The 57671-nt window shown below is 64.4% G+C and carries 46 protein-coding genes and 2 pseudogenes (2 of these 48 cut by a window edge); 33 read left to right on the top strand and 15 right to left on the bottom strand.

Annotated features, from left to right (window positions below; all coding sequences use genetic code 11):
* Positions 1–793 carry the 5' portion of a class I adenylate-forming enzyme family protein gene (locus tag L1080_RS25700; protein WP_250775253.1) on the bottom strand. Its footprint begins 662 nt before the window's first position, so the window shows 793 of its 1455 coding nt (coding positions 1–793); its start codon is at positions 791–793; the stop codon falls past the left edge of the window.
* A 253-nt stretch (positions 794–1046) separates the two neighbouring features.
* Between L1080_RS25700 and L1080_RS25695 the strand changes: the two genes are divergently transcribed.
* From L1080_RS25695 to L1080_RS25670, 6 genes and pseudogenes are all read left to right on the top strand, one after another.
* The gene (locus L1080_RS25695; RefSeq protein ID WP_250775250.1) at positions 1047–1775 is read left to right on the top strand and encodes a FadR/GntR family transcriptional regulator; all 729 of its coding nucleotides are present in this window, start codon (positions 1047–1049) and stop codon (positions 1773–1775) included.
* A 118-nt stretch (positions 1776–1893) separates the two neighbouring features.
* Positions 1894–3522: an L-glutamate gamma-semialdehyde dehydrogenase gene (gene pruA / locus L1080_RS25690; RefSeq protein WP_250775240.1), complete on the top strand. Its 1629-nt coding sequence runs from the start codon at positions 1894–1896 to the stop codon at positions 3520–3522.
* 25 nt (positions 3523–3547) lie between these two features.
* Positions 3548–4699, top strand: coding sequence for an NAD(P)/FAD-dependent oxidoreductase (locus tag L1080_RS25685; protein WP_250775238.1), 1152 nt, complete (start codon positions 3548–3550; stop codon positions 4697–4699).
* 519 nt (positions 4700–5218) lie between these two features.
* Complete coding sequence (locus L1080_RS25680) at positions 5219–7066, top strand: APC family permease (protein WP_250775236.1); 1848 nt, start codon at positions 5219–5221, stop codon at positions 7064–7066.
* 154 nt (positions 7067–7220) lie between these two features.
* A pseudogene (locus L1080_RS25675) lies at positions 7221–8402 on the top strand (thiolase family protein).
* A gap of 1 nt (position 8403) precedes the next feature.
* Positions 8404–8712, top strand: a complete 309-nt coding sequence (locus tag L1080_RS25670; protein WP_250775234.1) for a hypothetical protein — start codon at positions 8404–8406, stop codon at positions 8710–8712.
* Positions 8713–8813: 101 nt separating this feature from the next.
* On the opposite strand, the gene L1080_RS25665 is transcribed toward L1080_RS25670, so the two are convergent.
* The 6 genes from L1080_RS25665 to L1080_RS25640 all read right to left on the bottom strand — a co-directional run bounded on the left by L1080_RS25665 (position 8814) and on the right by L1080_RS25640 (position 19331).
* Complete coding sequence (locus tag L1080_RS25665) at positions 8814–9707, bottom strand: SDR family NAD(P)-dependent oxidoreductase (protein WP_250775231.1); 894 nt, start codon at positions 9705–9707, stop codon at positions 8814–8816.
* Between the two features lie 246 nt (positions 9708–9953).
* Positions 9954–10259 (bottom strand): hypothetical protein, encoded by a 306-nt coding sequence (locus tag L1080_RS25660; RefSeq protein ID WP_250775222.1) that lies wholly within the window; start codon positions 10257–10259, stop codon positions 9954–9956.
* Between the two features lie 329 nt (positions 10260–10588).
* On the bottom strand, positions 10589–15430 hold the full coding sequence (locus tag L1080_RS25655) for an NAD-glutamate dehydrogenase (protein ID WP_250775220.1): 4842 nt from the start codon (positions 15428–15430) through the stop codon (positions 10589–10591).
* Between the two features lie 444 nt (positions 15431–15874).
* On the bottom strand, positions 15875–17188 hold the full coding sequence (locus L1080_RS25650; RefSeq protein WP_250775218.1) for a PLP-dependent aminotransferase family protein: 1314 nt from the start codon (positions 17186–17188) through the stop codon (positions 15875–15877).
* Positions 17189–17343: 155 nt separating this feature from the next.
* Complete coding sequence (locus tag L1080_RS25645) at positions 17344–18504, bottom strand: AMP-binding protein (protein ID WP_250775215.1); 1161 nt, start codon at positions 18502–18504, stop codon at positions 17344–17346.
* A 74-nt stretch (positions 18505–18578) separates the two neighbouring features.
* Complete coding sequence (locus L1080_RS25640) at positions 18579–19331, bottom strand: enoyl-CoA hydratase-related protein (RefSeq protein WP_250775208.1); 753 nt, start codon at positions 19329–19331, stop codon at positions 18579–18581.
* 166 nt (positions 19332–19497) lie between these two features.
* On the opposite strand from L1080_RS25640, the gene L1080_RS25635 reads away from it, so the two are divergent.
* Entirely contained in the window at positions 19498–20436 is a 939-nt protein-coding gene (locus tag L1080_RS25635; RefSeq protein WP_250775206.1) for a LysR family transcriptional regulator, read from the top strand.
* A 794-nt stretch (positions 20437–21230) separates the two neighbouring features.
* On the opposite strand, the gene L1080_RS25630 is transcribed toward L1080_RS25635, so the two are convergent.
* A complete protein-coding gene (locus tag L1080_RS25630) occupies positions 21231–24497 on the bottom strand; it encodes a protein kinase domain-containing protein (protein ID WP_250775204.1) in 3267 nt (1088 codons plus the stop codon).
* Between the two features lie 404 nt (positions 24498–24901).
* On the bottom strand, positions 24902–25804 hold the full coding sequence (locus L1080_RS25625; RefSeq protein WP_250775202.1) for an IS110 family transposase: 903 nt from the start codon (positions 25802–25804) through the stop codon (positions 24902–24904).
* Between the two features lie 704 nt (positions 25805–26508).
* Between L1080_RS25625 and L1080_RS25620 the strand changes: the two genes are divergently transcribed.
* The 5 genes from L1080_RS25620 (at position 26509) to L1080_RS25600 (ending at position 30132) form a co-directional block, all read left to right on the top strand.
* A complete protein-coding gene (locus tag L1080_RS25620) occupies positions 26509–26769 on the top strand; it encodes a ribbon-helix-helix domain-containing protein (protein WP_250775200.1) in 261 nt (86 codons plus the stop codon).
* Complete coding sequence (locus tag L1080_RS25615; RefSeq protein WP_250775198.1) at positions 26766–27002, top strand: toxin; 237 nt, start codon at positions 26766–26768, stop codon at positions 27000–27002. The genes L1080_RS25620 and L1080_RS25615 overlap by 4 nt, the downstream gene beginning before the upstream one ends.
* A 685-nt stretch (positions 27003–27687) precedes the next feature.
* Positions 27688–28725 (top strand): plasmid pRiA4b ORF-3 family protein, encoded by a 1038-nt coding sequence (locus L1080_RS25610; protein ID WP_250775189.1) that lies wholly within the window; start codon positions 27688–27690, stop codon positions 28723–28725.
* 1 nt (position 28726) lies between these two features.
* Entirely contained in the window at positions 28727–28930 is a 204-nt protein-coding gene (locus L1080_RS25605; RefSeq protein ID WP_250775187.1) for a hypothetical protein, read from the top strand.
* 308 nt (positions 28931–29238) lie between these two features.
* A complete protein-coding gene (locus L1080_RS25600) occupies positions 29239–30132 on the top strand; it encodes an IclR family transcriptional regulator (protein WP_250775185.1) in 894 nt (297 codons plus the stop codon).
* Positions 30133–30165: 33 nt separating this feature from the next.
* On the opposite strand, the gene L1080_RS25595 is transcribed toward L1080_RS25600, so the two are convergent.
* Positions 30166–30702 carry a flavin reductase family protein gene (locus tag L1080_RS25595; protein ID WP_250775183.1) on the bottom strand — a complete coding sequence of 179 codons (537 nt, stop codon included), beginning with the start codon at positions 30700–30702 and terminating at the stop codon, positions 30166–30168.
* 196 nt (positions 30703–30898) lie between these two features.
* Between L1080_RS25595 and L1080_RS25590 the strand changes: the two genes are divergently transcribed.
* From L1080_RS25590 to L1080_RS25555, 8 genes are all read left to right on the top strand, one after another.
* Positions 30899–31774 (top strand): alpha/beta fold hydrolase, encoded by an 876-nt coding sequence (locus tag L1080_RS25590; RefSeq protein WP_159918528.1) that lies wholly within the window; start codon positions 30899–30901, stop codon positions 31772–31774.
* Positions 31771–33474 carry an FAD-binding protein gene (locus L1080_RS25585; protein WP_250775181.1) on the top strand — a complete coding sequence of 568 codons (1704 nt, stop codon included), beginning with the start codon at positions 31771–31773 and terminating at the stop codon, positions 33472–33474. Before L1080_RS25590 ends, L1080_RS25585 begins: the two co-directional genes overlap by 4 nt.
* Positions 33474–34259, top strand: a complete 786-nt coding sequence (locus L1080_RS25580) for a 2-keto-4-pentenoate hydratase (RefSeq protein WP_250775179.1) — start codon at positions 33474–33476, stop codon at positions 34257–34259. The genes L1080_RS25585 and L1080_RS25580 overlap by 1 nt, the downstream gene beginning before the upstream one ends.
* Before the next feature lie 8 nt (positions 34260–34267).
* Complete coding sequence (locus tag L1080_RS25575) at positions 34268–35173, top strand: acetaldehyde dehydrogenase (acetylating) (RefSeq protein ID WP_201453582.1); 906 nt, start codon at positions 34268–34270, stop codon at positions 35171–35173.
* A 37-nt stretch (positions 35174–35210) separates the two neighbouring features.
* Positions 35211–36269 carry a 4-hydroxy-2-oxovalerate aldolase gene (dmpG, locus tag L1080_RS25570; protein ID WP_159918532.1) on the top strand — a complete coding sequence of 353 codons (1059 nt, stop codon included), beginning with the start codon at positions 35211–35213 and terminating at the stop codon, positions 36267–36269.
* A gap of 40 nt (positions 36270–36309) precedes the next feature.
* Positions 36310–37488, top strand: coding sequence for an acyl-CoA dehydrogenase family protein (locus L1080_RS25565; RefSeq protein WP_250775176.1), 1179 nt, complete (start codon positions 36310–36312; stop codon positions 37486–37488).
* A gap of 88 nt (positions 37489–37576) precedes the next feature.
* Positions 37577–38488, top strand: a complete 912-nt coding sequence (gene bphC, locus L1080_RS25560; RefSeq protein ID WP_250775174.1) for a biphenyl-2,3-diol 1,2-dioxygenase — start codon at positions 37577–37579, stop codon at positions 38486–38488.
* Positions 38485–39639 carry an alpha/beta hydrolase family protein gene (locus L1080_RS25555; RefSeq protein WP_250775172.1) on the top strand — a complete coding sequence of 385 codons (1155 nt, stop codon included), beginning with the start codon at positions 38485–38487 and terminating at the stop codon, positions 39637–39639. Before bphC ends, L1080_RS25555 begins: the two co-directional genes overlap by 4 nt.
* A gap of 223 nt (positions 39640–39862) precedes the next feature.
* Here L1080_RS25555 and L1080_RS25550 read toward each other — a convergent pair whose 3' ends face one another.
* Both L1080_RS25550 and L1080_RS25545 read right to left on the bottom strand, forming a co-directional pair.
* A complete protein-coding gene (locus tag L1080_RS25550) occupies positions 39863–40090 on the bottom strand; it encodes a hypothetical protein (protein WP_250775170.1) in 228 nt (75 codons plus the stop codon).
* 825 nt (positions 40091–40915) lie between these two features.
* Positions 40916–41950 carry an NADP-dependent oxidoreductase gene (locus tag L1080_RS25545; protein WP_250775168.1) on the bottom strand — a complete coding sequence of 345 codons (1035 nt, stop codon included), beginning with the start codon at positions 41948–41950 and terminating at the stop codon, positions 40916–40918.
* 286 nt (positions 41951–42236) lie between these two features.
* Here L1080_RS25545 and L1080_RS25540 point away from each other — a divergent pair, with 286 nt between their 5' ends.
* The 5 genes and pseudogenes from L1080_RS25540 to L1080_RS25520 form a co-directional block, all read left to right on the top strand.
* Complete coding sequence (locus L1080_RS25540) at positions 42237–42719, top strand: nuclear transport factor 2 family protein (RefSeq protein WP_250775166.1); 483 nt, start codon at positions 42237–42239, stop codon at positions 42717–42719.
* Positions 42716–43177, top strand: a complete 462-nt coding sequence (locus tag L1080_RS25535) for a DUF3237 domain-containing protein (protein WP_159918545.1) — start codon at positions 42716–42718, stop codon at positions 43175–43177. Before L1080_RS25540 ends, L1080_RS25535 begins: the two co-directional genes overlap by 4 nt.
* Positions 43178–43392: 215 nt before the next feature.
* Positions 43393–43722, top strand: a complete 330-nt coding sequence (locus L1080_RS25530; RefSeq protein WP_250775164.1) for a hypothetical protein — start codon at positions 43393–43395, stop codon at positions 43720–43722.
* 25 nt (positions 43723–43747) lie between these two features.
* The gene (locus L1080_RS25525; protein ID WP_268962528.1) at positions 43748–43876 is read left to right on the top strand and encodes a hypothetical protein; all 129 of its coding nucleotides are present in this window, start codon (positions 43748–43750) and stop codon (positions 43874–43876) included.
* 272 nt (positions 43877–44148) lie between these two features.
* Positions 44149–44321, top strand: a pseudogene (locus L1080_RS25520) (integrase core domain-containing protein); the annotation flags it as partial.
* A 6-nt stretch (positions 44322–44327) separates the two neighbouring features.
* Here L1080_RS25520 and L1080_RS25515 read toward each other — a convergent pair.
* On the bottom strand, positions 44328–45266 hold the full coding sequence (locus tag L1080_RS25515; RefSeq protein WP_250775162.1) for an alpha/beta hydrolase: 939 nt from the start codon (positions 45264–45266) through the stop codon (positions 44328–44330).
* A 435-nt stretch (positions 45267–45701) separates the two neighbouring features.
* Here L1080_RS25515 and L1080_RS25510 point away from each other — a divergent pair, with 435 nt between their 5' ends.
* From L1080_RS25510 to L1080_RS25495, 4 genes are all read left to right on the top strand, one after another.
* Entirely contained in the window at positions 45702–46172 is a 471-nt protein-coding gene (locus tag L1080_RS25510) for a cupin domain-containing protein (protein ID WP_230990037.1), read from the top strand.
* Between the two features lie 76 nt (positions 46173–46248).
* Positions 46249–47727 carry a CoA-acylating methylmalonate-semialdehyde dehydrogenase gene (locus L1080_RS25505; RefSeq protein ID WP_250775160.1) on the top strand — a complete coding sequence of 493 codons (1479 nt, stop codon included), beginning with the start codon at positions 46249–46251 and terminating at the stop codon, positions 47725–47727.
* Entirely contained in the window at positions 47724–48194 is a 471-nt protein-coding gene (locus L1080_RS25500) for a VOC family protein (RefSeq protein WP_250775158.1), read from the top strand. Before L1080_RS25505 ends, L1080_RS25500 begins: the two co-directional genes overlap by 4 nt.
* Before the next feature lie 172 nt (positions 48195–48366).
* A complete protein-coding gene (locus L1080_RS25495; protein ID WP_213575152.1) occupies positions 48367–49236 on the top strand; it encodes a mycofactocin-coupled SDR family oxidoreductase in 870 nt (289 codons plus the stop codon).
* A gap of 144 nt (positions 49237–49380) precedes the next feature.
* Here L1080_RS25495 and L1080_RS25490 read toward each other — a convergent pair whose 3' ends face one another.
* Positions 49381–50055: a TetR/AcrR family transcriptional regulator gene (locus L1080_RS25490; RefSeq protein WP_109325610.1), complete on the bottom strand. Its 675-nt coding sequence runs from the start codon at positions 50053–50055 to the stop codon at positions 49381–49383.
* 577 nt (positions 50056–50632) lie between these two features.
* Between L1080_RS25490 and L1080_RS25485 the strand changes: the two genes are divergently transcribed.
* The 4 genes from L1080_RS25485 (at position 50633) to L1080_RS25470 (ending at position 57016) form a co-directional block, all read left to right on the top strand.
* On the top strand, positions 50633–52150 hold the full coding sequence (locus L1080_RS25485; protein ID WP_250775156.1) for a long-chain-fatty-acid--CoA ligase: 1518 nt from the start codon (positions 50633–50635) through the stop codon (positions 52148–52150).
* 373 nt (positions 52151–52523) lie between these two features.
* The gene (locus L1080_RS25480; protein ID WP_250775154.1) at positions 52524–52805 is read left to right on the top strand and encodes a hypothetical protein; all 282 of its coding nucleotides are present in this window, start codon (positions 52524–52526) and stop codon (positions 52803–52805) included.
* A 4-nt stretch (positions 52806–52809) separates the two neighbouring features.
* Entirely contained in the window at positions 52810–53418 is a 609-nt protein-coding gene (locus L1080_RS25475) for a hypothetical protein (protein WP_250775152.1), read from the top strand.
* A gap of 319 nt (positions 53419–53737) precedes the next feature.
* Positions 53738–57016, top strand: coding sequence for a protein kinase domain-containing protein (locus L1080_RS25470; protein WP_250775150.1), 3279 nt, complete (start codon positions 53738–53740; stop codon positions 57014–57016).
* Positions 57017–57106: 90 nt separating this feature from the next.
* On the opposite strand, the gene L1080_RS25465 is transcribed toward L1080_RS25470, so the two are convergent.
* Positions 57107–57671, bottom strand: partial view of a lipase family protein gene (locus L1080_RS25465; protein ID WP_250775147.1) — the end only. The gene runs 710 nt beyond the window's last position; 565 of the gene's 1275 nt are visible here — the last part of the coding sequence; its start codon lies off the right edge, out of view — the gene reads right to left on this strand; the stop codon is at positions 57107–57109.

Here is a 57671-nt window from a genome sequence, read left to right as displayed (position 1 = left end):
CGTAGAACATGGTGCGGACGCTGTGCTCACCGGATTCGGCGGTGGTGGTGGCCCGCTTGAGGATCTCGACGGGCGGTGCGTGCAGCGCCAGCGCGGTCACCCCGTGTTCGCGGACAGCCGGCCAGAAGCCGCTGGCCGAGAACTTCCGGACCGTCAGTGCATCGGCGCCGGCGCACAGGGCGCCGATGATGCCGTATCCCATTGGATTGATGTGGAACAGTGGCAGGGGGGCGAGCATGCGGTCGCCTGCCTGCAGGTCGAGGGCGTCGGCCATCGCCGAACCCAGCCGCAGGAAATACTCGTGGGTCTGGGCGCAGAACTTCGGCAGCCCTGTGGTTCCGGAGGTGTGCATGAACGAGGCGAGGTCTGACGGTGCGGCGTCGAGACCGGGACTGGACTGCGGATCGACCGGTGACCACGCCCGTGCGCTCGACAGCGGAAAGGTGCGCAACGTCGCGGGGAGAGTGTCGAGGTCGGTGAACACGGCGGTCGGGTCCAGGCGCTCGAGCATCTGTGCGAGCAATTCCGGCGGATACGTGGGGTTCACCAGGGCCACCGGGGTCCCCGAGAGCAGACACGCCATCCACACCAGCATGTACTCGGTCGAATTGTTCGCGACGATGGCCAGGCGCTGATCACGCCGAATGCCCAGTTCCTGCAGCGCCTGCGCACCCGCGGCGGCGACGCGGACCGCGTCGGACAGGAGGATCTGGTCGTCGACGGTGCCCACCCGGAGATCGGGTCGATCCGATGACCGCTGCAGAAGGAGTTGGGCGAGGTTCGTGGTGCTCATGTCGTCTCTTCCGGGCTGGAGGGCAGGGCGTCGTCAACGGCGAACGGCTGCCGCGGCATGCGCGCCGAGCCCGCCGCAGGCGGTTGAAGGTCGCTCCCGTGGAGTTGGTTGCACAGTCGATGGTTGCCGACGGAATCAGATAAGGGAACGGTCTTCAGCTAGCGTCAGTGGTAAGGGAAACTTATGTCTCGTCTCGGCCAGCGTGCCTCGTCGGGGCTGATGACCTCGGGCGTCGCTGTGATACACATACGCCATGTCCACAGCCTCTCCCCTCGGCGCCGACTTCGAGTCGCTGCTCTCACCCGCGGTCCGCACGACGTCAGTGGACGACGTGGTCGCCAAGCTCCGCGAGATCCTGCTGAGCGGAGGGGTCGCTCCGGGGGAGAAGCTTCCGAGTGAACGAGAGCTGGCCAGGTTGCTGCAGGTCAGCCGTACCACGGTCCGCGAGTCCTTGCGCACACTCGAGGCGCACGGGCTGATCACGGTGCGCCTCGGCGGCAGCGGCGGCGCGTTCTTCAACCCGCCTGACCCGGGCCTGATGGGCTCGGCACTGGCGATGCTCCTCGCGTTCGAGTCCGTGTCCGAGGAAGATCTCACCGACTACCGCATCGACTTCGAGCAGGAAAACGCCGAGCTGGCGGCCCGGCGTGCGACCGACGAGGAGCTGGCGGGTCTGCAAAAGATCCTTGACGAGGTGCGCGAACTGGGTGTCTCGGGTTCGACCGACTGGGATCGGGTCCGCGCCCTCGACCTCACCGTCCACGAACTGCTGCCGGCGCTCTCGCACAATGCCGTCCGGGTCGCGATCTCGGCGGGTATCCACGACGCACTTGCCCGCAGCTTCGCCCAGGTCGAGCCGAGCGCATCGAGTCCGGAGCTGTTGCGTGAAGAAGTGATCGAGCTGCTCACCATGGTCATCGCACGCGACGGTGACGGCGCCCGCGCGGCCATGGCCGAGCATTTGAGGCGTTGGCGCTCGTAACGCCGTTAACAAACTTAGTGGCCGCCGTAACAAACCGTTAACTGCTGTGCATTGACTCACTCGTACCGCTGTGGGACCGTTGGTCAGACCATCGACCACCCCGTTTTGGAGACGATTGATGAATATTTCCGCCGGCCGTACCGGCCTCTTCCCCATCGGCCCCACCGATCCCTACGCCTTCGCTGCCGGCTCGACCGAGCGCGCAGAAATCGCCGCCGCGCTCGACGAGATCCGCAACACCGACTTCCAGGTCGCGAGCACCATCGCGGGCAAGGAGGTCCGCACCGGTCGCACGATGGCCATCCAGGCGCCCCACAACCACGCGCAGAAGCTCGGCGAGCTCGACCTGGCCGGACCTTCGGAGACCCAGGCCGCCATCGATGCCTCACTCGAGGCGTCCCGGTGGTGGGGCTTCCTGCCCTGGGAGGAACGGGTCGCCCCCTTCCTCAAGGCCGCCGACATGCTCGAGCACGGCCCGTGGCGGGCCAAGCTCAACGCCGCGACGATGCTCGAACTGTCCAAGACCACCTATCAGGCCGACATCGACGCCGCTTGCGAGACAGTCGATTTCATCCGCGCCAACGTCAAGAACATGCTCGACATGTATGAGACGCAGCCCGGCTCGCAGGCCGGGGCGTGGAACCGGATCGAGTACCGACCGCTGGAAGGCTTCGTCTTCGCGGTCACCCCGTTCAACTTCACCTGCATGAACAACCTCGCGTTCGGGCCCGCAGTGCTGGGCAACACCGTCGTGTGGAAGCCGGCCGAGAGCGCCTCGCTCGTCGCCCACCTGTCCCTGCAGTTGCTGCGTGAAGCCGGCCTGCCGGACGGCGTCATCAACGTCGTCTACGGCACCGGCAGCGACGTGGGCCCCACCGCCCTCAGCAGCGAGCACCTCGCGGCCGTCCACTTCACCGGCTCCACCGGCACCTTCCAGCACATGTGGCAGGAGGTCGGCAAGAACGTCGGAACGTACCGCAACTACCCACGCGTCGTGGGTGAGACCGGCGGCAAGGACTTCATCCTGGCCCACCCGAGCGCCGATCTCGAGGCCCTGGCCGTCGCTTGTATCCGCGGTGCCTACGAATTCCAGGGTCAGAAGTGCTCGGCCGCCTCCCGCGTCTACGTGCCGCGCAGCCTCTGGCCGCGCCTGAAAGATCGGCTCGTTGCGCTGACCGAACAGATCAAGGTCGGCGACCCCACCGACCCCGAGGTCTACGTCGGCGCCGTCATCAACGGCCGCCAGCACGCCAAGCACACCGAGATCCTCGCCCGGGCCCGCGCAGACAAGGCCGTGGTCGTCGGCGGTAACACCGACGACAGCGTCGGCTGGTTCGTCGACCCCACCATCCTCGAGGTCACCGACCCGCACTCGCCGCTCATCACCGAGGAAATTTTCGCCCCGGTTCTGACGACCTACGTGTACGAGGACTCCGACTGGAACGAGGTGCTGCGCCTGGTGGACAGCTCGACCCCGTACGGCCTCACCGGCGCAGTGTTCGCAGAAGATCGCCGCGCGGTCGAAGAGGCCGACGCCGCCCTGCGGTACACGGCGGGCAACTTCTACGTCAACGACAAGCCCACCGGCTCGGTCGTCGGACAGCAGCCGTTCGGCGGCGCGCGCGCGTCGGGCACCAACGACAAGGCCGGCACGGTGTGGAACCTGATTCGCTTCGCGAGCCCGCGCACCACGAAGGAAAACCACCTGAGGGTGACGGACTTCCGCTACCCCCACCTCGAGAAGTAATGTCCGATCCACGACAGGAAACGTCATGACCGAACCAACCGTGTACGACGTCGTGGTCGTCGGAGCCGGCATCGTCGGTGCCAGCTGTGCACACCACCTGGCCCAGCAGGGGCTCGAGGTCGCCGTGCTCGAGGCAAGGGCCGGTGCGGCCGAGGGAAGCACCGGGCTGTCGTTCGCCTCGGTCCGCGCGCAGTGGGCCGACGACCTCAACACCGAGCTGTCCTGGCGCAGCATCAGCTTCTACCGGGACTTCCAGGACCGGTACGGTATCGATATCGGATACCGCCCGACCGGGTACCTCCTGCTGATCCCGGAAGCGAGCTGGGAACGTCAGCTCCAGGCGGTCGAGCTGCAGCGCTCCCACGGTGTCCCGGTCGAGGTGCTCGATATTGCGCGTGCTCAGGAGATCACTCCGTTCGACCCGGCCGGAATCGGCGGGGCGACGTGGGGGACCGCCGACGGGCAAGTCGACCCGCACGGAGTAACGAACGCGTTCCTCACCCTCGCTCGCGGGAATGGTGCCGATGTCTTCTTCCGCGCGCCGGTGGACGGGACCTCTAAGGTCGACGGGCTGTGGACGATCACGGCGGGTGAACGTACGGTGACCGGGCGTCACGTGGTCAATGCCGCGGGCGGTTGGGCAGGCGAGGTTGCCGGTCTCGCCGGGCTGGATGTGCCCGTGGTGCACTCGCGCCGCAATGTCTACGCCACCGCGGAGGGCGCGCTCGACAACTACGTGCCGATGACAATTGACGCGGGGACCGGGGTCTATATGCGCAGCGAGGGGACACGACTGCTCTTCGCCGGCGCCAAGCCCACCGAGATCGACGGATACAACACTGCGGTCGACTGGCCGTGGATGGAGGAGCTGCTGGCGCTGGCCGCCGACCGCTTCCCCTGGATGGTGGACTTGCCTCTCGACCGCAAGGCATGCTGGGCCGGCACCTACGAGAACACCCCGGACCACGCTGGAATCGTTGGCGCAGACCCGCGAGAACCGCAGTGGATCAACGCATGTGGCTTTTCCGGCCACGGAGTAATTCAGGCACCGGAGATCGGCCGGCTCGTCACCGAGCAGGTCACCACTGGGGCGATCACCAGCATCGACCTCTCTGAGCTGTCCCTGGCCCGATTCCAGTCCGGTGCCGTCGAGAATTCGGTGTCGCTCGTCTTCTGACCAGCGCGTCGGGGTACGGCTCCCCGGCGAGGTCACCGGCTAGGACCAGTCCTGCCGACGGCGCATCGACAATCGGGCGCGGCGAATGGTGTGTTCAACGATGCACCCGCCATCGCCGCGCCCAGCCCCCGAAAAGCCAAGGGAGGGCGGCAAGTTCAATGGCGCACTCGCCGCCTTCCTCTGGCCGAGAAGAGTAATCTCCGCCGCTTCCAGAGTGGCCCGTCCGCCCAAGTGGCAGGCGCCCAGATCTCTTTCTGCCCGTGCACTTTCGTCCCGGCACCTCCCTGGTCGAAGACATTTCCGACTCCGGTGATAAGCGAATGCACGCGCTGCCATCACCTGCGGTGAACACACTCTTGTGACTGTGTTCTCCGTCACCAATGCCCTGTAATCTTCGAGCTGTCCTCCTCCGGCGCTTTGGATTTCGAAGACATCCGGATGCAGGGCACCCGCCTCCCCCCTCAGCGCTCATGTGCCGATCGAAATTGCCGGCGCCGCTGATCACGAAACAGGAAACTCATGGCACTTTCATCCGCACCATCGGGTGGCATCGCCGCCCCGGGAGCGTCGTCGGAGAAATTGACGCGCTCGATGTCCCTGACCAACCTGATCTTCCTCGGTGTGAGTGCGCAGATCGGCTCCGGGTGGTTGTTCGCCGTTCTGTCCGCCGCAGGGGCCGCAGGACCGGCCGCAATCGTGTCCTGGGTACTCGCGGCTCTACTTTTCGGTGTCATCGCGATGCCCTGGATGGAACTGGGCGCCATGCTTCCCCGCTCGGGCGGACCGGTCCGGTACCCGAGCTTGTCGCACGGCATGATGACCGGCTGGCTGGTCGGCGGCGCGTACTGGATCGCCACTGTCGCAGTCACCACCCTCGAGGCGCAGGCAGTACTGACCTATGTCAGCAGTAACTGGCCCCAACTTGGACTGATGCACGAGGTCGACGGACTCGAGATCCTGACCTGGCCGAGGGGCATCCTCGCCGGTGTCGCCATCCTCGCAGTCTTCACGGTCCTCAACATCTTCGGCATCAAAATGCTCAGTGAAGCGAACCGTTGGATCACACTATGGAAGATCGCGATTCCGACGCTCACCTTCATCTTGCTGTTCACCGCATTCCGCAGCTCCAACTTCACCGAGACCGGCTTCTTCGCCATGGGCTTCGACGGTGTCCTCCACGCCATCCCCGCCACCGGTATCGCCTTCGCCTACCTGGGCTTCCGTCAGGTCCTCGACTTCGGTGGCGAATGCAAGAACCCGCAGCGCAACATCCCGATCGCGATTGCCGCGTCCATCCTCATTCCGATGGTCGTCTACGTGCTGCTCCAGGTGGCGTTCATCGGAGCGCTCGACTGGGCTGCCGCCGGCCTCGCGCCGGGCGAATGGGGATCGCTGCTGTCGAGTGACTGGGCGTCGGCGCCATTGTTCCAGGCCCTCATCGCCGCCGGATTCGGTGGTTTCGGCACCCTGCTGCTGATCGACGCGATCGTGTCTCCGGCCGCAACCGGGTGGGTGTTCCTCGGCAGTGCTACGCGGTCGACCTACGCACTGTCCGAGCACGATATGGCCCCGTCGCTGTTGCAGCGGCTGAACCGATTTGCAGTGCCGTGGATTTCGCTGATCGTCTCCTTCGCGGTGTCCTGCCTGTTCCTGCTCCCGTTGCCGAGTTGGTACCGCCTCGTCTCCATCGTGTCGGTGGCACTGCTGCTGAGCTACCTCGTCGGCAGCTCGAGCATGATGGTTCTCCGCCGCACCGCCCCGGACCTGCCCCGTCCGTTCCGCCTGCGGAATGCCGGATTCTGGGCGCCCGCCAGCTTCGTAGCAACCCTGATCCTGGTGTATGTCGCCGGCTTCTCGACCGTCCTCAACCTGTCCATCGTGGTGTTCGCGGGCACCCCGGCGTACGTCGCATACATCGCCGTACGACAGAACTGGATCACCCGCATTCGCGCGTACAGCTGGTCCGCTGTGTTCCTTACGGTGTGGGGCTTTGTGAGCTGGCAGGGTGGATGGTTCATGACGGTGAGCGGCGGCCAGCGAGAGGGAGCGTGGGATACCCCCGCTTACCTGATGGCCTGTACAGCGGTGCTCGCCGTCGGCGGGATCGTCCTCTACCTGATGAGTAACACTGTTGGCCGGGTGCATGTCTCCCGATCGACCTGGTTCGTCGCGTTGCTGATGGCCGTGCTCTTCCTGTCCTTCTACGGTAGCTACGGGCCGCTCGACCACCCCGTCTTCGGCGAGGGCTGGGACCTCATCCCGGTGGCGATCGCGGGCCTCGCAGGGTACTACTGGTCGGTCGCCTCCGGCTTCGAGACCGACGAAGTGCGGGAAAATCACCTCGAGGAAGAAGTCGTTCCGGTGTGATCCATTCGAAGGGGGCGGCGCCGACCGGTGCCGCCCCCTTCGACGTTGATACAGGCCCCGTCGACCGTCGGGTCAAACCGAACATCGTAGGGACCAAATCGAGAGCTTGCGTACCGCTGCTGCCCGCCCGGCAGTGCAACCTGAAAGGCACGTCATGAATTCTCCCGAACCGATCATCGTTGTCGACGGCGCGAGGACCCCGATCGGCAGCTTCGGTGGCACGCTCGCCGGCGTGCCCGCGCACGAGCTGGGTGCCACCGCCGTCAAGGCCGCGCTGGGGCGTGCCGGGGTGCCGGGCGGCGACATCGACGAGGTGGTCATGGGCTGCATCGGTCAGGTCGGACCGGACGCCTACAACGCCCGCCGGGTCGCCCTCGCAGCAGGCCTACCCGAGAGCACCCCCGCCTACACGGTCAACCGCCTCTGCGGCAGCGGCCTCCAAGCGGTGTAGTCGGCGGCGCAGCAGATGCGCTGGGGTGGGGTGAACTTCGCCCTCGCCGGCGGCGACGAGAGTATGTCCCGGATGCCGTTCTACGACTTCTCCGCCCGCTCCGGCTACAAACTCGGCGACCGCACGCTCGTCGACGGCACGGTCGCGATGCTGACCGACCCGTTCGGTGGCGTGCACATGGGCCGCACCGCCGAGGCGGTCGCCCGCAAGTACGACGTCAGCCGGCAGCCGCAGGACGAGTTCGCGGTCGAGAGCCAGCGCCGCGCCGCCTCCGAGGCCGCGAAGGCCGCGTTCGCCGAGGAGATCACCCCCGTCGAGATCGGGGGCCGCCACCCGAAGACGATCGAGGTCGACGAGCACCCCAATCCCGGCACCACCCTCGAGACCCTGGCGAAGCTGCGGCCGGCGTTCGAGGAGGGCGGCTCGGTGACCGCGGGCAACGCGTCCGGTATCAACGACGGAGCCGCGGCCCTGGTGCTGGCCACCCAGTTCGCCGCCAGCGAGAAGGGCCTGACCGGGCTCGTCACCCTCGAGGCCGTCGCGACCGCGGCGATGGACCCGGGCCTGATGGGGTACGCCCCCGTTCTGGCGCTCCAGAAGCTGTTCGAGCAGACCGGCACCACCCCCGGTGACATCGACGTCATCGAGCTGAACGAGGCGTTCGCGTCGCAGGCGGTGGCGGTGATCCGGGACGCCAAGCTCGACCCGGAAAAGACCAACCCGTACGGCGGGGCGATCGCTCTGGGTCACCCGGTCGGCGCGACCGGCGCGATCCTGAGCCTGCGCCTCGCGAAGGACCTCGTGCGCCGCGACCTCGAACTCGGCATCGTCACCATGTGCATCGGCGGCGGCCAGGCCCTCGCCGCACTCTTCCGCAGGATCTGACATGAGAAACGATCAACGGCCGGCACCGACTCGCCGGCCAATCAACCATCCGGGCCGCCATCGAGGCATTGCTACCGTCTGCCGCGAGGAGCACGCCCTCGTTGAGTTCGCCTTGACGTGGCTACCTTTCGGTACCATCGCGAACGAACACCTCTGGGTCGAGTTCGGGATGACCCCCGCCCGGTATGTGGACCGTCTAGCCGAGGCGCTCGAGGGGCCGATCCGGCGCGAGCTCCCTCCGGAAACGCTCCAGGAGCTCAAGCGCTTCGTCTCGTATCAGATGATCGAGCGCCGGAGGCGGAACCAGTAGTACTGACAGACTCGACGACCGTTGGCGGCGGATATCGTCGTCGGCAGCTGAGATCGGGAGCAAGTGCGGGCAGCGACGTGGTCGCTGCCCGCACTTGTCGGTCAGCTGAGCGCGCGGGCGATGATCGCTGTAGCCATGTCCAATGACGTGGGTTCGTGATACGTGCTCTGATCCTCGATCTCCGAGAGCTGGTCGCGGACTGCTTCCGCCGTCAGCTCCTCCAGGACTGCCCCTGAGGTTTCGCCGACGAAGACCTTTGCAACCCGACCGCCTGCGACGGAGTACACGGCACCGGAGACGGGGCAATCCTCGTGCGCGAGAAATGCGACGACCGGGCTGACGCCTTCCGGTGTCACGCGTGCCGCCAGATCACCCAGCAGGCCTGCCGTCATGCGGGTGGCGGCGATCGGCGCAATCGCGTTTGCGGTGATCCCGTAGGCCGCCCCTTCGAGCGCGAGAACACGGGTGAGGCCGGCGATCCCCGCCTTCGCGGCGCCGTAGTTCGCCTGCCCGAAATTGCCGAACAGGCCGGAGGCCGAGCTGGTGTTGACGATGCGCCCGTATCCCGCTTCCCGCATGGCACGGAAGGCGGGTTGAGTGACGAACAGGGTTCCCTTGAGGTGGACGTCGATGACGGCGTCGATCATCGGACCGTCCATCTTGTGAAAGGCCCTGTCTCGCAGAATTCCAGCATTGTTGACCAGAACGTCCAACCGTCCGAATTCCTCGAGCGCCGTCCGGACGATCGCACGGCCACCCTCTTCCGTGGCGACGCTGTCACGGTTGGCGACCGCCGTACCACCGAGCGCGGTGATCTCGTCGACGACGGCCTGTGCCGCGCCCGTTGATTGTCCGTCACCATGCAGCGAGCCACCCAGGTCGTTGACCACCACTCGCGCACCGCGGCGGGCGAGTTCGAGGGCGTGCGATCGGCCCAGCCCGTTGCCGGCTCCGGTTACGATGGCAACGCGTTCGTCGAAATGTAGCGAGGACAACTGAACTCCTTGAGGTTGTTTCGTGCAATCTTTCGGGCTCGCAAACAGGGGCTGAGGCCGGTGTCGTCTTCCGCCGCCATGTTCTTCGGGACGGGCCCATCGAGAAATCGCAACACGCGTCTGGCGACCGAGTCCGCGACATCCGGGCGTTGCAGATCGTGACCCGCCGGAACGTCGAGGAGCAGGTACTGCTGTGCCACCTAAAAGTAGGCGGAATTCTCCTGATAAGCGTTGTCGGAGAACCGCTTACCGCCCGCCCTCGGTGCTGTCGACCCCCGGTTCTTTCGGCCGATCGCGCGGCCCGCGGCAGTGCGGAGCGCACAACGTGACGGCGACATGACGACGCATCCTCACGCCCGATCTCGGTGAGCTGCCGGAGCCGAGCAGGAGCCGACCATGTGCGGCGGTGGTTCCGCTCGGGTGCTTCAAGGCGCCGATCCCTGCCGAGCCGAGTGGGCGCAGGAAGGCGGCGGGGTCGGCATCGGTGGCGTTCTTCAGCGCCCCGAGATCAAGTGACGGCGTCCACGACGGGGCGGCTTTCAGGATCGACAACGGACGGATTCCCCTCTACTGGAGATCTACTCGTATGTGCGGTAGATCAGTTCGATGACAGCTGCGGGCTTGGTGCCGCGTGAATCCACTGTTCGCCACCGGTCAGCGTGGCGAAATCATCGATGTCCGGATTGGGACACTTCGTGCCATGGGCCGACGCCGAGATCCGTACCGGCGAGCTCGGGCAGGTCGTGAACGGACACAGTTGTAGCTGGCATTGAGGATCTGGCTCCGATACGAGTGTTACGTGTGTGTTGGACTCGGAGAGTGGACTCGACCGACCGCGGCACCTCCGGGTGGCCCTGGCGGTGCCGCGGTCACCGATGCCGCTAGGCGAGGTTCTCCGCAAACGAACGCAGGGCGTTCGTGGCCACGAGCAACACCGCCAGTTCGGGTTCGCGTGCCGGGTCGAGTGCCGCGTCGAGCAGGTTGTCGAGCCAGTCGGAGGAAAGGTCGCCGACCTGAGCGGCCTCCGACTGCGGTAGGTCCGAGTCACCGATCAGACGCCGTGTGGCATCGCTGACCGCGAAGTAGAGATCATCTCGGAGTGCCGCCCGCGACATGGCGTCCCAGTTGTCCACTCGGCGAAGTGCGGCCACCCGGCGCAGTAGCTTGTCGAGCCGGAACCGCTCGGCGACCTGGAAGTAGGTACGCGCCGTCCGTTCCGGATCCCTGCCGGCACGCAATGCGGTTTCGCTGATCGGGAACAGCGAGAACTCCTGGAACAGGCTCGCCGATCTGCGTGCCAGGAAGTCGGGGACATTCCGGTCGTCGAGGTACCGCTGCTGCTTGGCGTCGACGGCGGCCCGGTCGGCGCCGACGAGGAAGTCCGGAAGGGAGGAGCGCAGCGACTCGACAACGGGAGTGAAGTGGGCAGTTTCACCGGTCACATCGATGGTCTGCCGTCGGCTCGCCAGGAGCCAGCGCACCGAGCGCTCGACGAGCCGTCGATGGCTCAGCTGCAACCGGACGCGAGTGTCCGTCGTGACCGAGGAGTCGAGCGCGGCAATGTTGGACAGGTAATTGCGCTGACCGACGGCGCGACGAACGACTTCCCATGCCCGGATGATCGCCGCGACCGACGCCCCGGTTTCCTCCTGCATCCGGAACACGAAGGTGATGCCGTTGTCGTCGACGAGCCGATTGGTGATTGCGGTCGCGGTGATCTCGTTCGCCAATGGGTGCGCCCCCAGACGATCACCGCACACGGCGACAACGTCGGCGGGAAAGTACCCGGTGCGGAAATGCTCGGCCCACGATTCCGTCGCGATCCCGGCCGCCAGCACAGCCGACTTCATCTCCAGTTTCACGTAGGCAAGCAGGGTGCCGAGTTCGGGAGAGGTCAGAGCCCCACCCTGGGTGATGCGCTGTTCGAGCTCGGCGTCACTCGGCAGCGACTCCACCTCCCGGGAAAGTAGCCCTTGCCCCTCCAGGGTCGTCAGCATCCTGCGATGCACCGGTGCCATCTCGGCGGCCTCGGCACGGGCCACCGACAGCATGGTGTTCTGCGCACGATTGTGGGCTAGCACGCGGTCGGCGATATCGGCCGTCAGCGATTGCAGCAGAATGTTGCGCTTCTCCCGATCCAGGGCGCCGGCGGCGACCGCATCGTCGAGCGCGATCTTGATGTTGACTTCGTGATCGGAGGTATCGACACCGGCGACGTTGTCGATCGCATCTGTGTTCAACCGTGTGCCGTGCAATGCCGCCTCGCGCCGCCCCAGCGGGGTGAGGCCGAGGTTGCCGCCTTCACCGACCACACGGGCACGCACCTCCCGCCCGGTGATACGGACGGCGTCGTTCGCGCTGTCGCCGACCTCGGAATCGGTTTCCGAACTCGCCCGAACATAGGTGCCGATCCCGCCGTTGAACAGCAGATCGACGGGCGTCGACAGGATCGCGCGTACCAGCTCGTTCGGCGTGTAGTCTGCCCGCTTCTCGTCCAGTCCCAGTGCGGCACGGGCCTGCGGAGCGAGGGTGACACGCTTCGCCGAGCGGGGGAAGACGCCGCCGCCCATGCTGATGAGGTCGCGGCGGTAGTCCGTCCATGAGGAGCCGGGCAGATCGTAGAGCCGCTGCCGTTCCTCGAACGCCGTGCCCGCCTCGGGCTGCGGATCGAGGAAGATGTGCCGGTGGTCGAAGGCGGCGACCAGGCGCACGGACCGGGACCGGAGCAGTCCGTTCCCGAAGACATCCCCGCTCATGTCCCCGATCCCGACCGCGGTGACCGGGTCGGTGTCGGAGTCGATGCCGAGCTCGAACAGATGCTGGCGTACCGACTCCCAGGCGCCGCGCGCGGTGATGCCCATCTGCTTGTGGTCGTATCCGTTGGACCCACCCGAAGCGAAGGCGTCCCCGAGCCAGAACTCCCGGTTCGTGGCGATCGCGTTCGCGACATCGGAGAATTGGGCGGTGCCCTTGTCGGCGGCGAGGACCAGATACGTGTCGTCACCGTCGTGCCGCACCGTGTGCGGTGCCGGGTCGACGCGGTAGGTGCCGGACTCGTCCTTGGTGAAGTTGTCGATCAGATCGAGCAGTCCTTCGACGAACGTGCTGTAGGCGGCGCGCCCGATCTCGAGTTGCTGGGCGCGGTCAACGCCGGTGTGCAGCAGCCGCGGAAGGAAAGCGCCCTTGGCTCCTGTGGGGACGATGACCGCGTTCTTCACCATCTGCGCGCGCACCAGCCCGAGCACCTCGGTGCGGAAATCCTCGACCCGGTCGGTCCACCGGATGCCGCCGCGCGCGATGTGCCCGAATCGCAGATGGGTGCCCATGACGTTGCGAGCGAACACCCACGTCTCCAGCTGCGGCAAGGGAGCGGGAAGGCCACGAATCCTGCGGGGATCGAGCTTGAAACTCAGGACCGTGTCGACCGGTCCGTCGGTGTGCACGAACAGTCGCCGGAACGCGTTCGTTCGCAAGGTGGCGAGCACGGTATCGAGCAAGGTCCGAAGGATCAGGTCGGGTTCGATTCCCTGAACCTCGTCGATTGCGCCTTCGATCTCCGCGACCAGTTCGCTGTGGTCGCGTTCGCCGTCAGCAAGCGCCGGATCGAACCGCGTGCGAAACAGTGTCCACAGGCCAGCGGCGATCTTCGGGTGGCCGGCGATGACGGAATTGACGAACTCCGAGGAGAAGGTCCAACCGCTCTGCCGCAGATAGGCGGCATAGGCGCGCAGGACCACGACCTGCCGCCACTCCATGGCCGCGGTAGTGACCAGCGCCTGCAGCGCGTCTGCATCGGTGTGCCCGCTGTAGCTCGCCTCGAACGCCTCGGCGGTCCGCGCTGCCGTGGGCGCGTCCAGTCGGTGCTGGCGATAGCGCGAGCGGAGGATGAATTCGTACACGTAGGCGAGTTGCCCGTCGGCACTGGTCAGGGTCTGTGGATGTTCTGCTGCGAGTTCATATCCCAGGTGCCCGAAGATCGGCAGCGCGGAAGCAAGGACCATCGGCTCGGTGGTGACGGCGATGGCCGAGATCAGGTCCGTGGCCGCGCTCCGCGCGGGTGGCGGAGTGACGATCAGCTGCAGCCGTCGGTGCGGATCCTTCGTCAGTGTGGAGAAGGCCGACAAGTGGGCGGCTGCTTCGGCGGGGGAGAACCGCTCCTGATAACTCAGGGGCACTGCCACGGGGATGAAGTCGTCGTGCCCCGACGTCGACGCCGTGGAGAGCAGATCGTCGAGCTTCTCGGTCCACGACCGGGCCGCTTCCACCACGACTCGCGACAACTCCGCGACATCGATGCGCTCGTCCGCGGTGTGCGGCCATGCGGTGACGTGAACACGCACCAGCGCGGTTTCCCCGATTCGGGTGTTGTGATCGACCGCGGCGCCGTCGAGGAACTGGGAGACCGCCGCCACCACCGCCCGTCGAATGGCGGGTGAGAACCTGTCCTGGGGGACATAGAGCAGAATCGAGATGGCCCGGCCGTAGGTGTCCTGGCGGATGAATGCCCGCACACGTGGGTGCCGTTGCAGATGCAGCACCGCGAGGACCGTTGGTGCAAGCTCCTCGGCGGTGCTCTGCAGAATCTCCCGCCGCGGGTAGTCCTGGAGAATGTCGAGCAGTTCTAGGCCTTCTCGGGAGCGCGGATCGCGCTCGAGCATCGCCAGAGTGCGTCCGGCAGTTCGGTTGACGACCGGAATCGTCCGCATATCCGACGTGTCGAGGGTGTTCTCGAACAGACCGAGGAAGCGGTGCTCGCCGACCGTGACCCCGTCGGAATTGACGATCTTGATTCCCACGTAGTCCAACGGGGCGTCGCGGCGCACCGTGCTGCGGGTGCCGGCCGCCGACACCATCAACACATCCGGGCCGAACGCGCGAGTCGCGGTCAGCGGGTCGAGGGTGTGGTCGCGGTGCTCATGGTGATGGGGCCGAAGAATACCCAGTCCGGTCGCCGGAAGTGGTTCGAGGGTCGCCGTTCCCGACGCCGTTTCCTTCATCAGGCGGTAGGAGCAGTAGCCGAGGAAGGTGAAGTTCTCGGCGCACATCCAGTGGAGGAGCTCGCTGGCTTCGTAGGCGCTGTCGAGCTGGTTCTCGGTCGCATCGGATTTCAGGGACAGTGCAGCCTGACGGGCGACGGCTTCCATGTCGGTTTGGTCGGTCACTGCGACCGTGACGTCGGCGAGGGTGCTGCGAATCGCGTTCTCGATCATCGCGGCGAACTCGGCGGAAGTGGTTTCGCTTCCTCCGGACGGCTGGAACGTGATCTCCATCCAGGACTCGACCAGCGGATCGTTTTCGTACTGATCGTCCTGGCGGGGCCGGGTTATACCGTCCGGGGCGAGCACTCCCTCGGTATCGCGGCGCACTGCCAGCGTGACATGCCGAAGAGCGGAAACGCTGCCGTGCCGTCGAACAGCCATCGCGACCGAGTCGACCAGGAAGGGAAGATCGGTGCTGACCACCAAAATGTGTGCGTGGTTGGTTCCCGCCGCAAGATCGCACTGCACCAGTGCGGTCCCCTCGGCCCGAAGCCGAGCGAAGTTCAGGTACTCATAAGCGCGGTCAGCGAGGGCGGTGTCGGTCCATTCGGCGAGATCTTCGCGGGGCTCGTGACGGAAAAGTGCATCGACGTAATCCTGGTAGCCGCCCGGTGCGGACGCCAGGGCCCCGAGTTCAGCGCAGACACTGAGCTGACGGTCGTGTTCGAGTCCTTCGAGATTCACTGACATCTCCTGTGACACTTGATGGTGGGGGCCGCCCGGCGCTAATTCGTCCTGGCTCGTAAGCACCAATGATCCGGTCAACATCCCGTCAACGGAACGACGTTCTCGATTGCATAGCGTTAACTTTGCTTAATGCTTCGCGTGGTTATCCGTCGTCATCGGAAGGGGCCGCCGCGGGTGGTACTTTCCGATGCGAGTGGGTGCGCGTGCAGCAGCGACCGGATGGCCGAGCCGTCGGGCGGGTTCAGACAAGGCCATGGACCGGAAGCGGATCCGGTCATGAAGTATTAGTTTCGTTAACCAGGTGCGCATGAGCTGCATGCCCGCTGCATGAGGTCTCCGGTGACGATCAAGACCACCAACAGCCCCATGGCGAGGACGGTTCGCCGCATCCTGTGGGCGATTCGATGCATCTGGGATCCTCTCCGCACGAGCCGGTATCGGCTACACCGATACCGAAGAGCGGTGGACACCGGCGGCGCGGTCGCGGTGGACGAGTTCGATGGCCGCTAACCGGATACAGGTACACAGCCCGCTGATCGCCAGCCGCAACTCGTCCTCGGACGGCAAACTCGGTGCCAACCGGATGTGGCTGTCCCGGGGATCTTTGCCGGCCGGGAACGCCGAACCGGCCGGTGTCAGCGCGATCCCCGCCTCCTGGGCCAACGCCACCACCCGCTTGGCCGTGCCTGGCAGCACCTCGAGATTGACGAAGTAGCCTCCGGACGGCTCCGTCCACGACGCGATGCCCGAATCGCCGACCTCGCGGCGAAGAATGGTGGTGACGAGCTCGAACTTCGGGGCGAGAATCTCTTGGTGCTTGCGCATGTGCGTACGCACACCGGTCACGTCACCGAAGAACCGGACATGCCGGAGTTGGTTGACCTTGTCCTGTCCGACCCGCTTCTGCGAGAGGTGGCCCAGATACCACGCGATGTTTTTCCCGGATCCGGCGAAGAAACTCACACCGCCGCCGGCGATGGTCATCTTCGACGTCGACGCGAAGACGAACGGCCGCTCCGGATTGCCCGCGAGTGCGGCGAGGGCTAGGACATCGAGCACCTCCGGGGCGTCGCCGATGAGGGCGTGCACCGCATAGGCGTTGTCCCAGAAGATACGGAAGTCCGGTGCGGCGGTCTGCATACTCAGCAAGTCGCGGGTGACCTGCTCGGAATAAGTCACCCCACTGGGGTTGGAAAACATGGGGACACACCACATGCCCTTGATCTGCGGGTCATTGGCAACCAACTCCCGGATCGCATCGACATCAGGGCCGTCCGAGAGCAGGGGGACCGCAATCAGCTCGATACCGAACGACTCGGTGATAGCGAAATGCCGATCGTATCCGGGTACGGGGCACAGAAACTTCACCGGAGCGGAGGACCACGGAGCGTCGTCGTCACCTGTCCCGTGGATCCACGCGAACGAGAGCACGTCATACATCGTTTCCAGACTTGACGTGCCGCCGGCAATCAAATTTTCCGGGGCGATATTGAGGACCTCGCCGAACAGGGCGCGCAGCGACGGGAGGCCGGGGAGTTCACCGTAGTTGCGGCAGTCGATTTCATCGATCACATAGTCGTTGTCACCGGGCAGGGAAAGCATCGCGGCTGAGAGGTCGAGCTGTTCCGGTGCGGGCTTGCCCCGGGTGATGTCGAGGGCCAGCCCGCGCGCCTTCAACATGTCGTACTCCGCGCGGCTCCGGGTGAGCTCGGCGTCGAGTTCGTGGTCGGTGAGACTGTGCAGGGACGTGGACATCTCAGTTCCTTCAGGTTGGGAGATACTCGATGTAGTGCTGACTATGGGCGGGTGGGAAGTGGCCCCACATCACGACTCGTTACCCCGTTACGGCGCGCCCACGCGAGGTCGGGAGTTTCACTTGATTAGTCCGGTAGAGAAACGGAACGACCTCTTCATCCATGTGAATGGTCGAACCCACACTCGACCACGACCAAGCCGCCGGATTCGTCGAGGCGCCCGTGGTCCCCGGTACGGAACCAGCCATTCTGGTCGAGCGTCGAGCTCACGCCGGGAAAGGTGAAGTATCCGGTGAACAACGTGCCACGGGCGGCTTCGCGGATCAGGATCTCACCCGAGTCCGTCAGCTTCCATTCGATGTCCTCTCGCGCGGTCCCGCCGCGGCGATGGGCGTCGGTCGGGATGTCGTCGTCGATGGACCACGAGCGCAAGTGACTCGCTCCGGCGGCCTCCGTCGAACCGTATCCGGACACGGCCCGGACAACCCCGAACCGCCGCATAAACGCACCGTCGGCCGGGAACATGGTTCGTACGCGGTGGCCGGCCGAGTCCTTCGGTGTGGCGGTGCGCTCGAGATCGTTCACCAGCGGTGCATCCAGTGTCAGTGCGGTGATCCTGTGGTCGATGGCCTCGGACCAGAAGGTCTCGACCGTTAAGGTGCGCGCGAGCAAGGCGTCCGCGCCCGCGGTCAGTGCGCCGACGAGCCCGTGCCCGAGGGAGTTGATCTGCGAGAGAGGCAGTGGAGTGAGTGAACGATCGCGGGCGGTGAGTGTCATCGCCTCCGCAACTGCCCGTCCCAGTCGGAGAAAGTACTCATGCGATTGGGCGCAGAACTTCGGAATACCCGGCGTGGGCCTGGCCGGGTGCATCAGTGATGCCGTCGAGTACCGATCGGAGTTGGTGCCGGGGGAATGGCTGGGATCGAGCCGAGGGGCATTGCGGAAGGTGCTGATGGTGATCGCGCGGCGAGTTCCAGCGAACGACGGGGCCGCGGGGCGGTCACTGATCACCACCGTGGGGTCGAGGACGTCGAGCATGCACGCCAGGAGCTCCCGAGGATAGGTCGGATCGACCAGCGCGACAGGCACGCCGGCCAACAGGCAACTCAGCCAGGCCAGAACGTAGTCCGTCGAGTTTTCTGCCACGATTGCGACACGGTCCTGTGCGGAGAGATTCCGGGCCTGCAAGTCGGCGGCCCCACCGGCGGCAAGTTCGAGAGCGAGCTGCAACGAGATCTGATCGTCGAGGACGCCGATCATCAGGTCGGGGCGGACGGCCGCGCGATCGAGGAGAAGATGTGGGAGATTGTCAATCATCACGATCCTTCCTGTGTCTTCGGTTCCATCAGCGAACGGTGCCGGGTCGACCCCAGTCCGTGGTACTGGGGGCCCTAGCGACCAGCGGCATCGACGGGTCGAGGGCGGGACAGCGACCACATTTGCCGGGCGCGTTCGACCTCGATTGCCGCCTGCCATGCGCGCGGTGGTGTGGTCGTCAACCGAAGACTGTTCGCCAACGCCCGAGCGAGTTCAGGATCTCGGGCGACCGGTTCGGCGAGGCGCTGGGCCGCCTCTGCGAGATCGGCCACCGGAACTGCGTCCCACACCAGCCCTATGTCCGCGGCGCTTGCCCCGGTCAGCCGGCGCCCGAACACCCCTAACGCGGCGGCGGCCTGGCGGCCGGCTGCCCGCTCGAGAAGATGGAAGTGCCCACCGCCGGGGTGAATTCCGTTCTCGGCGAATCCCGGCACCAATAGTGCGTCCTCGGCGGCAAGACGCACGTCCGCCGACAACGCCAAATTGAGTCCGGCTCCTACCGCGGCACCATTGATCGCGGCAATCGAGGGAACAGTCACCTCACCGAATCGGCGGAACGCACGATAAAGGGAATCGAGCGCCTCGTACGCCTCATGCGGCTGTGCACTTGCAAGATTCCGGAGCGCAGCCCGGTCGGCTCCCGAGCAGAAGGCACTTCCGGCGCCGGTGATCACCACAGCACCCACCGATGGGTCATCGTCGACGGCATCGCAGGCATCGACCAGGGCCTGCGCGCTGTTCCGATCGAGGGAGTTGCGGGTATCCACACCATCGAGGGTGATCCAGGCGACGTTGCTACGGACGTCGAATCGAACGGAGGTCGTCACCGGAGGACACCCGACTTCCGGGCAAGGGAGTCGACGGCGCGGGTTGCGCGAAGTGAACTGACCATCAGGGCGTACTCCTTCTGCGGGTTTCGATACCGTCCATCGTGTCGCCGAAATTGAATAAGTAGAATGGCGATCTAGCTGTTGCAGCGCTAAGGTTTGCTTAATGAACCTCACCTCGTCGCAGTTGGCCCTCTTGCTGGCCGTCAAGCAGGGGGGCAGCCTCGCGCGCGCAGCAGAAGCACTCGGAATCACTTCCCCCGCGGTGTCACAGCAGCTCGCCAAGCTCGAACGTGACCTCGGTGCATTGCTGGTCGAGCGGGGCGCGCGAGGCGCCAAGTTGACTCCGCTCGGGAGCCTGCTGGCCGAGCACAGCGAACGCGTGGCTGCCGAACTGTCCCGAGCGGAGGAAACCGTCGCGGACTACCTCGGCGCTCACGCCAACAGGCTCCGTCTCGGCGCGTTTCCCTCGGCGGCGGTTGCGTTGCTTCCGGACGGGCTGACGGCGCTGCGTTACCGACATCCCGAAGCTCAATTGTCGGTCGTCGACGTGCCCACCGACGGAGGCATCGAACTGATCGCCAGCGGTGAGCTGGATATGGCGATCACCGCCTCCTACAGCGGCACCCCGAGTGCGGTCGAAGGAGTTCGATTCGAGCACCTTCTCACCGATCCGCTTCGGGTCGTCCTCCCCGACGATCACCCTCAGGCGCAAGGTCCGGCCTCACAGGCGGTGGAGTTGAAGGCATTCGAGAAGGACGCTTGGGCGTGCAGCATCACCGGCAGACCCGCCCGCACACAATTGAACTCGGCCGCCGCCGACTCCGGATTCGTGCCGTGGGTGCCGTTTCAGACCGAGTCCTACGACGTCGCCCAGGCGCTCGCCGCCTCCGGTGTCGCCGTCGCATTCGTTCCCGAGCTCGCCCTGGTGCCGGGCCGGGGAACCCGGGCCCGCCGGTTGAAGCCGGCGCTTGCGCGGGACGTCTTTGTGGCCTTGCCGGCCAGCGCCAGCCACGTCGCTCTCGCTGGCGAGTTGCTGACAATCTTGAAGAAGACGGGAAAGGCGCTCCATCGACGGCAACAATCCGCCGTCACACTGGGCTGACACTCTCCGTCCGCCAGCCGACGTGACGAAAGCGCGGTCCGAAGCAGCTCGGACGTGCTGGTCGAAGACCGGTGTCTCCCCGATGACTGTCCTGACAGGGTGGCCGACGACAAGAAGCCGTCACCGACGTTACCGCTACCTTTCGCAGATCGAACGCAATCTCCGAAGAGCCCAGCGAGAGGGTCCTCGACGCCATCGCGGAGCACCTGCAGACCTCGGCTGATGTCTTGCTCGGGCAGGTCCGACGCGCCCAGAGGAGGCTTCGGACGGCGTTCGAGCGATAGGGCAGGACGGCGACCTGACCAATGCCCAGCGCAAGGCGCTCGTGGAGATGTACGAGACGTTCCGCAAGGTCACTAGGGCCGAGCGTAAGCGCGGGTAAGTGCAGACCTCGGCGTCTTCTATTGGACAGGGGAGGGAGCAACGCATTCCGCAGGGGCAGCGGTCAGGGCCCACGGCGACTGGTTTACCGTGGGCCCGGCCAGCTACTTCAGCACTTCTCGAGCCGCTGCGGTTGTCGCCGCGCTGATTTGGACTGCTCCAGATAATTCCGGTCGAATGGGGTTTCGATTGGAGCGCCTCGTCTCCGATCTGCTCCGCGTCGCTCTCCCTGGGCGATCACCCCAGGCGCTGGGAGCGGCCGACCGCCGCGGTGGCGTTGAAGGCCTTCGAGGAGGGCGTTCGACACGGATATTTACGGCAGACCTGCACGCACACAATCGAACTCGGTGCATGTGCCCGCGATGTACTCGGGCATCAGCGTGGGGCGGTGAACTTCGCTCCGGACTGCAGTGTCACGATCCCTGCGCGTCCCATTCCACGACCCACGCTGCGATCTGCGCCCGCGAGGTGAACCCGAGCTTGGTGAGAATATGCTCGACGTGACCTTGAGCTGTCCGAGGGGAAATCACCAGTCGGTCGGCGATCGCTCTGTTCGTCAGGCCCTGGGCGACGAGTCTGGCGACCTCCTGTTCACGTTTGGTGAGTACCGGGACGTTGTGCACCTGGCTTGTTCCGTCGGAGGGTCGCTCGTCGAGAGCGTAGGCGATGGCATCAGTGAAGGACATCATGTTGCCCTCCTTTCGCGCTGCATCGAATGCATTGGAACGGAGAGCCCCTCGCGCTTTCCGTTCGCAGTCATTGTGGTACTCGCGAAGGTTCGGAAGGTATACCGAAGAGCTACCTACCGCACCACTGAGTGATTCGGCGGCCCCCATCAGCACCACTGCGCGGTGGGCGTCGTCATCACTTCGGGCTATCCACGCGAGTGTCTCCAGACAGGCGCTTGCCCCGACCTGGTCGTTGGCTACTTGCGCCAAACGGAGTCCTTCCTTCAGCTGTACTGCCGCGCTCTGATGATCGCCCTGCCGCCACAATGCGACGCCCTTAGCCCAGAGCGAACACCCCTGAAACACCGATTCACCCCGTGCGCGGGTGATCGTGAGAATCTCGTCGAGGCAAGAAATGGACCGCCCAGTGTCGCCCTGCCACCCATACGCGAGCCCTAGCATCCATAACGCCTCAACACGCAGAGTGAGATCCTTCGGCGCGGTATACACCGCGACCGACCCCTCCAGCAGTGCACACGCACGAGGGAGGTCACCTCTGAACAGCGCACTGAGCCCTTCCGCATACGCCACAAGAGCATCCATTGTCGTGTCGGCCGCCTGCTCGGCCAACGCACGCGCCTCCTCGACCAGCGCATTTGTCACCGTGAGTGCACCTTGCTTTTCCGCAAACACGCTGTCGCCGTACAACGCCTTGACCCGTTCGACCGTCGGTTGCCCGTCGTCGTGCTCGAGGAGACGATCAAACCAATACCGCCCCTCGCTGAACAGGGATCGAGCATGCCAGAACTGATAGAGAGCAGTTGCGATCCGCAGCCCAGCTCGTGGGTTCTCGAGTACACAGAACTCCATAGCTTCACGCAGATTCGACTGCTCCCGCTCGAGCCGCCTGATCCACTCGAGCTGGCGGGAGCTAATCCAATCGGTCTCCGCGCCGACTGCCAACTGTTGATACCAGTCCCGGTGACGCACTGACAGTTCCAGATGCTCACCGGCCCGTTGAGACTTCTCGCGGCCGTAACCGCGAAGAGTCTCGAGCATGCGGAATCGAACCATTTGTCCCGACTCCTCACGCAGGAGGATCGACTTGTCGAGTAGAGCGGTCACAGTGTCCAACACACCCGTGGGATCCAGGTCGTGGCCGCAGATGGCCTCCGCCGAATCCAACTCGAAGCTGCCGGCAAATACCGACAGCCGCGTCCACACCAATTGCTCTCTCGAAGTGCATAACTCGAAGCTCCAGTCGATACAGAGCCGCAGGGCTTGCTGCCGCGTAGGGGCGTTCCTAGCGCCACCGGTCAGCAAAACAAAGCGATCAGTGATCCGCTGCAGAATCTGCTCGGGCGACATCGCTCGCAGCCGCGCCGCGGCCAACTCGATAGCCAGCGGCAGCCCGTCGAGCCGCCGGCAGATTCCTGCGACCGCATCCTGATTGTCCTCGGTCAGCTCGAACCCGGGAACTGCCGACGCAGCCCGCTCGACGAACAACCTCACCGCATCGTATCCAGCCAGGCCCTGCACCAAGGGTTGCCGCTCGGAACCGGGGACAGTGAGCGGTGGAACCCGCAGGACAGCTTCTCCGCTGATCGCGAGAGCCTCGCGGCTCGTTGCGAGGATGCGTAGTTCGCTGCACGCCCGGAGTAAGTCCTCGACCAGCCTGGCTACCGCGTCCACCAGCTGCTCGCAGTTGTCCAGTACCAGCAGTATCCGCTTCGAAGCGAGGAACTCCACGAGCACGTCGTGGATCGGCCGCGCCGACTGGTCCCGCAACCCCAAAGCGCCGGACACCACATCCACCAACAACGACTCGTCTCGCAGCTCACCGAGCCCGACCAACCGCACCCCGCCGGGAAAGGCGCGCTGCGCCTGCGCGGCCACTCGCAAGGCGAGTCGGGTTTTCCCGACGCCCCCGGTACCGGTGAGGGTAACCAGGCGTGACGCCTCCAACAGCTTTTTCGCCTCCGAAACCTCGCGTCGACGACCGACAAAACTCGTCATCTCGACAGGGAGATCGGCCTTGAACTGATGAACGGGATCTACTGCTGATGGCTGGCGCCTGTGCGAACCCAATTGCAGACCACGCCGTGACTCGTCCTCAGACACCAGCGCCATCTCGTCCGGAGGGAATCCGTGGCGAAGTTGAGCCTCTCTGAGGTGTTCGCCGAGTTCGACAGCGGACGGGCGAGCCAGCGGATCAGCAGACATCGTTTGTTCGATGACCGCGCTGATGTCATCGGCGATTCTATAGTTTCGCAGGTCAGGGGCTGACTCGGTGGTGATGCGCACGAATTGAGCCACCAGTTGCTCGCCACTACGACGCTCAAAGGCGGCATGACCGGTCAAGGCACAGAACAGGGTCGCCCCAAGACCGTAGACGTCGGCAGCGCGACTCGGGGGCCGCCCTGCGAGGACCTCAGGGGCGGTGAACGCCGGGGAGCCGGTGACGATACCGGCGGCAGTTTCGAATCCTCCAGACACGTGTGCGATACCGAAGTCGGTTAATGCCGGCTCCCCGTAATCGGTGAGCAGAATATTCGCTGGCTTGACATCACGATGGAGGATGCCGTGCCGATGCGCGCTCTCCAGGGCGGCCGTCATCTTCACCCCAAGTTTCAACATGTCCTCCACCGACAGCGGACCATGCCGGCGGATCTCGGCATCCAGCGAATTCCGCGAGTGGAACGGCATCACGATGTAGGGTCGGCCGCTGCTTGTCGCGCCGACTTGCAGGATGTTGACAATGTTCGGGTGCCCCGTCAGGCGACCCATCGCCCGCTGCTCGCGGAGGAATCGCTCTCGGTTCTCCTCGTCGAGGTCGGAGGTGAGGATCTTGACCGCCACCGTACGGTCAAGATCTGCTTGACGGCACCGAAAGACGACGCCGAAACCACCGCGACCAATCTCGTGGGCATCTTCGAATCCAGCCGCTTCCAGTTCCGACGTGACCGGACCAACGGCGTCGCGCTGAGTTTCGAATGGATCGACATCGGCCATCGGCTACGCCGCTTCGTCCGGACCGCGACAATGTTGACGATGTTGCACCGCGCACCTCGCTTCGAGCGTGTCCTCCGGGCGTCGCTGCCAACGGCAAGCACAGGTTGTTTGGACCTAGAGGGCTCCTCCTATCCTGCCACCGCTCCATGTCAGCAGCAGACGCTTGTCCCGGCGGGCCGGACAGTCTCACGGCACCGGCGGGACCGTTATCGAGGTCGAGCCAGGAACCCCGAGCAGGGGACGAGACCGCGCCGGCGCGGTCCAACGTTAAGCCAGTTCCCGTTCGCAGAGCCACAACCACGAACCACGATGGCTTCGAGAATCTGCGCCAGTTGCTGTCCGAGACGAGCGTCGCAGCGTGCAGTTATGCTCGGTACCCGGTCAGATGGTGATTGCATATGCGATCAGTCGTTCCATGACGATCGGAGTCGAGGTGCGATGGCCGAATTCGATCCGTTGGCGACGCAGCGCGGTGGGGCCCTGACGATCGTGGCCCAGCTGGCCGCGGCCGGATTCGAACATGCCCAGGAAGTGGGGCGAGGCGGCTCGCTGAGCGGACCGAAGAAGAGCCCGCCCAGCGGCCGGGCGAGCAGCTTCCGGGCCAGCTCGGCGTGATGATCGTCGAACCGGCCGGTGAGCGCCTCGATGAGGGCGCTGTGCTTGGCCTTCATCGCGCCGCGGGCCAGGCTGGCGAGCCGCCGCGGGTCACGTTCGCCCGCGATCAGCGCCTTCAGCATGTCGCGCACCGACAGGGTGTTCATCCTGGAAGCCACCGACGAGAGCTTGATCAGCGCGTCCTCGAGCAGTTTCTCGAGCCGCTGCCAGTAACGGGTGCGCTCACGGGTCAGATCGATCCGTAGCCGGGTGTAGTCGCGCAACTGTCGGATCGGTTGCGGCGGGACGACACTCGGCCGCAGCAGACCTTTCTCGGTGAGTTTGGCGAGCCACACGGCGTCGAGCTTGTCCGTTTTCGGGCGCCCCGGTACGTTCTTCACATCGCGGGCGTTGACCAGCTGCACCCTCGAGCCGGCCGATTCGAGTAGAGAGAACCAGATCCGCCAGTAGTCCGACGTCGATTCAACGGTGATCTTCTCGATCCCCGTCGCCACCAGCTGCTCGCCGAGATCGGTGATCGCGGCGGTCGTGGCCGGGACATCCCACACCGTGCTGACCCGCCGGCCTGGTCGTCTCGGATCCGGTGCCCGGGTGCACACCTTGCCCGAGGCCTTGGCCACGTCGCAGGCGCCCACCCACTCGTCCACCAGCTCATGCTCTGCATCGGGAATCTGTTCCGGTAATGAATCCACTTCTGTTGTCCTCCCGCCGTATTCCACACGCATGCTCGAGGGCGGGCCGTCTGGGGGGCTCGATCAAGGGAACCGAGATTCTGACCGGCGTGCTCGAAAAGACAATGCGTGACCCTTCCAGGTCGGCCCCGGCGCCAGGCTAATGAACGAGCTCAGGCCCAAGGGAAAGTCGGCGTCGGCAGGCGACTCGACCCCATTTTCGCGCCTGCGAGGCGCGCTTCAGAAAAGCGGTTCGGACATGAGGTTGCACATTGCCCGTGGTGTCGGGATTCTGCGGTTGATTTTCGATGCGGGACCTGCCCTGACGTCGCTGGCGACTGCGGTTCCGGCTGCCTTCGTCGTCGGGGACGCCTCCGCGATCGCGCGGGGGGCACGTGAGCGTGAGCACGAATGCTCCACGCCCGGTTCGCCGGATGTGGGGACCACGACTACGAAACGGTCGTCGAACTTCGCTGAGCGGGCGTCGACTTTCCCAGCGATTCCCAAGTGCGCTGAGCTCGGGCCAGCTGGTGCGTCCTCCGGGGGATACTCACGCTGAGATGGGGCGGTCAGTCGGGTGGTCGTGACGCCCGGGCGAGTCGGTGTGTTCCGGGGCCCGATGGACCGCAAGAACGTGAGCGGCAGGTATCACTGGGATCGACCGCCCCAGGGGGCCGGGTTGCGGACCGTGGCCCCAAATCTATTTTCGTATTACGATAATGGGTATGGCTGAGGAGACGGTTAACGGAGCGCCCGTCACGGACGCGATGATCCAGGAGTGGGCAGACGAGGCCGAGACCGGTTACGACGTCGAAAAGTTGCGCAAACGTGGCCGACCGACCGTGGGGGACGGCCCCGGCGCAGTGGTGCCGGTACGGATGGACGAGGCATTGTTACAGGCATTGACCGCCCGTGCCGAGCAGGAGCATGTTTCCCGCTCCGAGGCGATTCGAGAAGCGGTGCGTGCCTGGACCCAGGTCGCGTGAAGGCGCATAAATCCGCGCTCAAACACGGGATCAGCGAAAACGATGGCATCTACGCGGCACAGCATCACGTATATACCGCTGGTCTGGACGACGACAACCCCGCGCGCGAGTTCCGGCTGGGTTTCGACCCGAACGGTCGGCTCCTGGAACTGGTTGTCCTGCGCTTCGACAGTGGGAACGAGCTGCTCATTCATGCCATGAAGGCTCGCTCGCAGTACTTCGACCTCTTGTAGCGGTCGCGCGGCCGGTGCGAGAGCCTCATTCCGCGAAGGCGGCCGACCTCCAACGGCTCGGGGTCTCGGCGCAGTTGTCCGTCGCCAGCGTGGCTGTATTTCGGTCCGTCCAGGGCGACGTTCAAGAAACGCCGTTCTCGGATACATCTGCCACCTCATGGGTCGACCAGGAGAGGTGTATGTTCCGAACCCGCGTCAGAAAATGATGCTTCACAAGTTCGGTCGTCGGTGAGTTACGGAACGCCTTGGCTCGTGAACGAACCTTTTGGGCGACGCGAGGGTATCGATGCCGAACAGACCGCGGATTCGCAGAGAGAGACGCTCTCAGCGCCGACCACATCCGCATTGGAACCGCGCTGGCGGTGGTGGCAGGGTTCGAAATCCACACCTGGACGACGATGACCTGCGCTGCTGTATCGCCCGCAAACAAATACCCACAGCCCGCACGTGCAGCAACATGATCCGTCGAGCTCTGTGATCGGAGTGCCTGGTATCTGACGCTCACCGCACGCCGCCTACCATCCCGAAGTGGGTGGTGATGACCTCATATGCCTCAACTCACGGTCGGCGCACCCGGATGTTCGGTGGCCCAGTTAACCGGTCATGGATCTGCTAGCGGTGACGCGCTGTGCGCGTTTTGGGCTGTGGCCAGGCGGCGCCGCGGCCCGCATGCCATCCTCGGGGAATGGCACGAACGTGGTTGTCGGTGACGGTGGAACTGCTCGGCGGGCGCGGCGAGGACCTGTGGCCCTGGCCCGGCCGCATCTTCGCGGTCGGACCGTCGCACACCTTCAGCGACCTCGCGAACGCGATCAACGACGCCTTCGCCCGATGGGACCGCTCGCACCTGTCGATGTTCACCCTTGCCGATGGACGAGTGGTCACCGACACCGAGACCGGGGCCGAGATGGTGGAGTCGCTCGGCGGACCGATCACCGAGGCGGTGGACATCGAGTCGGCCAAAGTCGCCCGGCTGCTGGGGCCCGGGGCGGAGTTCCAGTTCACCTTCGACCTGGGCGATGACTGGACCCACCGCTGTGTGATCGGCGGCGACAAGGTCGACCCCATGGAGGTGCTGGGTATCCGCCCCGACGCCCCAATGCCGTATTGGGGCTGGGGCACCATCCCGGACCAGTACGGGCGCCGGTGGGCCGACGACGACGGGCAGAGCCGAGCACCGCGCAGACCGAGCCAGCCGCATCCAATGCTGCTGCACGCGTGGCCCGCACAGGACCAGGTGCCCGCACTCGATGTCTCCGAGCTGCGCGCCGCTATCGCGGCAGCAGATGCCGCCCGGTTCCTCGCCGCGGTGTGGGGACATGACGTCGACGACGCGCTGCAACAGGTGGGGGCCGGCATGCCGATGGCACTGAAGCAGCGACGGAAGCAGGCCGAGCCGGTGGCGGTGTCGGTCATCAACCGGCTGACTTGGCGCGCCGGCCCGGGTGACGGGGTGCTGGCCGAGGACCTGCTCGCGTGTCTGCGCGGCGAGCCGCTGGCCGGGAGGGTGGTACCGGTCGACCTCGAGATGCTCGGTGCCGAATTGGAGGGGGATCTGGATATGTCGACGGCTGGCTACGTCGACCTGCACACCGGGGACGTATACGACGCAAGCAGTACCGATCCGATGATGGTCGGTGAGGACGCCGCCGTCGACGTGGAGGCCGAGCCCCGACCGTTGGCTCCGGTTCGACCGGACAGGCTCGCGGGACGGCTGGCGTGACATGGCGGCCTTCGCCGAGCGGCAGCACGATGCGGCGCTGCGGGAGCGGCTGGAGCGGGCGACCGAGGGCAAGGGCGCGTTCGGCAGGTTCCGCGACCTCGTCCACCAAGAGAGTCTCGCTGACCAGTGGTACGCCTTCTCCACCGACCGCCAACTGGGTCGTGCCCGCGAGTTCCTCGCCGACAAGGGCATCCGCGTGGGCTGACGGGCGCCCCACGCCGTGCCACCAGTGTCTGTGACCCGTTAGATGGGTCTGTCGCGACGACCTGGCTCGCCAGCTGCGCCGCTGACACCGTGCTGACGGTACCGCGCACCGACCGCGATCCGCGGGAAATCGGTCTCGGGGCGTCCACACAAGCTGCGCCCGAGTCTGATCGCGGACCCTCATGGTGACCACCCCCGGTCAGCGTTGTCGGTCTGCTTCCCCGCACCGCAGACAGCTGTTAGTATTTTAAGAATTCATTTCAGTTTTAGTCTGGTGCACGCTTGTGACCAGGATATTTGGAGGCGTCGATGACTGTCATCGATTCAGGCAATGCACCGTCGGTACCTGCCGCGAAGAAGGAGGTTCCGCCGTCGATGGTGGAACGGATGACGCTGATCCTCGACGCGTTCGACGGCCGCACCTGCCGCCTGACCCTGGAGGAAGTGGCGTGCCGGACCCGGCTGCCGCGATCCACCGTGCACCGCATCCTCGACCAGCTGGTGCGCCTGGACTGGGTGAATCACGCCAGCTTCGGTTACTGCCTCGGCCGTCGAGCGATGGGTGTGGGCGGCGGCGACAACGGGCACGGTCAGATCCGGGCTGCCGCGGCGCCGCTGCTGCACGACCTGCACATGCAGACCGGAATGGTCGTGCACCTGACGGTGCTGGACGGTGGGGACAGCCTGTACCTCGACAAGGTCGGCGGCCGGATGGCGGCCGCGCTGCCGTCCAAGGTGGGCGGGCGGGTTCCCGCCTACACGACGGCCGGCGGCAAGGCGATGCTGGCGTGGGTGGGCCCCGAGGAGGTCGACAGCCTGTACGGGCAGCGTCTCGACAGGAGCACCGACCGCACCATCACCGAACTCACCACCCTCCATCAGGAACTCAACCGGATTCGGCAGCGCCGCGGTCTCGCGTTCGAGCGCGGTGAGGCGGTTCGCGGCGTGGGCTGTGTCGGTGTCGCGGTCCGGAGCGCCGACGGCCCGGTCGCCGGTATCTCGCTGTGCGGAGATGCCCGGACGGTGCAGCTCGAGCGAGTGGCGCCTCTCGTCGTCGACGCCGCCCGGGCCGTCACGCGGGCGCTGCATCCCGAACCCGTGACGCCGCGCCGCGCCCGCCGGACCGCGGAGATACCGGAAACCTCCTGGTCCACCGAGGCGCTCGACCAGCTGCTGTCGGTGCAATCGGGGCAGTGGCTCTAGCGCTCGCGCGCGGTTGACGAGTCTCGGGACTCGTCACGCGCGCACGGGCCGGGGGACGGCGCCCAGCCCGAACCCACCCCGGAAGAACACCAACGGGCGCTCGTCGCTGAGAGATTCGAGGCCGAGGACCCGCCCGATCACGATGTCGTGGTCGCCGGCGGTGTGCACCGACTGCACGTCCGCGTGCACGCGCATCAGAACGCCGGGGAGCGACGGCGTCGCCCACGGCGACCCCTCCCAGTCGAGACCGTCGAACTTTTCGCCGCGGCTGGAGCCGAAGCGCATGCAGAGATCCGTCTGATTCTCGTGCAGAACATTGACGGTGAAGCGCCCAGACTCCTGGATGCGTGGCCAGGCACGCCCGCGATGATCGGCGCAGAACAGGATCAGCGGAGGCGCCAGCGACACCGAAGCGAACGACTGGCAGGTGAATCCGACCGGACCGTCGGCGTCAAGTCCGGTCACCACCGTGACACCACTCGCGAAATGGCCGAGATTGCGCCGCATTTCGTCGGGGGTGGGTGCGGCGATCTGCGTGCCGAGTTCGGGCCACGTCGGTTCGGTTGGCATCGGACCACCTCCACATCGTCTGCGACACCGACTGATTCGGTGATCACCACCGAGGTTAGGGACGTGGTCGGCAGGTCACGAACTGCCATCTCGATCAGTGGAAGCCCCGGATCGAGGCGTCACCGGGACGGTCGACGTCTCGCTGACCGGGATCGCTTCTGTCCGAGCAGTGCACCCGCTGGCAACGTGATCGACCATGACGACTGACTCGAGTTACGAGGGCACCCTGAAGGAGCTGAACACCGACCTCGGCGTGCTTCGCTACCACGAGGCCGGCGACGGCCCGCCGCTCCTGCTGCTGCACGGCTCCGGCCCCGGCGTGACGGGGTGGCGCAACTTCCGCGGCAACCTCGACGTCTTCGCCGAGCACTTCCGGACCTTCATTCTGGAGTTCCCCGGCTTCGGGGTCAGCGACGACTTCGGTGGGCATCCGATGCTCACGGCCACCGACGCGGTCCTCCGATTCCTCGACGGGCTCGGAATCGACGAGGTCGCACTCCTCGGGAACTCGATGGGCGGCATCGTCGCCACCCAGTTCGCCATCGCGCACCCCGACCGGGTCACCAAACTGATCACCATCGGCGGCATCGGCAAGAATCTCTTCAGCCCAGGCCCCGGTGAGGGCATCAAACTCCTCATGGAGTTCACGGACGACCCCACACGGGAGCGGCTGATCGACTGGCTGCATTCGATGGTGTTCGACCCCGCAATGGTCACCGAGGAACTCATCGAGGAACGCTGGACACAGGCCACCGAACCCGACACCCTCGCCAGCGCCCGCAAGATGTACAGCCGGGCAGCGTTCGAGGCGAACACCCGGGCGGCCCTCGAGTCCGACGCCACGCCCTACTGGGCGCAGCTGCACAAGGTGAAAGCCCCCACCCTCCTCACGTGGGGCCGCGACGACCGGGTGAGCCCCGTGGACATGTCGATCATCCCGATGCGGCTGATCCCGAAGGCGGAACTCCACGTCTTCCCGAACTGCGGGCACTGGGCGATGATCGAGCAGAAGACGGCGTTCGAGAGTGCCGTCCTCGCCTTCCTGCTCCGCAAGGAAGGTGGCGACCGATGAGCGCCGGCTCGCAGACCTTCGACACCACCGTCGATTTCCTCGTGGTCGGCAGCGGGGGCGGCGGAATGGCCGCCGCGATCACCGCCGCGCACCGCGGGCTCGACACCCTCGTGATCGACAAGGGCGCGACGTTCGGTGGGTCGACCGCGATCTCCGGTGGCGGAATCTGGATCCCGAACGCCCCGACCCTGCGCGAGAAAGGCGTCGTCGACTCCCGCGAGTCGATTCGCCGCTACCTCGACATCATCACCGAGGGCCGGGTGGCGGCAGACCGTCTCGACGCGTTCGTCGACAAGGGCCCCGAGCTGATGGAACTGCTCGACCGCAGCCCGCACATGAAGCTCTACTGGGTGAAGGGCTACTCCGATTACCACCCCGAGTACGACGGCGGCCGACCCCTCGGGCGGACCATCGAATGCAAGCCCTTCGACACGAGGGCGCTGCAGGACGACGAGCGGTACCAGCGGCCGAACAGCATGAAGGGCCCGCTCGGACTGTGGGTGACGTCCAAGGACTACCACGACCTCGCCATGGTGAAGCGCACCTGGAAGGGACGCAAGGCGTCGCTGGTGGCGGCCTGGCGGGTGGCGTCCAACGTGATTCGTCGTCGTCACATGGCGACCGGTGGACGCGCACTGGTGGCCAGGATGCGCATGGTCCTCAAGGATGCCGGCGTCCCGCTGTGGCTGCAGACGTCGATGACGGAACTGATCGTCGACGACAGCGGCGTTGTCGTGGGAGTGGTTGCGAAGCGCGACGGCAATACCGTCCGGATCGGTGCGAAACGCGGGGTACTCCTCGCAACCGGCGGCTTCGAACACAACGAAGACATGCGCGCCGAATACCTCCCCAAGCACGGTGTCGCGAACGTCAGTGCCGGAGCCAAGGAGAACACCGGCGATGGGATTCTCGCGGGTCAGAACCTCGGCGCGGCAGTCGATCTCATGGACGATGCGTGGTGGATGCCGTCGGTGATGCATCCGATGGGCGCCGTGATCCCGCTGGTGTCCGAGCGGTGCATTCCGCCGTCCGTGATCGTGAACGGCCGCGGCGAACGCTTCACCAACGAGTCGTCGCCGTACGTGAACTTCGTACACGATCAGCTCGACGGTGGCCATGTACCCGCCTGGTTCGTGATGGACTCCAAGGCGAAGTCGCGCTACCCGTTCGCGCAAGTTCTGCCGGGTGTGCCGTTCCCCCAGGGGTTTTACGACTCCGGTGTGGTGCACAAAGCCGACACCCTGCGCGACCTCGCGGATCAGATCGGCGTGAAGGCCGACACTCTGGTGGCGACGGTCGACCGCTTCAACGGCTTCGCCCGCACCGGTCGGGACGAGGATTTCGGCCGCGGCGACAGCGCGTACGACCGGTACTACGGCGACCCGACGATGAAGAACCCGTGCCTCGACGAGATCACCCAGGGCCCGTTCTACGCCATCCGCTGCGAGGCCGGCGACCTGGGCACCAAGGGTGGACTCGTCACCGACGCCGACGCGCGGGTTCTCCGCGAGGACGGTTCGGTCATCGACGGCTTGTACGCCACCGGCAACACCTCGGCCTCGGTGATGGGCAACGAATACGCCGGTGCGGGCGCGACCATCGGTCCCGCCATGGTGTTCGGCTACATCGCCGCGCAGCACGCCGCCCAGGCCGGTGACCTGCGGCGGGAGACTCGCTCACATGCGGGCGAGGTGGCCTGATGCTGAGCGAGCGGCAGAGGCTGGATGCGGCCCGGTCGCTGACGGACGCCGAACGGGACCGGGCACCCATCGAACCGCTCACCGCGACCTACCCGGACATCGACGTGGTCGACGCCTACGAGATCGCGCTGATCAACATCCGCGCGCGGCTCGATGCGGGGGAGACGGTGTACGGCCACAAGGTCGGGCTGTCCTCCGAGGTCATGCAGAAGATGATGGGCGTCGACGAGCCCGACTACGGACACCTGCTGTCGAGCATGGTGTACGCCGAGGGAACCCCGATCGACACCGCCCGGTTCTGTTATCCGCGCATCGAGGTGGAGATCGGTTACGTGCTGGGCGAGACGCTGCCGGGGGAGTGGTGCACCGAGGCGGACGTTCTCGCGGCCACCGAATACATCGTTCCCAGTATCGAACTCATCGACTCACGCATCACGGACTGGAAGATCGGGCTGGCCGACACCATCGCCGACAACGCATCGTCGGCCGGAGTGATCCTCGGCGCCGGACGGGTGGAACCGTCGAGGGTGGACATCGGCGCCATCTCGGCCGTGCTCTTCCAGGGTGACGAGGAAATTGCCCGCGGCGAGGCGTCGGCGGTGCTCGGCAACCCGACGAAGGCCGTGGCCTGGCTGGCACGGAAGGTCGCGAGTTTCGGAGTGCGACTCGAGGCCGGTCACGTGATCCTGCCCGGCTCGTGCACCCGGGCGATCGATGCCCGTCCCGGCGACGTGTTTCGCGCCGACTTCAGTGACATCGGCTCCGTATCAGTAGAATTCAAGTAAGGGCGAAAATTGTGACCAAGGCTCTCGCCGCGATCGTCGGATCCGGCAACATCGGCACCGACCTCCTGTACAAGCTCCTGCGTTCGGACATCATCGAACCGCGTTGGATGATCGGTGTCGATCCGGACAGTGAGGGACTCAAGCGTGCGGCCGATCGGGGCGTGGTCGCCAGCGCCGACGGTGTCGACTGGCTGCTCGCCCAGGACGAACGCCCCGACATCGTCTTCGAGGCCACGTCCGCCTACGTGCACCGGGTGAACGCCCCGCGCTATCGGGAGCTGGGCATCCAGGCGGTCGATCTCACTCCCGCCGCGCTCGGTCCCGCGGTCGTGCCGGCCGTCAACATGGGCGAGCACCGGACTGCGCCCAACGTCAACCTCATTACCTGCGGCGGGCAGGCCACCATCCCGATGGTGTACGCCGTCTCCCGGATTACCGATGTGGCCTACGCCGAGATCGTCGCCAGCGTGGCGTCCCCGTCCGCCGGACCCGGTACCCGCGCCAACATCGACGAATTCACGATCACCACGAGTCGGGGTATCGAGACGATCGGCGGGGCGAAGAAGGGCAAGGCCATCATCATCCTGAATCCGGCCGAGCCGCCGATGTTCATGAAGGACACCGTGTTCTGCGCCATTTCCGCCGACGCCGACCGGGATGCGATCAGCACGTCGATCCACGACGTCGTGTCGTCCGTGCAGTCCTACGTGCCCGGTTACCGCCTGCGCGCCGAACCGCAGTTCGACGACCCGACACCGATCAGTGGTGGGCTCGCCCGGGTCGGCATCTTCCTCGAGGTGGAGGGCGCCGGCGACTTCCTGCCGCCGTACTCGGGCAACCTCGACATCATGACCGCCGCCGCCACCAAGGTGGGCGAGAGCTTCGCGACGCAGATCCTCGGCGCGAGCGTCTGAACGCGTCCGTTACCACTCACTCTTCGAAGGAATACCGATGCCTTACAGCGCCGATCTCGACATCCGGGTGACGGACTCGTCCCTGCGCGACGGTTCCCATGCCAAGCGGCACCAGTTCACCGTCGACCACGTCCGCTCCATCGTCGGGGCACTCGATGCCGCCGGCGTTCCCGTCATCGAGGTCACCCACGGTGACGGGCTCGGCGGTTCCTCGTTCAACTACGGCTTCAGCCACACCCCGGAGCAGGAGCTGATCAAGGCCGCCGTGGAGACGGCGAAGCAGGCGCAGATCGCCTTCCTCATGCTCCCCGGCTTGGGTGTCCAGTCCGACATCCGGGAGGCTGCCGACAACGGTGCGCGCATCTGCCGGATCGCGACCCACTGCACGGAGGCCGACATCTCCGTCCAGCACTTCGGGCTCGCCCGCGACCTCGGGCTCGAAACCGTCGGCTTCCTGATGATGTCGCACAGCCAGCCGCCCGAAGCGCTCGCGAAGCAGGCCCGGATCATGGCCGACGCCGGCTGCCAATGCGTCTACGTGGTGGACTCGGCGGGTGCGCTCATCATGAACGGTGTCAGCGACCGGGTCGCCGCGCTGGTGTCCGAACTGGGGGACGACGCACAGGTCGGCTTCCACGGACACGAGAACCTCGGCCTCGGCGTCGCCAACTCCGTGCTCGCCGTCGAGGCCGGCGCGCTGCAGATCGACGGGTCCACCCGGCGCTTCGGCGCGGGCGCGGGTAACACTCCGGTCGAGGCCTTCGCTGCCGTCACCGAGAAGCTCGGAATCCGCACCGGCATCGACACTCTGAAGATCATCGACGCCGCCGAGGACGTGGTGCGGCCGATCATGGACGACGATTGCCTTCTCGACCGGCTGTCCCTCACGATGGGATACGCGGGCGTCTACTCGAGCTTCCTCAAGCACGCCGATGCGCACGCCCGCCGGTACGGGGTGTCCGGTGCGGAAATCCTCATCGAGGCCGGCCGCCGCAAACTGGTCGGCGGGCAGGAGGACCAGCTGATCGAAATCGCGCTCGGGCTCGCGGACCGGCAGGCCGCGAGCGCCGCTGTTGCCGAGAAGAAGTCCGCCTAGGCGCCTGACCGGGTGCCCAAACCAGAAAGCCGAGATCATCATGGGTCAGGTTCTTGACAGGATCGAACAGTTCGCGGACGAAATCCGCGCGGAAGGCGCCGAGGGCGACAAGCTGATGCGCCTGTCGGACACCTCCGCCAAGCGGTTGCGCGACTCCGGCGTGATGCGGATGCTGCAACCCAAGGAATACGGCGGCCACGAAGCCCATCCTCGCGAATTCGCGGAGACCACGATGGGGATCGGTGCCATCGACGGCGCAGCCGGGTGGGTCAGCGGCATCGTCGGCGTCCACCCGTGGGAACTGGCGTTCTTCGACCGCAAGGCCCAGGACGAGGTGTGGGGCGCAGACCCCGACATGTGGATGGCCTCCCCGTACGCGCCGATGGGTGTCGCCGTGCCGACCGACGGTGGCTACGTCCTCAACGGACGCTGGTCGTTCTCTTCGGGCACCGACCACTGCGGCTGGATCATGATCGGCGCCGCTGTCGGTGATGCCGACGGCAACCGGGTGATGCCGCCGAAGATCCTGCACGTGCTCCTGCCCCGTTCCGACTACGACATCGACCAGGACAGCTGGAACGTCGTGGGCCTGCGCGGCACTGGGTCGAAGGACCTGATCGTGAAGGACGCGTTCATTCCGCAGCACCGGACGTTGCAGGCGGACAAAGTGTTCGACGGGTCCGCGCCGAAGGAATTCGGACGTACCCAGACGCTCTACAACTTCCCGTTCTCGTGCATCTTCCCGCTCGGTATCACCTCCTCGCTGATCGGCATCGCCGAAGGCGCGCTGGCGTGCCACCTCAACGCGCAACGCGAACGGGTCACCGTATCCGGCACCGCCATCAAGGAAGATCCATACGTATTGTTCGCGATCGGCGAGGCGGCCGCGGAAATCGCAGCGTCGCGCGCCGCGATCCTCGAGACCGTCGACCGGTTCTGGGAAATGACAGAAAAGGGGCAGGACGTCACGTTCGAACTGCGTGCCATCGGCAGACGCACCCAGACAGCGGCCGCCTGGCGTGCGGTCCGAGCAGTCGACGAAATCTTCGCCCGCTCCGGCGGCGGCGCGCTGCAGCTCAGCACACCGATGCAGCGATTCTGGCGTGACGCCCACGCCGGACTCTCCCACGCCATCCACGTGCCGGGGTCCATCTACCACTCTTCCGCACTCACCCAGCTCGGCGGCGAACCGCAGGGTGTGCACCGCTCCATGATCTAGGCGCTCCGCGCCCGTGCGCCTTTTTGGTAGCTGGAACAACCAGAAAGGCGCACGGGTGGCGGAGCCGCCCCCAGGAAAGGGATTCTCCATGACAGACATTCGAGGACTCGGTTACCTCCGGATCCAGACGACGGACGTGCCGCGCTGGCGCGAGTTGGTGGTGGACGGGCTGGGCATGGCGATGGGTTCCGGCCCGGAGCCGGACGGCCTGTACCTGCGGCTCGACGAGCGGCGGGCCCGACTGATCGTGCTGCCCGGCGAGAAGGACAAGGCCTTGGCCGTGGGGTGGGAGGTCCGCGACCAGTTCGCCCTGCAACGGGTGCGTGAGCAGGTCGAGAAGTCGGGTGTCGCCGTTGACGTTCTGTCCGAGGACGAGGCACGGTACCGCGACGCCGAGCAGGTCATCGCATTCGACGACCCGTCCGGGACGCGGGTGGAAGTGTTCTTCGGGCCGGTTCTCGACCACAGTCCGGTGGTCACCCCGCACGGTGGCCGGTTCGTCACCGGCGCACAGGGTCTGGGACATGTAGTGCTCCCGACCCCGGCGTTCGAGGAGGCCTACACGTTCTACACCGAGGTGCTAGGTTTCCTGCCGCGCGGTGCCATCCGCCTCGGGCCGCCCGATGCCCAAGGTCCCGCCCGCCGGGTCCGGTTCATGGGAGTCAATCAGCGTCACCACAGTCTCGCGCTGTGCCCGGCGCCGCACGGCGGCGAACCCGGGATGGTGCATCTGATGACGGAGGTCGACACCCTCGACGCCGTCGGCCAGGCACTCGACCGGCTCGGCAAGCTCGGATTCTCGATCTCCTCGACACTGGGTCGCCACACCAATGATCGGATGGTCTCGTTCTACGTGCGGGCTCCCGGCGGCTGGGACCTCGAGTTCGGTACCGAGGGCATGCTCGTCGACGAAAAGCATTACACAGCTGAGGAAATCACCGCCGACAGTTACTGGGGCCACGACTGGTCCGGGTCCGAGCCACTGGCAGCGTTCTCATGAACTCGGCGCGTACCGGGTTCGGGGCGGTGGCGGCTCTCGTCGTGCTCACCGGCGCTGCGTGCTCGACCGAGCCCTCCGAGACGACGACGGAACCGGATGTGCTCCGGGCGGGCCAATTGCTCACGTCCAGTGCGGTGACCGACGCTCCGGCATTGCCGAGTGCCGCCCGCAACGAGCTGATCACCTACACCTCCCAGGATGTGAACGGTGATCCCGTGGTGGTGTCGGGCACCGTCGCATTGCCGCGCACACCGGCACCCGAGGGCGGGTACCCGGTGATCAGCTGGGCACACGGCACCACCGGTGTGGCCGACGCTTGCGCGCCGTCGGCGGACTTCCCGGGCGGCCCCACCCACGCCTATCTGACTGAGGTCGACGCCTCCCTCGACGACTGGGTCGAGCAGGGTTTCGCCGTGGTCCGCACGGACTACCACGGGCTGGGTACGCCGGGTATTCATCCATATGTCAACGGTGACACCGAGGTCAACGCCGTCGTCGACATCGTGCGGGCCGTGCGTGAGTTGGATCCGGCGGTCGGCTCCCAGTGGTTCGTGGTCGGGCACAGCCAGGGTGGGCAGGCGGCGCTGTTCACTGCCGCCCAGGCCGGGGAGCGGGCACCGGAACTCGAGCTGAAGGGTGCGGTGGCGATTGCGCCGGGCAGCGGCCTCGACCAGACGCCGCAGTACTTCCGGTCCGGTGTGCCCGGAATCGAAGCGGCGGAGGCGTTCTTACCGCTGATTCTTCTCGGGGCGCAGGCTGCGGACCCATCTATCGACCCGTCGGCATTGCTGACCGAGCAGGCCCAGCCCCTGCTCGCCGCCGCACGAACCGGTTGCCTCGACGACATTCGCAAGGTGCCACCGGTACCCGCCGGGCAGGTTTTCCGTCCGGACGCCGATCTGGGGCCGCTCACGGAGTACCTGACGCGTCAGGAACCCTCGCAGGTGGACGTTCAGGTTCCGACGCTGGTCACACAGAGCTCCGGTGACAGGGTGGTGGCCAAGCCGTCCACCGATCTGATGGTGAAGACGCTGCGCGACAGGGGGAACGAACTCGAGTATGTGACGTACGAGGGTGCGGACCACCGGGCCACCATCGGAGCTTCGCAGGCCGACGCGCAGAATTTCGTCAACGGCATCCTGGACCGCTGAGGATGCAGCCGACGACCGCGACGCAGAGGCTCAGACCGTTCCGGTGGTCACCCTCGCGGAGGCGTCGGAGCGTTGCGGTGCGAAGGCCCCGCAGCCTCGGTGCTCTGCTGCGCGGTGCGTCGCAGTGCCTCGACTGCACACGTTCAGGGAATGCAGTGAGGTGTTCGGTGCGGCCGCCAGGTGGCCTGTTCTCCACGATGTCGCTGCGTCGGCTTTTGCTCTGTCATTGCGGTTTTTGAACCGAAGTCAACTTCGCGAGGCAATGTTCCCGAAGCTGCTGCCTCATGGTCAGGTCGAGGCCGGGGGCGAGCCGCTTTTCCACCATCCACAGCACGCGTTGGTAGAAAATTCTGGGGGGTATTCCGAATTCGGTGAAGATGTAATCGTCACCGCCACCATAGCCGCTCCACCGTAGGGCGAAGCCCAACAACGCATGGTCGTAGGTATCCATTTTGTTCTCCGTGGTGTCGATCTCGGTCGGCGCCCTCTGCGGCCGATTCCGACGGGAGAGCCGAGAATGAGGGCGACCGTGGCTTAGCCACCGTCTTCCAGGTCCGCAGCCTCTCGCCGCTGATGCCGAGGTCCGAGGCCACGGCCGCGTAGGTGCGGATGCCGCCGCCTGGCCGTCACAAAGCGACCGTGTCTCGGCTTAACCACTCCGTGTACTGAGACTGACGTCCCATGCGAACACCAACCCTCTGGTTCTCCTACGAACCATTGGTGTCCACTCCCTGGGGTGGTCAGCCTCGGTAGTGCACCCGACTTTTGCCTCGCCGACGGAACCTACTTCGTGGACTACTCGACGCGGGGCACCGGCGTGGCACTCGCCTCGACATTGACTGCAGGCTCGGGGCAGGCAGTGCAGAGATGGGCAGGCCCCGAATCCGGTATGTGGCCAGTCCCGAGCGCAATAATCGTGGCCTCACCGCTCGGCTCATCTGACCCGACGACGTTGCGGCCTGAGCTAGTGCCACCGAATACCACGACGACTTCGATCGTGCCCCCACCAAATGGTTCGCCACCCTCGAACAGGACCGCAGCGCGGTCCATTTGTCGAGTCAAGCCTATGAGGCGCCAGCAAGCGGCAGAACACCATGAAACCGACGTAATCGATTGCCGCACTGAGGATCGTCCAAGAGGACCGGTGCGAAGCGGCCCCGGGGGGCGCTCGAGTGCTCAACCGCCAGCCGAGCAGGGCATCGCCAGGCAAGTCGATGAGGGAGAGGCGCGCCAGGCGCGACTTGACTGGTACGCCCAGCCATCTACCGTCGTTCGGTTAGTCGGTGATCACCTTGACCACGACCTTCCCTCTGTTCTCGCCGGCGAGACTGCGGTTGAGAGTATGTCTCGCATGCTCCAGACCGTCGACCACGGTCTCCGCGGAGCGCAGCGTGCCGGCACTGAGAGCCAGCGACAGCTGTCCAATGATTTCTGCGTACCGATCCACGTGATCGAAAACGATGAACCCTCGCAAAGTTGCCCGCTGCATAAGCAGCTGACTGACATTACGTAGGCCGCGTTGGGCGTTGTCTCCATTATAGTCGTTGTACTCGGAAACCAACCCGCAGAGCGTGATTCGTGCCCCAATGTTCAGTCGGCCGAAAACGTGGTCCATGATCTCGCCGCCAACATTTTCGAAGTCCACGTCGATACCTTCAGGTGTGGCGTCGTCGAGTTGCTTCTGCCAGTCACCAGCATGTCGGTCAATACAAGCGTCGAACCCCAACTCCTCCACCAGGTAACGACATTTCTCGGCGCCACCTGCGATACCGACCACTCGGGCACGCCGACGCTTTGCGAGCTGACCTGCAATAGAGCCCACTGCTCCGGCTGCGGCGGATACGAAAAACGTCTCTCCCGGTCGAGGATCACCGAACTCAACGCCGAGGTACGCCGATATTCCGGTGTGGCCCATGACTCCGACGAACGCGGGGAGGGGGGCCGGTAGCGGATCGGGTAGGACTGTGAATGACATGTCTTCAGTCGCTGCATCAGCTACGCAATAGTCCTGCCAGCCCGTCAATCCCACAACAAACGAGCCGACAGGAAGATCGTCACGTCGGCTGGCGACGACCCGTCCCACACCGGCCCCGCGCATGACGGCGTTCAATTCGACCGGGGGGATATAGGAACGCATCGCACTCATCCACACACGATTTGTGGGGTCGACCGACAAGTAGTGCGTTCGGATCAGCGCTTGCCCATCAAGGATATCGGCAACCGGCTCTTCCAACCATTCTAAATTTTCGGCAGTTACTTCCCCCTCCGGACGACTCCGCAATCGGTAGAGCCGGTTGGTCAAAGTACTCATCACATCTCCTTAAGGGGCGCATAAATGCCAAAGCGGAATGCCTCTCGAGCCCGCCGGAATGCGGCTTCGCGGGCACTCTGTCCAGTCGCTCATTGGGCCGACCACCCTGAGATTAGACTCACAGTTGATCATAGTCAACACACTGTCCACAGTGCGGTGGAGACTCGGCGCGCCTGTCGCCGAAAAGTGTCGACACACTGTTGACTATCACCGACATGACGGGCATTCTTTGAGGCTACGGCGGCTGGCACATCAGTCGTCGCCAGAGCCCACCAAGGAGGCGACTGTGAGTACACAAGCGGAGAATCGCAAGGTAGTAGATGGTTTTTGGGGCGACCTCGATAGCGGGCCGCCTACCGGGAAAGAGCTGGAGTCTTGGAAAGACTGGTTCGCGGAAGATGCTGTTTGGGAGATGCCGTTCGCCCCTGAGCCGCTCGCGAAATCGGTCCCCGGACGCCAACTCATCGGCCACTTCATCGACTGGTTCTTCAAGTCCGTGCCCGACCTGAAGATCGACTCGCTGGTTGTGCACGACACGACAGATCCCGAGCTGTTTGTGCTCGAGCTACACGGAGAGGGGACCGTGACGCAGAACGGAAACGTGTACGCGAACACGTACTGCACACACATGCGAATCAGAGGCGGCAAGGTGGTCTTGATTCGCGAGTACTTCGATCCAAATATCGTCGAACAAGCCTTCGGCGTCGAAGTCATTGCGGAAGGTATGTCCCAGGTGATGGCAGCCGCAGGCCTGGAGGTAAGCAAGTGAAGCTCATCCCGGAATTTTCGTACACCGCAGAACTCGCTGCGCCGCAGGTCGTCGGTCCTGGGCCGTACGGCGTGCGGCAGGTCCTCCCCGTTACCGGCGGCACTGTAACGGGCGATCGACTGAGCGGTACAGCAGCCATCGGCGGCGGTGACTGGCTCCTGGCTGGAGATGACGGATTCGGGCGGCTGGATGTGCGCGCTCAGTTCAATACCGACGACGGTGCCGTCATCTACATGAGCTACCAGGGCCTGGTTGAGGTGACCGAAGCTGCGGCAGCCGCCTTGACCGGCGGGGACTCGAGCACGAACTTCGGCGACCACTACTTTGTCACCACTCCGCGCCTCGAGTGCGGGGACGCTAGGTACGGCTGGGTCAACCAGACTATCTTCGTGGGACAAGGGCGAATTACACCCGGACCCGTCATCGAGTTTCAGGTCTTTCGCGTAGGCCTGCAGTAGGAGGAACCGGGACTGCAGCCGGCGGGCCGCACATCACATGTAAGTGTGAGGTGCGGCCCGCCGCTTTCGCGCGAAGTTGGAAGGCGTGGCATAGACCGCCAAGCAAGCCACGCAGCCCGTCAGCGAATCCGAGCCGCGGACATATTCGCTACCGATCCGCTTGCCGGTTCAGGTCTTTCGTTGTGGCTCCCCCGAGGGGCGTTATCCGCGAGGAGTTGCAGAAGCTGGCCAAGGAACTCGCGTTCGCCGATGGCTGTCTCGGCGTGTTCTCGCCGGTGCTCGGGAAGCAGGCGCTGCACGAGCGTTCCGGCCATCTGAGCAAATTCAGCGCGTCACTGCAGCACTACTCGAACGTTATGCAGGCCGCCTCCCGTTCTGGCTTTCTCCCATCCACATCACAGTCCTGCCCGTCTGCCCCGAGCAGGACGGAGCAGCGCGCACTCTCGCCGACAAGGCTCGCCACCGTGGACTTCGCAGCCGAGTCGACCACGACGGATCATTGGGAGCGCGCGTTCGAAGCGCCCGCAAGGCGAGAGACCACCTGATCGCCGCCATAGGCCAACCTAGATCGTGCAGAACAGCGTTCAGATCACAGACATCGCCAGCGGGATTCGCACCCAGGTCGCTCAGGGACACCTTCTCGAGCTGATGGATGACGCCTACCTCAACCGCCGAACAGCCCTCGACTGGTCGATCTGAAGGGGCGCAAAGTCGCTCGGCGGTACCGGGCGTTCGATCGCGAGACGCCAGCCCAGCCACCTCTGCGTCAGAGCTGACACCGAATCACTCGTAGTGCCGGATCTGAGGCGGGATGCTTATGCGCGTCAGCAACTTATGCACTACAGACACGAGTCCCGTCAGTGACCCACAGCAGCGCCCCGTTGTCGGAAGAAGGCCGACGCCGACTCGTCGAAAGCTGCCGCACGCACCCAATCACCCACGTCGCCAACGAAATGGGCAGCTTCCGCACCCGTCACCAGTTCATCCGGTCCTACACCCACGACACAACGGCAAGGTCGAGCGATACAACCGGATTCTCCCCGAGGGATTCCTCTACGCCCGCGACTGGATCAGCGAAACCCAACGACCAGAGGCCGTCGTCGTATGGAACGTCCGCTATAACTACCGTCGACCCCACGCTTCAGATCACCTAGCGCAGCAACCTAGACAACCCTTCCGCGAAGCCAGTAATAGCACGCTTTCCCTCATCCACCACGCCGGCTAGTAGAAAGAAGCTGTGAGGCATGCCCGCATACTCGCGCTGGACGACTGCAACGCCCGAAGCCTGCAATTTAGATGCATATCGACTGGCATCATCTGAGACTGGGTCAATCTCTGCGTTGACGATGAGCGCAGGCGGGGCGTTGTTCACATTCGTACTGAACAACGGCGAGACTTCCGGCGACTCCCGAAGCCCCACGTCGGGCACGTACTGATCGATACACCATTCGAGTGCGGCACGCGTAAGAAGAGGCGCCGACCCGTATCGGTTCACGGAGTCACTACTCAGAGTCAGATCTAGCACTGGGCACAGAAGTCCCTGCGCCTTGACCGACGCACCGTCTGTACGTGCGCTGAGAGTCGCTGCGGTCGCCGCTGCGAGCATCCCCCCAGAGGAGTCTCCAGCAACCGCCAGCGCCTCGCCGTCAATTCTCAGCTCATCAGAACGATCGGCTACCCAGCAAAAGGACTCGATCGCATCTGCGTGAGCGCTCGGATAAGTGTTTTCGGGCGCAAGGCGATACGCCACCGAGATCACACGGAGAGCGCCCTGGACGCTCAACTCGCGACACAGTCGGTCATGAGACTCCAGGCTGCCCCTGACGAAACCGCCACCGTGGAAGTACACGACACCCGGCACTGCTGTGGTCGCGCCTTTCGGAGAGTAACTCCGGGCCTTCACTACCCTTCCGCGGAGGGGAATCTCTAAGTCCCTCACATCGCAATGTGGATTGAGATCACCCGCCAAGCCGATCAACTTTTCGCCGACCGCCCTGTACGCGGCGATGGATACTTCCCATGGCTGCGCCGGCGGATTCGTTGATAGGGACGCCAGCAACTCGAGTACCTGAGGGTGCAGATTGCTCATGAATGTCCTGCATAGATGTTCGTCGCGGCACCCACGCGCTCTCGTAGCGAACTCACCAGTCGTCTCCTCCACAGCTGCTGTCAGATGCGTACGACCCTCGACTAGTCGGGGCACACGCCGGTGTATCAACTCTGCACTTTGCGTTGGTGTTCGTCAACATTGTGTCGATTAATACGCACCGGCGGCCTTCGCAGCACTGGCTGCCCCGGCTATCGCGCCCCTGAGCTGCCGGTTCTCCATTAACCGACATAGTGTTGACTCTTATCGACTGTGAGTCTAATCTCAAAAATGTCCGAGCCGTGACGTCACTCATCACCACGGCAAGCAACGAAAGGGACCCTCATGGTTACGAAGTCCGATGTCGACCAGATTCAACCGACGACAAGCCGAGACGGCGAGAGCTACGTCTCCCACCGCAGCGATGTGCATTTCAACATGACCGGCGACTTCATGACCGGTGTAGATTTCTGGATTCATGCGACCGGTGAAACCACCAATGGTCAGCTGATCATCATCGAGACCAACTGGGTCCGCGGAACCGAGCCGGTCTGGCACATCCATCACCGCGAAGAGGAAGGCTTCTTCGTGATGGACGGTGAAATCAAGATCCACACCGAAGCCGGGTCCTACAATGCCGGCGCGGGTCAATTCGTCTGGGGGCGCAAGGATCAGCGGCATACCTACGAGGTAGTCGGAGAAGAGGCGAGGATCCTCGTGATCTTCGTTCCGGGTCCCGAGAGCAGCGGATTCGAACCTGGCGGCGGCATCGACAAGTACTTCTACGAAGCGCGTGATCGCGAATTGCGCACTCCGGAGCAGCTAGCCGCAGAGGTTGAGAATCTCAAGACGAACTATGGCTTGGAGATGTTCCCAGAGTTGCCGCACCCCCGGGACGCCAAAGCTTAAGCGGCCACAAACAATCAACTCGCCTCTTCGTGACTATGGAGTTTCTGTGACTACAAACGATGTCCATCTTGCAACGGTGCCGCACTGGATCGCCGGCGCCCCCTCCGGCTCGACGAACGGGCGGAGGTCGGAGGTTGTCGATCCAGCCACGGGTCACGTATTGAGGCTTGTTGAGCTGGGAGGCGCTGCTGTCGTCGACGCGGCTGTGACCAGCGCCCGGAGCGCTGCGGGGGCCTGGGCTTCGACCCCGGCCCCCGTCCGCGCGACCACTCTCCACCGCTTCCGCGCCCTGATGCTCGAACACAGTGAAGAGCTTGCATCGATCATCACCTCGGAGCAGGGGAAAACCCTCGCAGACGCGAGAGGGGAGGTCGCCCGTTCTGTCGAAGCTGTCGAAGTTGCGATATCTGTAGTGCAGCACCTCAAAGGTGAGTACGCAGAACAAGTCTCCAGAGGAGTCGACACGTACTCGTTCCGCCAGCCGCTCGGAGTGTGTGCTGGTATCACCCCATTCAATTTTCCCATCATGGTGCCGGTGTCAATGTTCGCGGCCGCGATCGCCTGCGGTAACTCGTTCGTGCTCAAACCAAGCGAGAGGGTGCCATCCGCCTCGGTGCGGCTGGCGCAACTGCTCGCCGAAGCCGAGCTACCCGACGGTGTCTTCAACGTCGTGCACGGTGGCGTTGACGCGGTGAACGCGTTGATCGAACACCCGGACGTCGCTGCCATTTCCTTCGTGGGCTCCACCCCGGTTGCGCGTGAGATCTACAGCCGATCCGCCGCTGCCGGCAAGAAGGTTCAGGCACTGGGTGGAGCGAACAACCATATGGTCGTCATGCCTGACGCCGACCTGGACGCAGCGGCGGATGCTCTGGCGTCGGCTGCATACGGCGCCGCCGGTCAGCGATGCATGGCCGTGCCCATCGCGGTAGCGGTGGGGGAAGTCGCGGACGAGCTAGTTGCCAAGACCGCTGAGCGGGCCACAGCCTTCCGTACCGGACCGGGGAATGTCGAAGGCACCGACATGGGGCCGCTCATCTCAGAGGTCGCCATCGAACGAGTCAGAGGTGCGTTGGAGGCGGCACCTAGCCAAGGAGCAAACGTCGTTGTAGACGGCCGGGTCAACATAGCGTCCGGAGCCGGCTATTTCATCGGTCCGAGCTTAGTCGACAACGTAAGCGTCGACAGCGACCTCTATCAGAAGGAGGTGTTCGGACCGATTCTGAGTGTGGTCCGCGTCGATGATCTCGACGAAGCACTTCGCATTGTGAACGCCAGCCCGTATGGCAATGGTGCGACCATCTTCACCGCAAGTGGAGTGGCTGGTCGCCGGTTCGCTCACAGCGTCCAGGCCGGAAGCGTCGGGATCAACGTTCCCATTCCAGTTCCGATCTCTTGGTTCGGATTCGGAGGTTGGGGCGACTCGCGATTTGGCGATGATGGGCTCAACTACGATGCATATCGCTTCTATACCAAGTCCAAGGTAGTCACCCAACGTTGGACTGAACCCCGAATGGGCGTGTCTCCTCATTTCGTCGCCGCGAGGCATCAATGACGATGATCGACCGCTCCCCATCCTCGCCTTCCGACGATGCTCGGGAAGAAGGCACTCCGCGGCTGGATCATGTGGGGATACTTGTCCGCGACCTCGAGTTGGCCACCACACGTTGGCAGAGCAGATTCAACGTCATTATCGCGCATACTTTCGAGGCACCATCTCTCGCCATCCGCGCGACGTTTCTCGCCATAGCGTCGGCCAATATCGAGCTATACACCATCGACGATCCAAAGGTTCTCGATCTCGCACTGGGCCGAGCCTCGGCGAAGCTCGACCACATTGCGTTGCGGTTCGACGGAAACGCGAGAGAGCTCGATCTCGCTGGATGCACGATCCGCGGGCCCGGACGACCGGACCCGATCGGAGCTCCTTTCATCATCGCCGACTCAGAGCATGTATGGACAGAGCCACCTGGAATCGACGTACTGCTACAGCTCATAACCCCGACCGATAGCACTCCATAGCACTGCGAACGCCACCTCCCGAATGCCTTCCACCATTTGTGAATGTGGGGTTAGGGACCGGGACCAGAACTACACCGCGAGTTGATAATTCAATTTGCACAAGCGGCCACCGGTACGCCGATCGACCGGGAAGCACAACCAATCCGATTCACACTCACAAGAGGAGAGACCAATGGGACGCATGGACGGAAAGGTCGCCCTGGTAACAGGTGCGGCACGTGGAATGGGACGGGCGCACGCAATCCGGCTCGCCGAGGAGGGCGCCAATATCCTCGCTATCGACTGTCCGCCGGACACCGGGCTCCCGTATCCGACCGGATCAGCTGACGACCTCCAGATCACAGTCAAAGAGGTAGAAGCACTGGGCCGACGAATCATTGCACACGAGGGAGATGTCCGGAAGCAGTCGTCGCTCGACAAACTGGTTGCTGAGGGCGTAAAGGCATTCGGTGGTCTGGACGTTGCGGTCGCCAACGCCGGAATCTGGACCGTACACCCGTTCCACGATATCCCTGAAGACGAGTTCACAGCTGTTCTGGACGTCAATATCACCGGAGTGTGGCGCACCTTGAAGGCGGTGTCACCGGCGATCAAGGAACGGGGCGGCGGTTCAATCATCGTTACCTCTTCCGGCAACGGCGTGGAGGGATCACCCCATTACGCCCACTATGTCGCGTCGAAGCACGGCGTTATAGGGCTGGCGAAAAGCGCTGCGCTGGAGTTTGGTCAGTACGGTATCCGAGTCAATATCCTGCTCCCAGGGCCGACCGACACTCCAGCCCTCGACTGGCAGGGCGGATATGACCTCTGTGCAGGTAAAGGCCCCGGTCAGGGTGTGAAAGAAGACCTTGAAGGCGCGAAGTACTGGTCTACCCTTCGCGATGTCGGGTTGCTCCCACCACGCGCCATGAGCGAAGCGGTGCTGTGGCTCGCGTCCGACGAGTCTCGTTGGACCACCGGACTCGAGATGCACGTTGACGGTGGCCATATGCTTATGCCAGGACTGAATATGGCAAAGATGGCCGCCGATCAACCACAGTAACAACTCGACGTACCTTCGACTGGAAGAGAACACACTTCCTGAAGGCCCGGATTTTTCATGCGAGACAAAGCTGAATAGAACAAATCGATCGCAGCGAACCGGTTTTTTTAACCAGTTCGCTGCGATTGCACTGAACGACCGGAACTAATCGCTCTTCGAACGGCCTCTCCATTCCAAACCGAATACCGTTCTGAGCCACACGGTTGTCACCGTCTCAACCATGTCTTCGGTGCGAATTGCATTCTCGCTTCGCATGCTCATTAGCCCCAAGTTTCGTTCGCCCATCCACATCAGCGCTGCCGCCAGTGAACGAGCCGGTGGTCCATCAATAGCCACACCCGTGGCTCTGTCGCGCTCGATCGCAGCGGCCGCGGCATCGATGAAGCGACCCAGTATTTTGTCCCATTGGGCCTGCAAGGTGGGTTCGGCCGCCGCTGCATCACCGACCTCGCGGAGTACGTGTCCATGCCGCTCCCACACGACCATGACCTCCGACACTGCATGCTCAATGGCAGCCTCCGGAGAAATTCCAGGAGGTCGCTCGAAGATCATCGATGATGCAGTGAACACGTCGGCAGTCACACTCGAGAGAAGCGCCGAGAGAACCTGCCATTTAGATTCGAAATAGAAATAGAAGGATGAACGCGACAACCCCGCCCTCTTGGCAAGGTCGTCGATCGAAACGTTTCGTAACGGCTCGGTGCGCAGAATCTCATAAGCACCCTCGAGGATTGCTTGCTCGCGCATGTCACCCTTGAGATTGCGCCTACCAGTCCGAGGTTCGGATGCGTTGAGACCGTTTGAGAACGAAGTCGCCATGGCTACAGAGTAGGCTAGTTCAACCTGCAAATGTAGCCGGGGGCACGACGTCCGTACACGATATGCACCGCAGCATCGCCCGAGGCGGGCCTCTCGGATTGCACGGCAGTTCGGTAAAACAATAGGGGGCGAATTCCCAGGCCCGTCTTGACCACGTTGGCATGCGGATCCGACTTAATGTTCATGTAGCAAGTCGACGACTGGTGCGAAATTGGTGACGCGGCACCCATTACGCGATTCGACCCACGTCAGCCCCTGAGCCTTGCGTGCAGGGCTCGTGGCCCGCGCGAGCGTCACCCATCGACGGCACAGCGCCAAGTCGACCCTCCTCCCCATGCAAACATCTGGCTAAGTATCTCGACTGCACGTTGATCATACTCGACACATCGTTTATATTGTACGTACGTGAACCGCGACGGGCGACGTTCATCGGCACGCCGGCGAAACCCGCTCGCGGGGTATCTCGTAACTCGTAATTCAGGTCGGTTCGCTCACTTGCGCGACGGTCCCTCACGTCCCGAAACGCCGGCGCATCCGCAGCCTCCTGACGCCACGCCAATCCAGGAGAAGTCGTTCGATGTCATCAAATCTCGCAAACAATCTCGTCGAGACTGCTCGGCAACTAGGCGATCGACCCGCGATCCGGCTTGATGAAACCACCTTGAATTACTCCGAGTTCCACCGTGCCGCTGCGGCAGTGGCGGGCGACCTGCATTCGCGAGGTATTCGATCCGGCGATCGGGTCGGCATCGTACTGCCGAACGTCCCTGCGTTTCCGATCATCTTCTACGGGATTCTGATGGCGGGCGCCGTCGCAGTTCCGATCAACCCCATGCTCAAGGACCGGGAGATCACATATTACTTGGAAGACTCTGGGATGGCTCTCATCTATGGCTCGCGATCTCGCGGTGATCTGGTTGCGAAAGCCGCACTAGCAAAGAAGATTCCCGCGCTCTTGGTCGACGACCGTGGTCCGAGTGACGCTGATCTGACCGGGAACCCGATCGATGAACCTGTGGAGCGTAGCCGCGACGACACCGCAGTTCTTCTCTATACCTCTGGGACGACGGGAAGTCCTAAGGGAGCGGAACTCACTCACGAGAATATGTCGACCAATGCTTCGACGAGTGCCGAGACTCTGATACAGACCGGGCCCAATGACGTCATCTTGGGGTGCCTGCCACTGTTCCACGTGTTCGGCCTGACCTGTGGACTGAATGCCGCGGTGAAGTCAGGAGCCCTCCTGACTCTGATCCCCAAGTTCGATGCGGAATCAGCCCTGCGTGTTCTGGTTCGAGATGAGGTTACAGTCCTCGAAGGGGTCCCCACCATGTACTCCGCGATGCTCAACTCTCCCGACGCCGACTCCGCCGAGCTATCCCATCTCCGCTGCTGCATCGTAGGGGGAGCGCCGATGCCTGTCGAGGTTCTGAAAGCGTTCGAACGAAAATTCGAATGCGGGATATACGAGGGGTACGGACTTTCTGAAACCGCACCCATTGCTTGCTTCAACCAGCCCGGATACCCGCGCAAAGCTGGCACGATCGGGATTCCCGTGCGCGGATGCACGCTCCGACTAGTCGACGACGACGACAACGAAATTGTCGGCTGTGATGAGGCAGGAGAAATCCAAATCCGCGGTGAGAACGTGATGAAGGGATACTGGGCTCGTCCGGCTGCCACCGCGGAGGCCATAAGCGACGGCTGGTTCCGCACAGGCGACATCGCCACACGAGACAGCGATGGCTACTACAGCATCATCGATCGAAAAAAGGACATCATTATTCGCGGCGGCTACAACGTGTACCCACGCGAAGTGGAAGAGGTTCTGTACGAGCATCCAGCTGTTGCCGAGGCAGCTGTTGTAGGTATCAAAGACACGCACCTCGGGGAGCAAATCGGAGCTGCCGTATCACTCAAACGCGGAGCGCACGTCGAGCCGACTGAGATAATCGAGTTCGTTCGTGCCAGGCTCGCCGCGTACAAGTACCCCCGGCAAATTTGGTTTGTCCCCAGCCTCCCAAAAGGACCGACCGGCAAAATTCTCCGCAGGCAAGTCGAGCCGCCCGCCGTAGTCTCTCAACAGTTGACGTAGTCTCTGATACCTCCTAATCCTCTCTGCTACTCTCCGTTTCATGTGAAGGGGTGAGGCCGCGGTGTAGCTGAAGTGTCAGTCGTGGGAGTTCGCAAGGCCGCGTCGGAAGGCCGGTTGCCCTCACGGGTTACAGGGTTCCGTCAACGAGTCTTCGATCGCGCTGACCTCGACGCCTATCTCGGCCGATCTGCCCCTGACAAGGTTCCGGTCGACCGGGTGGAAGCGTTGTACTGCCGGGTGTCCGGCTCGACTGGGTAGGAGTCCTCGCTCGCCAATCGGGAGAAGGTGTTGCGCGAGAGCGCCTGCGGGGTCGTGTATCGGGTGTTAAGGATCGCGGTTCGGGTGTGCGGGAAACGCGGCCGGGTTGGACCGGATGCTCGACGACGCTGCCAAGGGTCACTTCACCGTGGTGCGGGTGGTGTGGCGGGATCGGTTGGTCAGGTTCGGTGTCGCCTGGATCGAAAGGTATTTGTCGGTGGTCGGGGTTACGGTCGACGTCCTGCGGGAGCATGGCGACACATCGGTGGGGGAAGAGTTGATCGATGACTTTATGGCGTTGCCGGCGTCGTTGTCGGGCCGGTTCTATCAGTTTGCGGTCGAGGCTGAATCAACGCCGTCTTCTCGGCCGATGCGGCAGCACGGTTTGCTGGGGTAATCCGATGAAGACGGTGGACACGCAGAAGCGGCAGCGAAAAGAAGTGGTCCGCGCCGATCACGTGCTGTGTCAGGTGCGGGTCGTGGGCTGGCTCGGAATTCGCGTGCACTACATCGCTGCTGCGATGCGTGCCAACGACATTGCCACACCGCTGGACATCAAGACCGCCAAGGGTGGGGTCGGTGGCACCGAACCAGCGCGGGACTGGTTCGCCGAACTGCTCGCCGAGGAAGCGGCCCGCACCGCGCGCCGCGCCGCAGCGAAGGAAGCCCAGCCCCGCACAGACGCACAGGCGGAAAAGCTCCGCACCGACCGGGTGTATCAGCTGCTCGACGCCGGGAAGTTGCGGCTCAACGACGACGAGATGATCACCGCCGACGACATCGTGTTCCGCGCGTCGAAAGACCTCGTCAAGGGAGCGGCAGCGGAAGATCTGTGTGCGGGGGAACTGTCGGAGTTGCGGGTGGTCGGAGCAAACCCCCACGATGACCGTACTTGGTGGGTGCACGCTGAAACAGAGCACATCTCATGGCCCGGCACGCCCGTCGCCAGGCGCGGCGCCACACGCAGGCCGACTGATCAACCGCACACCCTTCCGCGCCACACGAACTGATCGACCGCAGCTGCGGGTCAGTATGGCGGGGCGGGGTGGCGTGCCCGGTATCCGCCTCCGGCGGTTACCGGGCACCCTGCGGTGTCCCCGCGAGTCGAGCTGCGCCGCGCTCCGCCCTGGATCGTTCTTTTGACCTGCTGGTCTTGGCGATCCTTATCGACGAAAGCCGGGGATCAAACCCGCAGCTTCAACGTCCTGTCGGCCTTTCAGTCTTAACGATATCGAGGTGCGGCGTCGGCTAACTCTGCGCGGGTCGAAGTTGGGACGAGTAACTTCGAGTGGGCAAACAATCGACACGGTTCGCGATCCGAGGGCCTTCATGATGGAGTTTGATCCCTTCGCTACCCGTCCGGATGTGGCCGGGTCGGTCGTCGCGGACTTGGCGGCGGCCGGGTTCGCCGACGCCGCGGAGATCGGCCGCGGGGGGTTCGGGGTCGTGTACCGCTGTCGGCAGACTGCGCTCGATCGCACCGTGGCCGTGAAGGTGTTGACCGGGGACCTCGACGAGGACAGCCGTGCGCGATTTCTGCGTGAGCAGCGTGCCGCGGGCCGCTTGACCGGCCATCCCAACGTCGTCAACGTCCTGCAGGTCGGAGTAACTGAGAACGACCGGCCTTTTATCGTCATGCCCTTCTACACCCATGACTCCCTCGATGCCCGCATCCGAAGACGGGGTCCGCTGACGCTGGAGGACGTGCTGCACGTGGGCGTCAAGATCGCCGGTGCCCTCGAAGCCGCGCACGGCCTCGGCATCCTCCATCGCGACGTCAAGCCGGCCAATATCTTGCTCACCGATTACGGTGAACCCGCATTAGCCGACTTCGGGATCGCGCACATTTCGGGCGGATTCGAAACCACCGCCGGAGTGGTGACCGGATCGCCGGCTTTCACGGCTCCGGAGATCGTCGCTGGAGGTGCCGCGAGTCCGGCCGCCGATGTGTACGGTCTGGGCGCGACCGTGTTCGCCGCCGTTACCGGGCACGCCGCGTTCGAGCGCCGGAGTGGTGAGCAACTGGTCGCCCAGTTCGTCCGGATCACCACCGCGCCGACGCCGGACCCGAGAGAGCACGGCATCGCCGACGATGTCAGCACCGTGATCGAGGCCGCGATGGCAAATGATCCTTCCGGTCGCCCATCCGTTGGGGAACTGGGCCAGCAGCTGCGGCGCCTGCAACACGAGCACGGCTTTCCGGTCGACGACATTGCCGGCCGCACGTTTCACGACGAAACCGACAACAGCGCCCCCAGTCACACGCCACCAACGCAACCATCCCACGATGATGCGCCACGAGCCCCGCATCCGGGCCGCACCGGGGCGCTGCCGCTGGAGTTGACCAGCTTCATCGACCGTCGGGAGGAGACGGCGAAGGTCGCTAGCTTGCTGTCGACGGCCCGCATGGTGACCTTGACCGGGATGGGAGGGGTGGGCAAGACCCGACTGGCGCTGCGAGTCGCAGATCGAACGCAATCGCGTTTCGCTGATGGTGTGTTCCTGATCGAGCTGGCCGAGCTGCGCGACGACTCGCTTGTCGTCAACATGGTGGCGGATGCGCTGGGTCTCCGAGACCGAGCTGCGAGGCCACTTCTCGAGGTCCTCACGGAATTCCTTGCCCCGCACGAAGTGTTACTCGTTCTGGACAATTGCGAGCAGGTGGTCGACGCGGTCGCGAAAGTCTCCGAAGCGCTGCTCCGCACCAGCCCGGGCCTGCGGATGTTGCTGACCAGCCGCGAGCCGATCGGTATCAGCGGCGAAATAGCGCTACCGATCGCCCCGCTTCCGGTACCCGACGCCGACCATCTGCCGAGACGGTTGCCCGGCAACGACGCGTTGGCACTGTTCGCCGAGCGGGGCGCCGCGGTCATGCCTGGCTTTGAGGTCACCGACGACAACAAGGTGACCGTCGCCCGGATATGCCAGCGCCTCGACGGCCTGCCGTTGGCGATCGAGCTGGCCGCGGCGCGACTTCGGGCGATCTCCCCAGAGGAGATTCTGCAGCGACTCACCGACCGCTACCGGTTCCTGACTCGCGGACGCAGAGACGCCCCGTCACGGCAACAGACCCTGCGGATGTGCATCGACTGGAGCTATGACCTGTGCACACCCCTGGAACAACTGATGTGGGCTCGCCTTTCCATGTTCGCAGGTAGCTTCGAACTCGCTGCGGCCGAGCAGATCTTCGGGCAGGACCTGACCGTTGACGATTTCCTGGACACCGTCACCTTTCTCGTCGACAAGTCGATTCTCAATCGAGAGCAGTCGGCTCCGGTCGCTCGGTTCCGGATGCTCGAGACGGTGCGCGACTACGGTCGGGAGAAGGTCCGTGCCGGCGCCGACTACTCCGAGCTGCGCACCCGATACAGAAATTGGTACGTGCAGCTGGCCTCGGACGCCGAAGCTGATTGGGTCGGTCCGCGGCAACTCGAGTGGCTTAGCCGATTGGTCGCCGAACTGCCGAATTTACGACAGGCACACGAGTTCTGTGTCTCCGAAGACCCCGAGTCCGGGCTTGGCATGGCCGCAGCGCTGTTCCCTCTCTGGTTATCGCGCGGTTTGTTGACCGAGGGACGGCGCTGGATCGATCGACTATTAACTCTGTCGCCCCGCACCGTGGGCGTTGACCGCGCCAAGGCAATACTCTGGGCCAGCGTGATGGCGGGAGTGCAGGGCGACCTGCAGGCATCGATCACCCTGATCCAGGAAGGACGGGCACTCGCCGATCGATCGGCCGATCCTCTGCTGCAGGCGCACATCGACCTTGCCGAAGGTCACCGGGCCCTGTACGGCGGCGACGTCGAGTACGCACGAATCCATTTCGAAGCCGCACGACCGACCTACGCCGCCGTGCCGAGTGCACTTGCCCTCCACATCCTCTTGTTGCAGGGTCTCGGGTTCGCGTACGAGTTGCTCGATCACACCGAGCGCGCCATCGCATGTTACGAGAGTGCACTCGCGGTCACCGAGGAGCGCGGCGAAGCAGTGCATCGGTCGTATTTGCTGTGGGCCCTGGCCGTGGTGGTGTGGCGACACGCCAATACCGAACGCGCGAACGAGCTACTCCAACAAGCGCTCCGCACTGCTCGGAAAGTCAATGAGCGGCTCGTCATCAGCATCTGCCTACAGGCACTCGCGTGGATCGCGACCGAGGAAGGTGCTTTCGAACGAGCCGTGGTGTTGACCTCAGCTGCCGAAAACCTGAGCAATGCCATGGGGAGTTCCCCGATGTTCGTGTCCGGGTTGATCCAGTACCGCGAGAGATGTGAACGGGATACACGGAGGGCGCTGAGCGAAAAGGTATTTGCTGCAGCTCAGAGAAAAGGGAACAAGTTGGGAGTGGAGTCCGCGGTCGCCTACGCACTCGGTGAGCAAAGTCCGGCGTCATACACACCGACCACTGGCCAGGCCGGACCGACCAAGCGGGAGCGTGAGGTCGCCGAGCTGGTCGCCGAGGGGTTGACCAATAGAGAGATAGCGTCCCGCTTGACGATCTCTGTGCGTACCGCACAGGGGCACATCGAACACCTTCTTGCCAAGTTGGGCTTCACCTCGCGTGCCCAGATCGCTGCATGGGTAGTGGAATCACGGCGAACCATGCCCTGACACACTGTGGTAGGGACGCTCAGTCTCTACAGGCGCCCGGAAATTCGTGACGTAGGTCGTTCAGCGCCGCTAGCCGAATCGGCCAGCGTGTCAATGGTTGAACCGGTCGATGAGCCATTGCACAGCGGTCGGATTGTCGAGGAGAAGCCCGGCCCCATGCCCCGCGACCCCGAGCTGCGGTAGCAGCGGAGGCGTGTCGAGGTGTGCCACGGTTACGTCGGCGCCCGCCCCACGCCAGGCGTTCTCCAAGCCGTAGGTGTCCGCGGCGGGGGTGACGTCGTCGTTGACGTTCTGAGCGAGGAGAACGGGATCAGCGGGGGCTGGTGTCCCCAGATTGAAACTGTCGAGAACGGCCCGGATCGCGGGATTGGCTTGCAGTTCGTCGATGATGGGTCGGCCGCTGACCGTCAACGAACTGGTGGGCTGATAGGCATGGAGTAGGGCGTTCACGTTGCATTCGGTTGCGGTGCGGTGCAGGAAATCGATCCCGTCGGAGTTCAGCATCGTGATGACGGCGTCCGTGAATTCCGGGTGGCTGGCCAGCAGACCGTTGAGGAAGAACCCGATTACATCGGTGAGCGCTTTACCGTCGACGTTCGACAGGGTAGAGGCGACGTTCGCGGGCGGTGCGCCGACAACGGTGCCCGCGAGGTTG

The organism is Rhodococcus sp. MSC1_016, assembly GCF_023667485.2.
Taxonomy (GTDB): Bacteria; Actinomycetota; Actinomycetes; order Mycobacteriales; family Mycobacteriaceae; genus Rhodococcus_F; species Rhodococcus_F oxybenzonivorans.
This window is presented reverse-complemented; position numbering and strand designations above follow the sequence as displayed.

What these genes read in the sequence shown, in the direction of transcription:
- L1080_RS25695 (WP_250775250.1), top strand. Translation starts at nt 1,047, where the DNA reads ATGTCCACAGCCTCTCCCCTCGGCGCCGACTTCGAGTCGCTGCTCTCA.
- pruA (WP_250775240.1), top strand. Translation starts at nt 1,894, where the DNA reads ATGAATATTTCCGCCGGCCGTACCGGCCTCTTCCCCATCGGCCCCACC.
- L1080_RS25685 (WP_250775238.1), top strand. Translation starts at nt 3,548, where the DNA reads ATGACCGAACCAACCGTGTACGACGTCGTGGTCGTCGGAGCCGGCATC.
- L1080_RS25680 (WP_250775236.1), top strand. Translation starts at nt 5,219, where the DNA reads ATGGCACTTTCATCCGCACCATCGGGTGGCATCGCCGCCCCGGGAGCG.
- L1080_RS25670 (WP_250775234.1), top strand. Translation starts at nt 8,404, where the DNA reads ATGAGAAACGATCAACGGCCGGCACCGACTCGCCGGCCAATCAACCAT.
- L1080_RS25650 (WP_250775218.1), bottom strand. Translation starts at nt 17,188, where the DNA reads ATGTCCACGTCCCTGCACAGTCTCACCGACCACGAACTCGACGCCGAG.
- L1080_RS25645 (WP_250775215.1), bottom strand. Translation starts at nt 18,504, where the DNA reads ATGATTGACAATCTCCCACATCTTCTCCTCGATCGCGCGGCCGTCCGC.
- L1080_RS25635 (WP_250775206.1), top strand. Translation starts at nt 19,498, where the DNA reads ATGAACCTCACCTCGTCGCAGTTGGCCCTCTTGCTGGCCGTCAAGCAG.
- L1080_RS25630 (WP_250775204.1), bottom strand. Translation starts at nt 24,497, where the DNA reads ATGGCCGATGTCGATCCATTCGAAACTCAGCGCGACGCCGTTGGTCCG.
- L1080_RS25620 (WP_250775200.1), top strand. Translation starts at nt 26,509, where the DNA reads ATGGCTGAGGAGACGGTTAACGGAGCGCCCGTCACGGACGCGATGATC.
- L1080_RS25610 (WP_250775189.1), top strand. Translation starts at nt 27,688, where the DNA reads ATGGCACGAACGTGGTTGTCGGTGACGGTGGAACTGCTCGGCGGGCGC.
- L1080_RS25605 (WP_250775187.1), top strand. Translation starts at nt 28,727, where the DNA reads ATGGCGGCCTTCGCCGAGCGGCAGCACGATGCGGCGCTGCGGGAGCGG.
- L1080_RS25600 (WP_250775185.1), top strand. Translation starts at nt 29,239, where the DNA reads ATGACTGTCATCGATTCAGGCAATGCACCGTCGGTACCTGCCGCGAAG.
- L1080_RS25595 (WP_250775183.1), bottom strand. Translation starts at nt 30,702, where the DNA reads ATGCCAACCGAACCGACGTGGCCCGAACTCGGCACGCAGATCGCCGCA.
- L1080_RS25590 (WP_159918528.1), top strand. Translation starts at nt 30,899, where the DNA reads ATGACGACTGACTCGAGTTACGAGGGCACCCTGAAGGAGCTGAACACC.
- L1080_RS25585 (WP_250775181.1), top strand. Translation starts at nt 31,771, where the DNA reads ATGAGCGCCGGCTCGCAGACCTTCGACACCACCGTCGATTTCCTCGTG.
- L1080_RS25580 (WP_250775179.1), top strand. Translation starts at nt 33,474, where the DNA reads ATGCTGAGCGAGCGGCAGAGGCTGGATGCGGCCCGGTCGCTGACGGAC.
- dmpG (WP_159918532.1), top strand. Translation starts at nt 35,211, where the DNA reads ATGCCTTACAGCGCCGATCTCGACATCCGGGTGACGGACTCGTCCCTG.
- L1080_RS25565 (WP_250775176.1), top strand. Translation starts at nt 36,310, where the DNA reads ATGGGTCAGGTTCTTGACAGGATCGAACAGTTCGCGGACGAAATCCGC.
- bphC (WP_250775174.1), top strand. Translation starts at nt 37,577, where the DNA reads ATGACAGACATTCGAGGACTCGGTTACCTCCGGATCCAGACGACGGAC.
- L1080_RS25555 (WP_250775172.1), top strand. Translation starts at nt 38,485, where the DNA reads ATGAACTCGGCGCGTACCGGGTTCGGGGCGGTGGCGGCTCTCGTCGTG.
- L1080_RS25550 (WP_250775170.1), bottom strand. Translation starts at nt 40,090, where the DNA reads ATGGATACCTACGACCATGCGTTGTTGGGCTTCGCCCTACGGTGGAGC.
- L1080_RS25545 (WP_250775168.1), bottom strand. Translation starts at nt 41,950, where the DNA reads ATGAGTACTTTGACCAACCGGCTCTACCGATTGCGGAGTCGTCCGGAG.
- L1080_RS25515 (WP_250775162.1), bottom strand. Translation starts at nt 45,266, where the DNA reads ATGAGCAATCTGCACCCTCAGGTACTCGAGTTGCTGGCGTCCCTATCA.
- L1080_RS25510 (WP_230990037.1), top strand. Translation starts at nt 45,702, where the DNA reads ATGACCGGCGACTTCATGACCGGTGTAGATTTCTGGATTCATGCGACC.
- L1080_RS25500 (WP_250775158.1), top strand. Translation starts at nt 47,724, where the DNA reads ATGACGATGATCGACCGCTCCCCATCCTCGCCTTCCGACGATGCTCGG.
- L1080_RS25495 (WP_213575152.1), top strand. Translation starts at nt 48,367, where the DNA reads ATGGGACGCATGGACGGAAAGGTCGCCCTGGTAACAGGTGCGGCACGT.
- L1080_RS25490 (WP_109325610.1), bottom strand. Translation starts at nt 50,055, where the DNA reads ATGGCGACTTCGTTCTCAAACGGTCTCAACGCATCCGAACCTCGGACT.
- L1080_RS25485 (WP_250775156.1), top strand. Translation starts at nt 50,633, where the DNA reads ATGTCATCAAATCTCGCAAACAATCTCGTCGAGACTGCTCGGCAACTA.
- L1080_RS25480 (WP_250775154.1), top strand. Translation starts at nt 52,524, where the DNA reads ATGCTCGACGACGCTGCCAAGGGTCACTTCACCGTGGTGCGGGTGGTG.
- L1080_RS25475 (WP_250775152.1), top strand. Translation starts at nt 52,810, where the DNA reads ATGAAGACGGTGGACACGCAGAAGCGGCAGCGAAAAGAAGTGGTCCGC.
- L1080_RS25470 (WP_250775150.1), top strand. Translation starts at nt 53,738, where the DNA reads ATGATGGAGTTTGATCCCTTCGCTACCCGTCCGGATGTGGCCGGGTCG.